At 59.3% G+C, this 57,671-nt stretch carries 47 protein-coding genes, 4 tRNA genes, 4 pseudogenes and 1 riboswitch (2 of these 56 only partly in view); of the genes and pseudogenes, 18 read left to right on the top strand and 37 right to left on the bottom strand.

The features are described from left to right. Nucleotides 1–1,408 carry the 5' portion of an ATP-binding protein gene (locus LRS56_02475; GenBank protein WDU63448.1) on the bottom strand. The gene continues 203 nt to the left of window position 1, outside the view, so 1,408 of the gene's 1,611 nt are visible here — the first part of the coding sequence; the start codon lies at nt 1,406–1,408; the stop codon falls past the left edge of the window. Next, nucleotides 1,405–2,130 carry a response regulator gene (locus tag LRS56_02470; GenBank protein WDU63447.1) on the bottom strand — a complete coding sequence of 242 codons (726 nt, stop codon included), beginning with the start codon at nt 2,128–2,130 and terminating at the stop codon, nt 1,405–1,407. Before LRS56_02470 ends, LRS56_02475 begins: the two co-directional genes overlap by 4 nt. 844 nt (nt 2,131–2,974) lie before the next feature. Here LRS56_02470 and LRS56_02465 point away from each other — a divergent pair. Beyond that, the gene (locus tag LRS56_02465) at nt 2,975–5,869 is read left to right on the top strand and encodes a ribonucleoside-diphosphate reductase subunit alpha (GenBank protein WDU63446.1); all 2,895 of its coding nucleotides are present in this window, start codon (nt 2,975–2,977) and stop codon (nt 5,867–5,869) included. Nucleotides 5,870–7,266: 1,397 nt separating this feature from the next. On the opposite strand, the gene flgE is transcribed toward LRS56_02465, so the two are convergent. From flgE to LRS56_02435, 6 genes and pseudogenes are all read right to left on the bottom strand, one after another. Then, nucleotides 7,267–8,583 carry a flagellar hook protein FlgE gene (gene flgE, locus LRS56_02460; protein WDU63445.1) on the bottom strand — a complete coding sequence of 439 codons (1,317 nt, stop codon included), beginning with the start codon at nt 8,581–8,583 and terminating at the stop codon, nt 7,267–7,269. 31 nt (nt 8,584–8,614) lie between these two features. After that, on the bottom strand, nt 8,615–9,334 hold the full coding sequence (gene flgD, locus LRS56_02455) for a flagellar hook assembly protein FlgD (GenBank protein WDU63444.1): 720 nt from the start codon (nt 9,332–9,334) through the stop codon (nt 8,615–8,617). A gap of 16 nt (nt 9,335–9,350) precedes the next feature. Beyond that, entirely contained in the window at nt 9,351–9,803 is a 453-nt protein-coding gene (gene flgC, locus LRS56_02450; protein WDU63443.1) for a flagellar basal body rod protein FlgC, read from the bottom strand. 3 nt (nt 9,804–9,806) lie between these two features. Further along, nucleotides 9,807–10,214 carry a flagellar basal body rod protein FlgB gene (gene flgB / locus LRS56_02445; protein WDU63442.1) on the bottom strand — a complete coding sequence of 136 codons (408 nt, stop codon included), beginning with the start codon at nt 10,212–10,214 and terminating at the stop codon, nt 9,807–9,809. A 322-nt stretch (nt 10,215–10,536) separates the two neighbouring features. Then, nucleotides 10,537–11,364: pseudogene (cheR, locus tag LRS56_02440) on the bottom strand (protein-glutamate O-methyltransferase CheR). A 42-nt stretch (nt 11,365–11,406) separates the two neighbouring features. Next, on the bottom strand, nt 11,407–12,339 hold the full coding sequence (locus tag LRS56_02435) for a chemotaxis protein CheV (GenBank protein WDU63441.1): 933 nt from the start codon (nt 12,337–12,339) through the stop codon (nt 11,407–11,409). A gap of 91 nt (nt 12,340–12,430) precedes the next feature. Between LRS56_02435 and flgA the strand changes: the two genes are divergently transcribed. From flgA to LRS56_02415, 4 genes are all read left to right on the top strand, one after another. Continuing rightward, nucleotides 12,431–13,195, top strand: a complete 765-nt coding sequence (gene flgA, locus LRS56_02430) for a flagellar basal body P-ring formation chaperone FlgA (protein ID WDU63440.1) — start codon at nt 12,431–12,433, stop codon at nt 13,193–13,195. A 141-nt stretch (nt 13,196–13,336) separates the two neighbouring features. After that, the gene (gene flgM, locus LRS56_02425) at nt 13,337–13,660 is read left to right on the top strand and encodes a flagellar biosynthesis anti-sigma factor FlgM (GenBank protein ID WDU63439.1); all 324 of its coding nucleotides are present in this window, start codon (nt 13,337–13,339) and stop codon (nt 13,658–13,660) included. 48 nt (nt 13,661–13,708) lie between these two features. Then, nucleotides 13,709–14,179 (top strand): flagellar protein FlgN, encoded by a 471-nt coding sequence (locus LRS56_02420; protein ID WDU63438.1) that lies wholly within the window; start codon nt 13,709–13,711, stop codon nt 14,177–14,179. A 96-nt stretch (nt 14,180–14,275) separates the two neighbouring features. Beyond that, on the top strand, nt 14,276–15,025 hold the full coding sequence (locus tag LRS56_02415) for a flagellar brake protein (protein WDU63437.1): 750 nt from the start codon (nt 14,276–14,278) through the stop codon (nt 15,023–15,025). A gap of 60 nt (nt 15,026–15,085) precedes the next feature. On the opposite strand, the gene LRS56_02410 is transcribed toward LRS56_02415, so the two are convergent. Next, nucleotides 15,086–16,465: an MFS transporter gene (locus LRS56_02410; GenBank protein ID WDU63436.1), complete on the bottom strand. Its 1,380-nt coding sequence runs from the start codon at nt 16,463–16,465 to the stop codon at nt 15,086–15,088. A 275-nt stretch (nt 16,466–16,740) separates the two neighbouring features. Beyond that, nucleotides 16,741–16,817, bottom strand: a tRNA-Arg gene (locus tag LRS56_02405). 326 nt (nt 16,818–17,143) lie between these two features. On the opposite strand from LRS56_02405, the gene LRS56_02400 reads away from it, so the two are divergent. From LRS56_02400 to LRS56_02390, 3 genes are all read left to right on the top strand, one after another. Then, complete coding sequence (locus tag LRS56_02400; GenBank protein ID WDU63435.1) at nt 17,144–17,371, top strand: hypothetical protein; 228 nt, start codon at nt 17,144–17,146, stop codon at nt 17,369–17,371. Nucleotides 17,372–17,382: 11 nt separating this feature from the next. After that, complete coding sequence (locus tag LRS56_02395; protein ID WDU63434.1) at nt 17,383–17,562, top strand: hypothetical protein; 180 nt, start codon at nt 17,383–17,385, stop codon at nt 17,560–17,562. Nucleotides 17,563–17,951: 389 nt separating this feature from the next. Further along, entirely contained in the window at nt 17,952–18,278 is a 327-nt protein-coding gene (locus LRS56_02390) for an Arc family DNA-binding protein (GenBank protein WDU63433.1), read from the top strand. A gap of 114 nt (nt 18,279–18,392) precedes the next feature. Here LRS56_02390 and mgtE read toward each other — a convergent pair whose 3' ends face one another. From mgtE to ltaE, 8 genes are all read right to left on the bottom strand, one after another. Then, on the bottom strand, nt 18,393–19,835 hold the full coding sequence (mgtE, locus tag LRS56_02385; protein ID WDU63432.1) for a magnesium transporter: 1,443 nt from the start codon (nt 19,833–19,835) through the stop codon (nt 18,393–18,395). 339 nt (nt 19,836–20,174) lie between these two features. Continuing rightward, nucleotides 20,175–20,251 (bottom strand) — tRNA-Arg (locus LRS56_02380). 72 nt (nt 20,252–20,323) lie between these two features. Next, nucleotides 20,324–20,400, bottom strand: a tRNA-Arg gene (locus LRS56_02375). A gap of 108 nt (nt 20,401–20,508) precedes the next feature. Further along, nucleotides 20,509–20,599: transfer RNA gene (locus LRS56_02370), tRNA-Ser, on the bottom strand. Nucleotides 20,600–20,661: 62 nt separating this feature from the next. Further along, nucleotides 20,662–20,850, bottom strand: a complete 189-nt coding sequence (csrA, locus tag LRS56_02365) for a carbon storage regulator CsrA (protein WDU63431.1) — start codon at nt 20,848–20,850, stop codon at nt 20,662–20,664. 175 nt (nt 20,851–21,025) lie between these two features. Next, nucleotides 21,026–22,267: an aspartate kinase gene (locus LRS56_02360; GenBank protein ID WDU63430.1), complete on the bottom strand. Its 1,242-nt coding sequence runs from the start codon at nt 22,265–22,267 to the stop codon at nt 21,026–21,028. Nucleotides 22,268–22,364: 97 nt separating this feature from the next. Then, on the bottom strand, nt 22,365–24,983 hold the full coding sequence (alaS, locus tag LRS56_02355; GenBank protein ID WDU63429.1) for an alanine--tRNA ligase: 2,619 nt from the start codon (nt 24,981–24,983) through the stop codon (nt 22,365–22,367). A 145-nt stretch (nt 24,984–25,128) separates the two neighbouring features. After that, nucleotides 25,129–26,133: a low-specificity L-threonine aldolase gene (gene ltaE / locus LRS56_02350; protein WDU63428.1), complete on the bottom strand. Its 1,005-nt coding sequence runs from the start codon at nt 26,131–26,133 to the stop codon at nt 25,129–25,131. Between the two features lie 191 nt (nt 26,134–26,324). Continuing rightward, nucleotides 26,325–26,494, top strand: a riboswitch (FMN riboswitch). Nucleotides 26,495–26,590: 96 nt separating this feature from the next. Between ltaE and LRS56_02345 the strand changes: the two genes are divergently transcribed. Beyond that, nucleotides 26,591–27,100, top strand: a complete 510-nt coding sequence (locus LRS56_02345; protein ID WDU63427.1) for a 6,7-dimethyl-8-ribityllumazine synthase — start codon at nt 26,591–26,593, stop codon at nt 27,098–27,100. Between the two features lie 149 nt (nt 27,101–27,249). On the opposite strand, the gene astE is transcribed toward LRS56_02345, so the two are convergent. The 7 genes and pseudogenes from astE to LRS56_02310 form a co-directional block, all read right to left on the bottom strand. Further along, the gene (gene astE, locus LRS56_02340) at nt 27,250–28,254 is read right to left on the bottom strand and encodes a succinylglutamate desuccinylase (GenBank protein ID WDU63426.1); all 1,005 of its coding nucleotides are present in this window, start codon (nt 28,252–28,254) and stop codon (nt 27,250–27,252) included. Between the two features lie 11 nt (nt 28,255–28,265). Continuing rightward, nucleotides 28,266–28,556: a topoisomerase II gene (locus LRS56_02335; GenBank protein WDU63425.1), complete on the bottom strand. Its 291-nt coding sequence runs from the start codon at nt 28,554–28,556 to the stop codon at nt 28,266–28,268. A 36-nt stretch (nt 28,557–28,592) separates the two neighbouring features. Further along, nucleotides 28,593–29,939 carry an N-succinylarginine dihydrolase gene (gene astB / locus LRS56_02330; protein WDU63424.1) on the bottom strand — a complete coding sequence of 449 codons (1,347 nt, stop codon included), beginning with the start codon at nt 29,937–29,939 and terminating at the stop codon, nt 28,593–28,595. A gap of 194 nt (nt 29,940–30,133) precedes the next feature. Next, the gene (astD, locus tag LRS56_02325) at nt 30,134–31,603 is read right to left on the bottom strand and encodes a succinylglutamate-semialdehyde dehydrogenase (protein WDU65682.1); all 1,470 of its coding nucleotides are present in this window, start codon (nt 31,601–31,603) and stop codon (nt 30,134–30,136) included. Continuing rightward, nucleotides 31,600–32,625 (bottom strand): arginine N-succinyltransferase, encoded by a 1,026-nt coding sequence (gene astA, locus LRS56_02320; protein WDU63423.1) that lies wholly within the window; start codon nt 32,623–32,625, stop codon nt 31,600–31,602. The genes astD and astA overlap by 4 nt, the downstream gene beginning before the upstream one ends. Nucleotides 32,626–32,677: 52 nt before the next feature. Continuing rightward, nucleotides 32,678–33,698 (bottom strand): annotated as a pseudogene (aruF, locus tag LRS56_02315) (arginine/ornithine succinyltransferase subunit alpha). A gap of 243 nt (nt 33,699–33,941) precedes the next feature. After that, complete coding sequence (locus tag LRS56_02310; GenBank protein WDU63422.1) at nt 33,942–35,162, bottom strand: aspartate aminotransferase family protein; 1,221 nt, start codon at nt 35,160–35,162, stop codon at nt 33,942–33,944. A gap of 299 nt (nt 35,163–35,461) precedes the next feature. Between LRS56_02310 and LRS56_02305 the strand changes: the two genes are divergently transcribed. Together LRS56_02305 and LRS56_02300 are read left to right on the top strand one after the other, a co-directional pair. Beyond that, nucleotides 35,462–38,059 (top strand): hypothetical protein, encoded by a 2,598-nt coding sequence (locus LRS56_02305; GenBank protein WDU63421.1) that lies wholly within the window; start codon nt 35,462–35,464, stop codon nt 38,057–38,059. A gap of 101 nt (nt 38,060–38,160) precedes the next feature. Next, complete coding sequence (locus LRS56_02300; protein ID WDU63420.1) at nt 38,161–40,434, top strand: hypothetical protein; 2,274 nt, start codon at nt 38,161–38,163, stop codon at nt 40,432–40,434. Between the two features lie 6 nt (nt 40,435–40,440). Here the strand turns inward: LRS56_02300 and argR are convergent, their stop codons facing one another. From argR to acs, 7 genes are all read right to left on the bottom strand, one after another. Then, on the bottom strand, nt 40,441–41,421 hold the full coding sequence (gene argR, locus LRS56_02295; protein ID WDU63419.1) for a transcriptional regulator ArgR: 981 nt from the start codon (nt 41,419–41,421) through the stop codon (nt 40,441–40,443). 246 nt (nt 41,422–41,667) lie between these two features. Next, on the bottom strand, nt 41,668–42,432 hold the full coding sequence (locus LRS56_02290; GenBank protein WDU63418.1) for an ATP-binding cassette domain-containing protein: 765 nt from the start codon (nt 42,430–42,432) through the stop codon (nt 41,668–41,670). 27 nt (nt 42,433–42,459) lie between these two features. After that, nucleotides 42,460–43,572: a M14 family metallopeptidase gene (locus LRS56_02285; protein WDU63417.1), complete on the bottom strand. Its 1,113-nt coding sequence runs from the start codon at nt 43,570–43,572 to the stop codon at nt 42,460–42,462. Nucleotide 43,573: 1 nt separating this feature from the next. Continuing rightward, nucleotides 43,574–44,272: an ABC transporter permease gene (locus tag LRS56_02280; protein WDU63416.1), complete on the bottom strand. Its 699-nt coding sequence runs from the start codon at nt 44,270–44,272 to the stop codon at nt 43,574–43,576. After that, a complete protein-coding gene (locus LRS56_02275; GenBank protein WDU63415.1) occupies nt 44,269–44,958 on the bottom strand; it encodes an ABC transporter permease in 690 nt (229 codons plus the stop codon). Before LRS56_02275 ends, LRS56_02280 begins: the two co-directional genes overlap by 4 nt. Before the next feature lie 90 nt (nt 44,959–45,048). After that, nucleotides 45,049–45,834, bottom strand: coding sequence for an ABC transporter substrate-binding protein (locus LRS56_02270; protein WDU63414.1), 786 nt, complete (start codon nt 45,832–45,834; stop codon nt 45,049–45,051). Between the two features lie 697 nt (nt 45,835–46,531). Next, a complete protein-coding gene (gene acs, locus LRS56_02265; GenBank protein WDU63413.1) occupies nt 46,532–48,487 on the bottom strand; it encodes an acetate--CoA ligase in 1,956 nt (651 codons plus the stop codon). A gap of 398 nt (nt 48,488–48,885) precedes the next feature. Between acs and LRS56_02260 the strand changes: the two genes are divergently transcribed. The 5 genes and pseudogenes from LRS56_02260 to LRS56_02240 all read left to right on the top strand — a co-directional run bounded on the left by LRS56_02260 (nt 48,886) and on the right by LRS56_02240 (nt 53,390). Then, nucleotides 48,886–49,155, top strand: coding sequence for a DUF2790 domain-containing protein (locus LRS56_02260; GenBank protein ID WDU63412.1), 270 nt, complete (start codon nt 48,886–48,888; stop codon nt 49,153–49,155). Between the two features lie 575 nt (nt 49,156–49,730). Next, on the top strand, nt 49,731–50,981 hold the full coding sequence (locus tag LRS56_02255; protein ID WDU63411.1) for a ribonucleotide-diphosphate reductase subunit beta: 1,251 nt from the start codon (nt 49,731–49,733) through the stop codon (nt 50,979–50,981). Between the two features lie 313 nt (nt 50,982–51,294). Further along, nucleotides 51,295–51,893: pseudogene (locus LRS56_02250) on the top strand (Bro-N domain-containing protein). Between the two features lie 66 nt (nt 51,894–51,959). Next, nucleotides 51,960–52,672 (top strand): annotated as a pseudogene (locus tag LRS56_02245) (HNH endonuclease signature motif containing protein). A 73-nt stretch (nt 52,673–52,745) separates the two neighbouring features. After that, nucleotides 52,746–53,390 carry an HAD-IB family hydrolase gene (locus LRS56_02240; protein ID WDU65681.1) on the top strand — a complete coding sequence of 215 codons (645 nt, stop codon included), beginning with the start codon at nt 52,746–52,748 and terminating at the stop codon, nt 53,388–53,390. Between the two features lie 196 nt (nt 53,391–53,586). Here the strand turns inward: LRS56_02240 and LRS56_02235 are convergent, their stop codons facing one another. After that, a complete protein-coding gene (locus LRS56_02235; protein WDU65680.1) occupies nt 53,587–53,991 on the bottom strand; it encodes a type II toxin-antitoxin system VapC family toxin in 405 nt (134 codons plus the stop codon). Further along, entirely contained in the window at nt 53,984–54,223 is a 240-nt protein-coding gene (gene vapB, locus LRS56_02230; GenBank protein WDU63410.1) for a type II toxin-antitoxin system VapB family antitoxin, read from the bottom strand. Before vapB ends, LRS56_02235 begins: the two co-directional genes overlap by 8 nt. Before the next feature lie 250 nt (nt 54,224–54,473). Here vapB and LRS56_02225 point away from each other — a divergent pair, with 250 nt between their 5' ends. Together LRS56_02225 and LRS56_02220 are read left to right on the top strand one after the other, a co-directional pair. After that, nucleotides 54,474–55,421, top strand: coding sequence for a hypothetical protein (locus LRS56_02225; protein ID WDU63409.1), 948 nt, complete (start codon nt 54,474–54,476; stop codon nt 55,419–55,421). A 107-nt stretch (nt 55,422–55,528) separates the two neighbouring features. Further along, the gene (locus LRS56_02220; protein WDU63408.1) at nt 55,529–55,909 is read left to right on the top strand and encodes a helix-turn-helix transcriptional regulator; all 381 of its coding nucleotides are present in this window, start codon (nt 55,529–55,531) and stop codon (nt 55,907–55,909) included. On the opposite strand, the gene LRS56_02215 is transcribed toward LRS56_02220, so the two are convergent. From LRS56_02215 to LRS56_02205, 3 genes are all read right to left on the bottom strand, one after another. Further along, nucleotides 55,839–56,396 (bottom strand): AAA family ATPase, encoded by a 558-nt coding sequence (locus LRS56_02215; protein WDU63407.1) that lies wholly within the window; start codon nt 56,394–56,396, stop codon nt 55,839–55,841. The two genes, LRS56_02220 and LRS56_02215, sit on opposite strands and share 71 nt — an antisense overlap. A gap of 58 nt (nt 56,397–56,454) precedes the next feature. Then, entirely contained in the window at nt 56,455–57,213 is a 759-nt protein-coding gene (locus tag LRS56_02210; protein ID WDU63406.1) for a hypothetical protein, read from the bottom strand. Between the two features lie 106 nt (nt 57,214–57,319). After that, nucleotides 57,320–57,671 carry the 3' portion of an MBL fold metallo-hydrolase gene (locus LRS56_02205; protein ID WDU63405.1) on the bottom strand. 701 nt of this gene lie beyond the right edge of the window, so only the last 352 of its 1,053 coding nucleotides appear in the window; its start codon lies beyond the right edge, outside the window — the gene reads right to left on this strand; its stop codon occupies nt 57,320–57,322.

Below are 57,671 nucleotides of genomic sequence, written 5' to 3'. Positions count from 1 at the left end.
CCGGCACACCCGGGCCGTCGTCTTCCACATCGATACGGCAGCGCACCTGGCCCACCTGGTAACTGATCAACACCTGGCCCTGAGCGTGGCGCATGGCGTTGCTCACCAGGTTTTGCAGGGCGCGGTGCAGGTAGCGCGGTTCGGCGTCGACCCAGGCGTCATCCCAATGCGCCGAAGACAGGCAAATACCCCGCGCCACAGTGATCTGCGGGCGCAGTGGCGATAATTCGCCGATCACCTGATCGAGCAGCGCATCCAGGTCCACCCGTTGGAAATTCAGCTCCGGCGAGCCCTGTTCCAGGCGGGCGTAAGTCAGCATTTCATCCACCAGGCCATCCAGGTCCTGGATATCGTTGTCCATGCCCTCCAGGTATTTGCGCCGGGCTTCGGGTGTGGCGGCGTCGCCGATCATCTCCAGGCCAAAGCGCAAGCGCGCCACCGGCGTGCGCAGTTCGTGGGACACTGCCCGCACCAGTTCACGCTGGATCGCCAGCAATTGCTGCAAGTGCTCGGCCATGCCATTGAACGCGGCCGCCAGGCGCCCTACGGAGTCGGCGCCACGGGCCGGTACGCGCACTTGCAGGTTGCCCTTGGCGATACGCGTGGCGGCGGCTTCCAGCCCCCGCAGCCGCCGCTCAAGCTGGCGCACCAATAAATAGACGATCAGGCCGATCAGGGTCAGGCTGATCAAGGCGATCAGGATCAACCATTGCGCCGGGTAAGGGTTCATCTGAAACAGCGGGCCGATTTCCAGCACCCACGGCGTGCCGACCATGCCGGCGAATACGCGAATCGAATCGCCGCCCTTGCCCAGGGCCATCACCGTATCGCCTTCAGCCACGCGACGGCGCTGGTCGTCGTCCATATCGGCCTGGTCGAGGGTCATCAGGTGCATCTCGAAGCCAAAGCCCTTGGCTTCTTTTATAGCGGCCAGACGCTGCGGTTGCTCGGCCACCGGAAAACGCACCAATTCGTCAGCCAGCAGGTAAATAGTGGCGCGGGCCAGTTGTTCGCTGATCTGTTGCACTTCGCCTGTGAGCACAAGTTGCGAGCTGTCGCTGACCAGCCGCAATACCCGCGCCGCATGCGGCCCGGTTTGCTCTACCAGCACCTGCCCACGTTGCAGGCGATTACGTTGGCTGAGGTCCAACTGCGCGTCGGCCAGCGGGCGCAAGTCCAGGGGGATGCCCAGCAGGCGTTCCCACACAGCCAGGGCGCGCTGGCGCTCGATCGGGCTCATCGGCTGCAAATTGTCGCCCATCAGGGCAAAGGTGCCATGGGCCAGACGCTCGCGGTACTGGCCGCTGCGCACCTCGTTGAGCAAGTGCAAGGCCAGCACGCCAAGCAGCGCCACCAGGATCAGCGCCGCGCACATGCCGCCATAGATGCGCAGGAAGATCGAGTTCACAGCGGCATATCGGCGGCGGCTTCAGGCACGAACAGGTAGCCTTTGCTGCGGATGGTCTTGATCAAGCGCGGGTGGATCGGGTCATCGCCGATCTTGGGGCGAATCCGCGAGATGCGTACGTCGATCGAGCGGTCCTGGCCGTCATAGCCGATGCCGCGCAAGGCGATAAAAATTTCTTCGCGGGACAGGATGCGCCCGGCATTCGCCACCAACAGCCACAGCAGGTCGAATTCGGCGCTGGTCAGTTCGATGCCGCCCTCATGCAACCAGGCTTCGCGTAGCGCGTTATCAACCACCAGCGGGCCGAACTGCAGGCGCCGCTGGTTTTCCACGGCAACCGGTTCGGCGGGTTCGCTGCGCCGCAGCAGGGCCTGGATACGCGCCAGCAGCAAACGCGGGCGCACCGGCTTGCACACATAATCGTCGGCTCCCATGTCCAGGCCCAGCACTTGGTCCATGTCGTCTGTACGGGCCGTAAGCATCAGGATCACGCCGTCGTAGCGCTCGCGCACCTTGCGGCAGATGCTCAGGCCGTCTTCACCGGGCAGCATCAGGTCAAGGATCACCAGGTCCGGCTGCTCGGCAATGATCCGCGCCGCCGCCAGGGCCCCATCGCCTTCCACCGACACCCGCAGGCCGTTGCTCTCCAGATAGTCACGGGTCAACTCAGCCAAGCGCTGGTCATCCTCGACAATCAATACCTGCCAGGCTTCTTGCTCCACGGGTGATCCTCGTTTTTTATAAGAAGTTCTTAGGGTGGACTCGGTCGAATGTGGGAGCGGGCTTGCTCGCGAAGGCGGTGTACCAAACAACACGTCTGTTGCTGATGCAACGCCTTCGCGAGCAAGCCCGCTCCCACATGCTGATCATCGCCAGCCGCAGCCTGTCTGTCATGTTTTGATGGCATAACAAAGCAGATTGTAGCCATGGGCCAACCCTCAAACACAAGCCGGGAAATCCATTCGGTGATCAGGTTTTTTTGTGATAGGGTTCGCGCCCTCAAAAATCCAATCGGCTGTTTTTATCTTGGAATATTCGGTGACAAACGGCTGACTCCAGCAGTACTGCGGCCTACACGGCTGTTCCACGATTCATACACATTTTACCCACAGCGTTATCCACAGGTAGTGCGTTGCTAAGCCCCCCAAAACGCATTATCTTGTAGCTCGGCGCTAAAAAACCCTACATGTAGGGTTTTGAGCGAAAAGACCCAACACAAATCAGACAAGAAACTCAAGCCCTTTCTTGCTCCTGTTTGGTCTAACCAAAGCATTTTTTGAAAGCCCAAACCGCGCATGCGGATGGCAACCGTTTTCGAGCTACACAGAGCGGAAAACGGTACGGGTGTTGCAGTGCTGGAACCAGGCAACTGTCACCCACCAGGAATACGGCCAAGGGCTTCAAGCCCCGAACCAAAGACTTCGGCATGGAAGCGGCGCGATGAGCTCCCTTCCTCCTGTCCCGAAGTTGTTATGCCAGGCCAAGGCCTGTTGTAAGTGCTTCAGGACGGAACGGTGGGCACCGTGATGGTGCCCAAATAAATATAGAATGTGGAGACAACCCCCCATGCAAACCGACACAACTCGCGAGAACCCGCAAGGCTCCGTGCCGCAGGCCGCTGATTCGAATCTGGATCTGTCTGCTACCGCACCTGGCCAATTGCGTGTGATCAAGCGTAACGGCACTGTCGTTCCTTACACCGATGACAAAATCACCGTCGCCATCACCAAAGCGTTTCTTGCAGTTGAAGGCGGCACCGCTGCTGCCTCGTCGCGCATCCACGACACCGTTGCCCGTCTGACCGAACAGGTTACCGCGACCTTCAAGCGCCGCATGCCGTCGGGCGGCACCATCCACATCGAAGAAATCCAGGACCAGGTCGAACTGGCCCTGATGCGTGCCGGCGAGCAGAAAGTCGCGCGTGACTACGTGATCTATCGCGACGCCCGCTCCAAAGAGCGCGCCGTGCGTTCCCCGGCTGAAGAAGCGGCGGTACAAGCTCACCCGTCGATCCGCATCACCCTGGCTGACGGTACATTCGCGCCGCTGGACCTGGGCCGCCTGAACACCATCATCACCGAGGCCTGCGAAGGCCTGGAAGAAGTCGATGGTGATCTGATCCAGCGCGAAACCCTGAAAAACCTGTACGACGGCGTGGCCCTGACCGACGTCAACACCGCCCTGGTGATGACCGCCCGTACCCTGGTTGAACGTGAGCCGAACTACTCTTTCGTGACCGCACGCCTGCTGATGGACACCCTGCGTGCCGAAGGCCTGGGCTTCCTGAAAGTCGCCGACAGCGCCACTCACCACGAAATGGCCGACCTGTACGCCAAGGCCCTGCCGGCCTATATCGCCAAGGGTATCGAATTCGAATTGCTGAACCCGGTCCTGGCTACTTTCGACCTGGAAAAACTCGGCAAGGCGATCAACCACGAGCGCGACCAGCAGTTCACCTACCTGGGCCTGCAGACCCTGTACGACCGTTACTTCATCCACAAGGACGGGATCCGCTTCGAACTGCCGCAAGTGTTCTTCATGCGCGTGGCCATGGGCCTGGCGATTGAAGAGAAGCACAAAGAAGACCGTGCCATCGAGTTCTACAACCTGCTGTCGTCCTTCGACTACATGTCGTCGACCCCGACGCTGTTCAACGCCGGCACCCTGCGTCCACAGCTGTCCAGCTGCTACCTGACCACCGTGCCGGATGACCTGTCGGGCATCTACCACGCGATCCACGACAACGCCATGCTGTCCAAATTCGCTGGCGGCCTGGGCAACGACTGGACTCCGGTACGTGCCTTGGGTTCGTACATCAAGGGCACCAACGGCAAGTCCCAGGGCGTTGTACCGTTCCTGAAAGTGGTCAACGACACCGCCGTTGCGGTTAACCAGGGTGGCAAGCGCAAAGGCGCTGTGTGTGCCTACCTGGAAACCTGGCACATGGACATTGAAGAGTTCATCGAGCTGCGCAAGAACACCGGTGATGATCGTCGTCGTACCCACGACATGAACACCGCCAACTGGATCCCTGACCTGTTCATGAAGCGCGTCTTCGATGACGGCCCGTGGACCCTGTTCTCGCCATCCGAAGTGCCGGACCTGCACGACCTGACCGGTAAAGCCTTCGAAGAGCGCTACGAGTACTACGAAGCACTGTCCCAGTACCCGGGCAAGATCAAGCTGTTCAAGACCATCCAGGCCAAAGACCTGTGGCGCAAAATGCTCTCCATGCTGTTTGAAACCGGCCACCCATGGCTGACCTTCAAAGACCCGTGCAACCTGCGCAGCCCGCAGCAGCACGTGGGCGTGGTCCACAGCTCGAACCTGTGCACCGAGATCACCTTGAACACCAACAAGGACGAGATCGCCGTTTGCAACCTCGGCTCGATCAACCTGCCGAACCACATCGTCAACGGCAAGCTGGACACCGCCAAGCTGGAGCGCACCGTCAACACCGCTGTTCGCATGCTCGATAACGTGATCGACATCAACTACTACTCGGTGCCACAGGCGCAGAACTCCAACTTCAAGCACCGTCCGGTCGGCCTGGGCATCATGGGCTTCCAGGACGCGCTGTACCTGCAGCACATTCCTTACGGTTCGGATGCTGCGGTCGAGTTCGCCGACAAGTCCATGGAAGCGGTCAGCTACTATGCGATCCAGGCTTCCTGCGACCTGGCCGACGAGCGCGGTGCCTACGAGACGTTCCAGGGTTCGCTGTGGTCCAAGGGCATCCTGCCGCTGGATTCGCAACAGATCCTGATCGAGCAACGTGGCCAGAAGTACATCGACGTTGACCTGAACGAATCCCTGGACTGGGCGCCGGTACGTGCCCGTGTGCAAAAAGGTATTCGTAACTCCAACATCATGGCCATCGCACCGACCGCGACCATCGCCAACATCACCGGCGTATCGCAGTCGATCGAACCGACTTATCAGAACCTGTATGTGAAATCGAACCTGTCGGGCGAATTCACCGTGATCAACCCGTACCTGGTACGCGACCTGAAAGCCCGCGGCCTGTGGGACTCGGTCATGATCAACGACCTGAAGTACTACGACGGTTCGGTGCAACAGATCGAGCGCATCCCGCAAGAACTCAAAGAGCTCTACGCGACCGCGTTCGAAGTGGACACCAAGTGGATCGTTGACGCCGCCAGCCGTCGTCAGAAGTGGATCGACCAGGCCCAGTCGCTGAACCTGTACATCGCCGGCGCTTCGGGCAAGAAGCTCGACGTGACCTACCGCATGGCGTGGTACCGTGGCCTGAAAACCACTTACTACCTCCGTGCCCTGGCCGCGACCAGCACCGAGAAGTCGACCATCAACACCGGTAAGCTGAACGCTGTTTCCAGCGGCAACCATGGTGATGATTCGGTTCTGGCTGCTCCAGCCGGCCCGGCACCAGTGCCAAAGGCTTGCGCGATTGACGAGCCGGATTGCGAAGCTTGCCAATAAGCTGAGCAGTTACTGAAGGCCCGTTAACCGGAAGGTTAACGGGCTTTCTCGTTTTCTGCAGGGCAGCCTTATATAAATTCGTACGCTCCCCCCCACCTCCAATCCTCTGGCTTGGGCCGACCACCTTGCCCCCCCACAATTCTACATTCCCCCCGATCACCGCCATCGTGTGCCCGCCATAGGCGACAACACCCAACGCACCCTCGGCAAGATCATCACTCGAAGATTTCTTGTACAGACCCTTGAGCCCCAAGCGATCGAGCACTTCATCGGGGCGCTCACCGTCGTTCAAGCTTACCAATGCATCCAGATAGCTTCGCTGAGCATTGCGATCGTTACCGTGACCATATCCCTCATTACCCTGCATATAAGCCCGCTTGGCACTGGCGGCGTACATAAAGTTAGCGTTGGTGATCATTTGGGTATCGGTACCCTCGAACCGGGCCTGTTGTGCCGCTTGCGTCAACTCATTCCTGCTCAAATGAAGCCGGAACCCATCGCGCATCTGCACGTCATAGCCATCGCCTGACGCCCTTACATCGCTGAATACATCATTCACGCTTTTGCCAAACTTCATCATCGAAGACTTTATCGCTGCAACCGTGGTGCAATTTCCGTCCGGACCCTGCTTGAAGCCAGTCCAGATATTATCGGCCTCATTGCCCATACCCGGTTTTACGCCTGGGTTGCTCCTGTCCAAGTTGACGTGTGTGTAGCCAGCCCCCTTGGTAAAGGGCTTATCACTCATGGATTTTACAGCGCCAAAATCACTCGGATTAACTCTCCCACTCCTGATGCCATTGCCATTGCCATTGCCATTGCCATTGCCATTGCCATTGCTATTGCCAATTGGTGGCGAAGGACTGGGAGACAGCTCATCCGGAAAAAGATCCGGAAACAGCCGCTTCAACAGTGCCAGCCAACTGTCAGCCACCTCCTTCTTCAGTTGTTCGAGGATGTCCTTGAATTTGTCGTCGCCTAGCTCATTGCGCTTTTCATTGAGCTTGTCCCGCAGATCTCGAACCGTCTGGTTCTTGAACGTGTTGCTGGCATCATCAAGCGCACTGATCAGCTTTCTAACCACGTCCTTCTCAGCGCTCACATCATCATTGCGGCCATCTGAACGGCTTACGCCCAATAGGTTTTGGCCTGCCCCACCCACCTCATACCGACCTGCCCCGACCCCTTGGCCAGCCATCGATGAATTCCACATACCGATCCACCCTGTAATGACAAGATCTGCTTTCCTGGCCTGATAAGTGGAAAGAAAGCGGTGGTCAGTTCCAACGTGCATCTGTCATCTCCCGCTCCTGCCAGAAGCGGGAAACGTCCTGGCAGTAAAAGACGCCCACAAAAAAGCCCCTCTTTCGAGGGGCTTTTTGTGGAGCATTACCGCATCAGGTCATCTGAATGATGGTCTGCATGATGGTGCTCTGGGTGGAGATGGTCTTGGCGTTCGCCTGGTAGTTGCTCTGGGCCTTGATCAGGTCCACCAGCTCGTTGGTCAGGTTGACGTTGGAGTTCTCCAGGGAGTTGGCCACGATCGAACCCAAAGTGCCGGCTTGCGGAGTGTCGTAACCCGGCTGGCCCGATGCGAAGGTCTCTCTCCAGGCGGTGCCGCCCGATGGCTGCAGGCCCTGTTCATTGTTGAAGCTGGCCAGGGAAATCTGGCCGATGGCCTTGCTCTGCTGGTTGCTGAACGTGGCGAACAGTACACCGCTGCCGTCGATTTTCAGGCCGGTGATCTGGCCGGTGGCGTAACCATCGGTGACCGGTGGGTTGCGGTAGCTGGCCGAGTTGTATTGGGTAATGTTCGACATGTTGACAGCAATACCGCCTGGGTTGGCAGCAGCGCCGTTATCGGTCCAGACGCCATTGACCAAAGCGCCGGGCTTCCAGTCGCTGATGGTCAGGGTGGTGTTTGAAGCAGTGCTGGGCGGGGTTACGATCCCGGAGAGCTTACCTGCGGTGTCGAACGTCAGCGTAGAAGCAACAGGCGCCACGGCGCCGGTGCCGCTGATCGGGGTGCCGTCAGGGTTGCGCCCGTCGATCAAGGTATAGGACTTCCATTCGTTGGAGTCCGTCTTGACCATGTACTGCACCATGGTGTGCGAGTTGCCCTGGGTGTCGTACAAGCTGGTGCTGTACTGCGTGGTGAACGTGCTGGTGTCGGTTGGATCGAATGGCTTGGCCGTCTGATCAATCGCCGTCTCCGAGGAGTTCAGGTTACTGGTGGAGTCCACCTTGCTGGAAGCCTTCGGCGCCAGGTTACCCAGGTTCAGTTGCAGATCGACCAGGCCGCCCTTGGTGATGTTGCCATCGGCATCCGCTGCGTAGCCCTGCAAGCGCGAGGTCCCGGTGTTGTTGGTGATGTAGCCATCTTTGTCGGAACGGAAAGCACCGCTGCGGGTGTACTCCAGCGAACCGTCGCTGCCTTTCTGTACAAAGAAGCCACCGCCCTGGATCGCCATGTCCAGGATGCCGCCACTGTTGTTCACATCACCTTGGGTGAACTGCTGGGACACGGCCGCCAGGTTCACGCCGTTGCCGATGCTGTTCTGGCCGGTGCCCAGTTTGGACGCCGCGTAGATGTCGGCGAATTCCGCACGGGACGACTTGAAGCCAGTGGTCGCGACGTTGGCGATGTTGTTGCCGGTCACGTCCAGTTGTTTGTTGGCCGCATAGAGGCCGCTAAGGCCGATATTAAAAGACATGTTTCTCTCCCTCTGCCGTATTTAGCCGGCTCTATGTACCGATAGTCTGAATTTGCGACAGCTTGACGCTGCCCATGCCACCTGCAAGGTTCAGCAGCATTTCGCCGCCGGTCTTGCTCAACGTCACACTGGTCACCGTGGCCGGCAGCGAAGTTGTCAGGGCAACCGAATCGCCCGCGTCATTCTTGGTAGTGGCCGCGAAGGTGTAAGTCCCAGCCGAGGCAACCTCGCCCGCGTCGTTTTTACCATCCCAGATAAAGTCGGAAGTACCGGCGCTCTGGGCACCCAGATTGAGGGTGCGCACTACGTTGCCGTTCGCGTCAGTGATTTTTACCGCGACATTGCCGGTCGCAGCCGTCACTGCCACCGAACCGGTCATGCTCTTGCTGGTATCCACCAGGGCCTTGTCGGTCTGGGTGATGATCGAGCGCCCCACCAGCGACGAAGCCTGCAGCGCCTGCGAGGAGCTGAAGTTGCTGGAGATAGAATTGACCGAGTCATTCAGGGTGTTGATGCCTTCCAGGCTGCTGAACTGTGCCAACTGAGCCACGAACGCGCCGTTGTCCTGAGGCGACAGCGGGTTCTGGTTTTTCAGTTGAGTTACCAGCAGTTGCAGGAACGCGTCCTTGCCCAGTGACTGGTTGCCGGTGGCGGCACTGGAAACGCTGGAGACGTTATCCGTAGCGGTCTTGACCTTGGAGTTGAAAAGGTCCTGGACTGCCGTGTTGGTACTCGTGTCAACAATGGCCATTATTTGGCGCCCCTTATCACTGACCCAGGGTCAGGACCTTCTGCATCATGGTTTTGGCGGTGTTCATCATTTCCGCGTTGGTCTGGAACGAGCGGCTGGCGGAGATCATGTCTGCCATTTCCTCGACCACGTTGACGTTCGGGTAGTACACGTAGCCTTTTTCGTTGGCTGCCGGGTGATTCGGCTCGTAGCGGGCTTCCAGATTGCTCTGGTCTTCCACCACGCCGAGCACCTGCACGCCTTGGCCTGCGGCATCCTGGTTCTGGAACAGCGAAGCGCCGCTGCCACTCTGGCCGGCCTGGCCGTCCTGGAACATGGTGGCGAACACCGGGTGACGGGCGCGGTAGGTCTGGTCAATGCTCGAAGACACGGTCTCGGCGTTGGCGATGTTACTGGCGACGGTGTTCAAACGCGTGGTCTGCGCGCTCATGCCACTGCCGGCAATATTGAAAACACTGGCTAGGGACATGGCTTACTCTCCACGCAGGGCTGACATCAGCCCTTTGAATTTACTGTTGAGCAGGGTAAAGCTGGCCTGGAAGTTCACCGAGTTCTCGGCGTAGGCCGATTGCTCCAGCTGGGCGTCGACGGTGTTCTGGTCGATCGACGGCTGCATCGGCGTGCGATACAGCAGCGACTCGTCGCCATTACTCAAGCCTTGCGCTTCGATATGACGGCTGTTGGTCATATTCAAGGCGAAGGTGCCGTTCTTGGTCTTGTCCTGCTGTGCGGCGAGCACGGCGGAGAAGTCCAGGTCCCGAGCCTTGTAGTTCGGGGTGTCGGCGTTGGCAATGTTGTTAGCCAGGACTTCGGCACGCTGGGCGCGGAAGCCCAATGCTTGTTCGTGGATACCGAGCGCTTTATCGAAGCTGATGCTCATGGCGGAAACCTTTAGGCTGACCTGCTTTTCGTAACAAGGTCATAGCAAGGCGCATGCCAATTCACTGGAGGCCCGTATTTCAAGGGTTTGCGCGGTGATTGCCGGCGGCAATGCCAGAAAAGCGGCAAGCGGCTTCCGCGTGGCGCCAGTAAAGCGGCAATGGGGGGTTGCCGCTTTCTTGAAGTTTGCCGCACATACAAATGTGGGAGCTGGCTTGCCTGCGATAGCATCAACTCGGTTTTTCAGTTACACAGAGGTGATGCTATCGCAGGCAAGCCAGCTCCCACACAAGCCAGCTTCCACATTTTTGACCGAGGGCGCTTTATTTCGCCTGGTAAATGATCCCAGGGCTGCACTGCACCATCTGGTAGTGATCCGGCAGGCCGTTGAGTGCCTCGGACGCACCGAGGAACAGATAACCGCCACGCTTGAGGGTGCCGTGGATGCGCAACAGGATGTCTTTCTTCACCTCGGCCGAGAAGTAAATCAGCACGTTGCGGCAGAACACCATGTCGAACTTGCCCAGGCTGGCGTAGCTGTCGAGCAGGTTGAACGAGCGGAACTCCACGCGGCTCTTGATCGGCGCCTTGATCGCCCAGCGCCCCGCCCCTTTCGGGTCGAAATACCGTTGCAGGCGCTCCTGGGACAAACCACGGCCCAGGGCCAGGCTGTCGTACTCGCCGGTCTTGCAATTGGTAAGCATGGTGCCGGACAGGTCGGTGGCAACAATTTGTGCACCGGCCTTGAGCTGGCCCATGTTCGTCCGCTCGAACTCATCGATGGACATCGAAATCGAATACGGTTCCTGCCCCGAGGAGCAGGCAGCCGACCAGATGCGCAGGCGCTGGCCCGGGCTGGCCTTGATCGCCTCCGGCAACACCTTGCTCTTGAGCACTTCAAAGGGTAGGTGTCGCGAAACCACAGGGTTTCGTTGGTGGTCATGGCATCGACCACCATTTCCTTGAGCCCGCTGCGCGGCTGGCCCTGGATACGCTGAACCAGCTCGCCCAGTGATTTGATGCCCTGCTGTTCCATCAGTTTGTTGAGACGGCTGGATACTCAGGTACTGCTTGTTTTCACCGAGCAATATGCCACAGGCTTTCTCCAGGAAGACCCGGAACTGTTCGAAATCCAAATTACCCGTAGACAATGATACCGCCTCTTAAATCGTGTGACCGCCAGGGAAAACCCCCTAGCCGTGATCTGCTGCCTTGATCCGGTCGACTACCCGGTTTGCCAGGTCATCAGGACGGAATTTAGCCAGGAAGTCATCAGCACCGACCTTCTTGACCATCGCCTGATTGAATACGCCCGACAATGAAGTATGCAGGATGATATGCAATTTTTGCATGCGTGGGTCGTTGCGTATCTCGGCCGTGAGGGTGTAACCGTCCATTTCCGGCATCTCGATGTCGGAGATCATCATCAAGAATTCTTCTTCCGGCTTCTTGCCTTCATCCACCAGCTTGCGCAGGTAATCCAGCGCCTGGCGACCATCATTGAGGGCCACCACTTCCACGCCGACCGTTTGCAGGCAACGGGTCACCTGCTTGCGCGCCACCGAGGAGTCATCCACCGTCAGCACCCGCAGCGAGATCGCCTTGTGTGCCGTTTCGGCGTCCACCACACCCACGGAAATCGATTCCGAGGTGGGCGCCACTTCGGCGAGGATCTTCTCTACGTCGATGATTTCCACCAACTGGTTATCCACTCGCGTCACGGCCGTAAGGTAGTGATCGCGGCCGGTGCCCTTGGGCGGTGGATGGATCTCTTCCCAGTTCATGTTGACGATGCGCTCCACCGAGCGCACCAGGAACCCCTGGGTCTTGGTGTTGTACTCGGTAATGATCACAAACGGGCTCTCACGGTCCTGCAGGGCCGCCGAACCGGTGGCCAGCGCCAGGTCGAGAATCGGAATGGTCGCGCCGCGGATATTGGCGACACCACACACCACCGGACTGGATTTGGGCATGATCGTCAGCTTGGGGCATTGCAGCACTTCCCGCACTTTGAACACGTTGATGCCATACAGCTGCTTGCCATCCAGGCGAAAAAGCAACAACTCCAGGCGATTCTGCCCTACCAGCTGTGTACGCTGGTTTACTGAATCCATTACACCTGCCATGCCTTTACTCCTACGCTAAAACCTTTGGCTATACCTGCAGGGCAGCGCGCCCCTAACACTAAACGGCACGAGCTTTGCTATTTGGTTGGCTATGGATATTAAAACGACAGTTTCCCGACGCCTTGGATTCCCACAGTACCGCAGATTGCTCTGCGCCTGGGTGGCATTGCTTGCTTTAAGCCTGAACGCCACGGCCCGCGCAGACAACGTCACCTTGCCTGATCTACTTATCGGCGTCACTCAAGGCTTTCTTGAGTTCACTGTAGAAGATTATCTGGCCACCACCCAGACGCCGGGGCGTTATGAAATCCAGGTCAACCAACTGGACCCGCGCCTGCGCATGCCGATGTGCGACAAGGAATTGACAGCCTCCCTGGAAAGCCCCGCCCAGCCGATCGGCCGCGTGACGGTCAAGGTCCGCTGTGAAGGCGCCTCGCCCTGGACCGTGTTCGTCCCGGCCCAGGTCAAACTGTTTCGGGATGTGGTGGTGGTTGCGCGCCCGCTGAAGCGCACCGGCATCATCGGTTTCGAGGACGTGGTGCTACGCGAACGCGATATCAGCATGATCAACCAGGGCTACCTGACGTCCATCGACCAAGCCATCGGGCAGAAATTAACCCGACCAGTGGTCACCGATCAGGTCATCACCCTGGTGCATCTGGAGCAGGCGGAAGTGATTCGCAAGGGTGATCAGGTGGTGATTTCCGCCAGCAGCGGTGGGCTGCAGGTGAAGATGCCGGGCGAAGCGCTGTCCAACGGCGGCATGAGCGAGCAGATCCGGGTCAAGAACCTCAACTCCAACCGAGTGATCAAGGCGCGGGTAACCGCCCCTGGACAAGTGGAGGTAGCTTTATAGACCACTGGTGTCGGACGCCAGCTTTTCCTACACTGTCGGTTGGGTGCCGGCCTGTGCAGTCTATTGTCATTCGAGCCTAAAGTTTGTCCGGGTATGGCCGAAAACATGGCAAGCGTCCAAATACCCAGAGGTTTTTTTATCATGGTCATCGATTTCAGTCGTTTAAATAACACCCCGGCCACGACGGGCTCCACGCGCACCACCGGTGCCAAGGACAGCGTAGAAGCCAAGGCCCAGCCACTGCCCGTCAAGGCAGAACAGGCGAGCGCCAGCCAGAGCGGGGAATCCGTACACCTGAGCAATGAGGCTCAACAGTTGCAGAAGGTCACTGACTCGCTGCGCGATCAACCCGTCGTCAATAAAGCCCGTGTGGCCGAATTGAAACAGGCAATCGCCGATGGCAGCTACAAAGTCGACAGCAACCGTGTAGCCAGCAAGCTGCTTAATTTCGAAGCCGAGCGTTAGGCAAAGGCCTGCGCCGGGCTTTTGGACGCTTAAACCCCAAGGCCAGCCATGCATCACGACGAACAATTGCTTCAACTGATCATTGATGATCACGCGCCGACGCAACAGCTGCTCGAGCTGCTCAAGGAGGAATCCTTGGCCCTCTACGGCCGCGACATGCCCTTGCTGGAAGAAATTCTGGCGCGCAAGCAGTCATTGATTGTCTTGCTGGAACAGCACGGCAAAAAACGCAGCCAGATCCTTATCAGCCTGGGCCTTGCGGCAGACCACGATGGCCTGGCGCAGCTGGCCAGCCACTCCTCGGTCGGTGATCAACTACTGGCCCAGAGCAAAGAACTCACTCAATTGCTCGCCCAGTGCCAGGAAGCCAACCTGCTCAACGGTCAGTCGATCCAGCTTCAGCAAGCTACGACCGCCAACCAGTTGCGTATACTTCACGGCGGAGAGCCTCCGGCGCTTTATAACGCCCAGGGTTCCACCTCGCGCCTGGTCAAGCCAAGCACCCGCAGCCAAGCCTGATGCCGGTTTACAGCGTGCCCTATCCAAGGCGCGCCACATACTGGCAGAATGCCTGCTTTTGCGTGTAGTCGTATTTTGTCTGGAGATGGAAGAACCGTGTTCAACGCCCTTAATGCGGAAGATGCTCCGCAGCCCCCCAAGGTCCTCACCACGCCTCTGGAAATCGCCGGCACCCTGCGGATGCTGCAAGAAAGCCACGACCCGCTGATCATCACCTTCCACGAACGCAGCCAGCGCTTTCAGAGCTACCTGGTGGACGTCGACCGGGACGGCGGCACCCTGGTCCTGGACGAAATGATCCCGCGTGACGGCGAACGTCACCTGGAAAACGGCGAGCCCTTCCGCATCGAAGGCTTCCACGATGGCGTGCGCGTCGCGTGGGAAAGCAACGGCAGCCTGAGCATCAGCGAAAAGGACGGCCACCGTATCTACACCGGCAGCCTGCCCGATGAGGTGGTTTACCACCAGCGCCGCAACGCTTTTCGCGCCGCCCTGAAGCTGGCCCAACTGGTCAACATCGAGCTGGGGGGCGAGAAGCTCAAAGCCCCCGTCAACGGCAAACTGCTGGATATTTCCGCCACCGGCTGCAAATTGCGCTTTGAAGGGGACATCTCCGAGCGCCTGCAACTGGGCCAGGTCTATGACCGCTTTATCGCCGCCCTGCCCTTTGGCAGCATGACCACCTCGGTGGAACTGCGATACCTGCACTTCGAAGAGAAGATCAACACCACCTTTGCCGGCGTGCGCTTCCACAACATGAGCGGCCTGGTACAACGCCAGGTCGAGCGGTTCGTGTACCAGCTGCAACGCGAAGCACGGCGCTTTGACAAAGACGACGATTTTTAAACCTTAAAGATCGCGATAAAAAAACGGGCAGATCCTGATGGGATCTGCCCGTTTTTGCTTTCAGGGGCGCGCCCTGCTCAAATCGTGGGGATGTTCGTCCGGATCCAGTGGGTCAGTCGGCACTTCGTCCGCCGGCTCATCCACCGCAGGGTCGGGCTCGGCTTCGGGCTCAGGCGCGGCAGTCTGCATCTGCTCCTGCACCACCGCCTCATCCACCCGCGGATCAAGGCAAGCGACCAACGGCGAACTGGACATGCTGTCGGGCATCGCCACATGGTGCAGTGGCGCGTCGTCCACCTGGTGCAGGTTGGTCACGGCTTTAGGCCGGATACGCCACACCAGGATCAACGCGCACAGGCTGAAAAACGCATAGAGCATGTGACTGCCGAACATTTTCATCACCACACCGGCCAGCAACGGCCCGATGCTGGCACCCACGCCGTAAGTCACCAGCAGCATGGCCGTGAGCGATACGCGACGGTCACCTTCGACGTGGTCATTGGAAAACGCCACCGCCAGCGGGTACAGGCAGAACTGCACCAGGGAACACAAGAAGCCCGCCACGAACAACACTTCCAGCGGCACTTTAGTCAGCAACGCCAACGGCAAGGCCGCCACCGCCAGGCAGAGGGCAAAGCAACGAATCAATAGCGCGCGATCATAGCGGTCCGACAGCCAGCCCAATGGCCACTGCACCACCAGGCCGGCAAAAATGCAGCTACCCATAAACAGACCCACCTGCTCGGTGGTAAGCCCCTGCTGAGAGGCATACAACGGCGCCAGACCGTAGAAGGAACCCACGATCAAACCCGCTCCCAGCACGGTACTCAGCGACTGCGGCACGCGCTTGATAAAGAAGCGCGGCTCCATCGGCGCGGGGTGCAGAGGCGCCGGGTGAATACGGCGCGTCATGGCCACCGGCACCAGGCACAGGGCAAAGCACAGCGCCACCAGCATCAGCAATTCAAGGCCGAGCTGGGGATGCATCACCAGAATCAGCTGGCCCAACACCAACCCCAGGTAGGAGGCAATCATATAGCCACTGAACACCGCGCCACGCTGCTTCGCGTCCGCCTGCTCATTGAGCCAGCTTTCGATCACCATGTACTGGCACATCATCCCCAGGCCCACGATCATCCGCAGCACGATCCAGGCTGGCAGCCAGTTGATCAGGCCGTGGCCCAACACCGCCGCACCGACGATCCCGGCACAGGTAGCGTAAGCCCGGATGTGCCCGACACGACCAATCAGGCGATGCCCGATCTTGCCACCCAGCACCAGGCCAAAATAGTTGGCCGCCATCAGCGCACCCACCCATAGGCTGTCGACATGATCGGCCGCCAGGCGCAGGGCCAGGTAGGTACTGAGCAGGCCGGAGCCGATCAGCATCATCAAGGAGGCGAAATAAAGGGCTCGAAAAGGTTTCCAGATCTGGCGCATCGGCGTTCCGAGCGGCTCCTTGCAGTGAGAGACAGGGCTATCGGCATGATAGTCCGGGGTTGCCGGGTCCGGACAGGCGAAAGGCGCTGTTTCCGGGGATTATTTTGCTTACCAGCTCAGACGCTGCCGGGTGGCGTGCAAGGTACACCGTTGCGCAAAATACCCGTCAGCACCTGCTGTGAACCTTGATCGGCAGCAAGGTTCGACTGGTCTTTGAAAAGATCGAGCGCGCACAAAAAAGCCCCGCCAGAATATTCTGTGCAGGGCTTTGAATCTGGTGTCCCAGGGCCGGTTCGAACGGCCAACCTTCCCCTTAGGAGGGGGATGCTCTATCCAATTGAGCTACTGGGACTAATGACAGTCATCGGGCCAGAGGCACCGCGACGGACGGCGTGCATGTTAACGGCCGAGGTTGGTTTTGTCATGTCGTCCGTGGGCTTTTTGAGTGTAGGCCGATCCTTGTCTGGACGATCCGGGTTTCGCCCAGTAAATACGGGCACCCGGCGCCATCGTGCAAAATGCACTCCGCTAAAATGCCAGCATTGCAAATTGCAACCTTTGCGCAATCTAAAGTAGACTCAACTCATTGATTTTATTGAATTAATAGATTGGCACGAGACCTGCAATACTTCTCCTACAAGACCCATTCAGCCACGGCGTTAAGCGGAGAACATGACCATGAACAGTGCCCTTCTGTTAGCCCTCAACACCGTAGCCCTGGCTGCACTGCTGATGTTCCATTTCCAATCGACTGGCACTGACGATCCCGCACAGATCAGCCAGGCGGTACCGCACCACCTGCAACAACGCCCGCAACTGGCGGTGATGACGCCTAACGCGCAATCGCCGGTACGCCTGACCGAAGGCACCCAGACTGCACCTGCATCTGAACACTGGGTTTTCTGAGGAAGCCGTTCATGACCAAATCTGCCTGGCTGTTTTTATGCCTGACCGCGATAACCGGCATCCTGGGCCTTAGCGCCGACTCTCAGGACGGGCAAACCACCGCATTCGTTGCCACTGGCGTGTTTGCGAGCCTGCTGCTGCTCACGCTGATCGTTGGCCGCAGAATCAAGTTCGATCCGGTTCTACGCTGAACCCCTCCTCCTCCCCGCCTTACCTTATGTCGCCTCACCCTCGCTAATCGGCAAATTGCCACTAGTCTTAAAAATGAGGGCAAAAGGCCAGTTTGCTATAGCATGTGCGGCCTCAAACCCCCTGGCGACCCAGACTTACGGGAAGTTCCGTTGCGGAACCACTGGTTGAAAAGTTTTCCAACCAGTCCGCAAAAATGCAAATGAGTGCTGGCATAAAGCCTTTAGGCAGTTCAATATTTGTCACAGAATTGACGCCAAGGAAATGTCAAATCTGAGGCATGATGCGGCCTCTTTGCAATTAGGGTTGAACTTTAGTCGTGAGCCTTGTCTTAACACTCATCTTGCGGCCAATTCCAAAAACCGCTCCCCTGAACTAACCGGTTAAATATATGCGCCCATTGAAACAGGCAATTTATTCCAGCCGTACGGCTGACAAGTTCGTCGTACGTCTGCCAGACGGAATGCGGGAACGCATTGCCGAGGTGGCTCGCAATCATCACCGCAGCATGAACTCCGAAATCATCGCGCGCCTGGAACAGAGCCTTATTCAGGAAGGTGCGCTGGGCGACGAGTTGAGCATGCGCCTGGACAGCCCAGAGCTGTCACTGCACGAACGCGAACTGCTGCAGCGTTTTCGTCAGCTCTCCCACCGCCAGCAAAATGCTCTCGTCTCGCTTATTGCGCACGACGTTGAGGCGGCCGCAGAAGCCAATTGATTTACAACTGAAAGCCGAAGCCAGCCATGTGCTGGCTTTTTTTTGCGTGCGATTTGGCGGGGAAAGCCGGGAAGGGAAAGCAAGGCGGGAGCAGATTTGCTCCCGCCGGAAGGGTTACAACAGGAAGATCGTCGCCAGGCCCAGGAAGATGAAGAAACCACCACTGTCGGTCATGGCCGTGATCATCACGCTGGCACCCATCGCAGGGTCGCGCCCCAGGCGTGCCAGGGTCATGGGGATCAACACCCCCATCAGCGCCGCCAGCAGCAGGTTGAGGGTCATGGCGGCGGTCATCACCACGCCGAGCGACCAACTGCCATACAGCAAGTAGGCCACGACGCCAATCACACCTCCCCATACCAGGCCGTTGATCAGACCCACCGCCAACTCTTTACGCAGCAGGCGCGAAGAATTGGCAGTACTCACCTGATCCAGTGCCATGGCGCGCACGATCATGGTGATGGTCTGGTTACCCGAGTTACCACCAATGCCCGCGACAATCGGCATCAACGCCGCGAGGGCCACCAGCTTCTCGATAGAGCCCTCGAACAGCCCGATGACGCGCGAGGCAATGAAGGCGGTAATCAGATTGACCGCCAGCCAGGCCCAGCGGTTATGCAGAGAACGCCAGACCGATGCAAAAATATCTTCCTCTTCACGCAAACCCGCCATGTTGAGGACTTCAGTTTCACTCTCTTCACGAATCAGGTCGACCATTTCGTCGATGGTCAAACGGCCAATCAGCTTGCCGTTCTTGTCGACCACCGGTGCAGAAATCAAGTCATAACGCTCAAACGCCTGAGCGGCTTCGTAGGCGTCCTCATCCGGGTGAAAACTCACCGTATCGCTGGCCATCAAATCCGCAACTTTTTTGTCGGGATCATTTACCAGCAGGCGCTTGATCGGCAGCACGCCCTTGAGGATGCCTTCGTAGTCGACCACAAACAGCTTGTCGGTATGCCCCGGCAGCTCTTTCAGCCGGCGCAGGTAGCGCAAAACCACTTCCAGGCTGACGTCTTCGCGGATGGTGACCATCTCGAAGTCCATCAGGGCGCCGACCTGATCCTCGTCATAGGACAACGCGGAGCGCACGCGCTCACGCTGTTGGCTGTCGAGGGCCTCCATCAGCTCGTGGACAACATCACGGGGCAGCTCAGGGGCCAGGTCGGCCAGCTCGTCGGCGTCCATCTCCTTGGCGGCAGCCAGGAGTTCGTGATCATCCATGTCGGCGATCAGGGTTTCACGAACGGAGTCGGATACTTCAAGCAGGATGTCGCCGTCGCGGTCGGCCTTGACCAACTGCCAGAGGGTCAGTCGATCATCCAGCGGCAAAGCTTCGAGAATATAGGCGACGTCGGCGGAGTGCAGGTCATCGAGCTTGCGTTGCAACTCGACGAGGTTCTGCCGGTGGACCAGGTTTTCAACGTGGTCTTTGTTCGGGCCTTCCTGGCGGTGCGTGAGGTCTTCGACCACACGCTGGCGCTGCAGCAGCTCGATGACTTGAGCCAGGCGATCCTGCAGGCTTTCTTGTGTTTTCTTAACTTCTACTTCGGTCATAGGCGAACTCCACTCCCAGCAGCGGGGCACGCCGGAAGGATCAATCAGTCAATTCATGATTGGAAAAACGGGGTACTGAGTAACTACTGGGTAAGTCCATGGAGGTATTCCACAAGCCCCGGCGGGGCTGACGGGCGCAATGATACACCGTGCGCCGACTTTTAACGTCAAAAAACTGGAAAGAACAAGCGCTTGCGAGCCAAAGCTAAACATCGGCCGCATCTATGAACTGCGACGCCGCAGCAAGAAAGGAAAACACATGGAGGCAGGAGAAAAAGATGAAGCCCTACAAAACCCCAGACGGCAAAAAGCCCGCACTAAGCGGGCTTTTTGTTTGTATGGTGCACTCGACAGGATTCGAACCTGTGACCGCTCGGTTCGTAGCCGAGTACTCTATCCAGCTGAGCTACGAGTGCAGAGTGTGTTTTTAGACCAGATCACAACTGGTTGGAGCCAAGCTACCTGCATTGCTGCAACTAACTCTTAAATGGTGCACTCGACAGGATTCGAACCTGTGACCGCTCGGTTCGTAGCCGAGTACTCTATCCAGCTGAGCTACGAGTGCATTTGTTGCCGCGCATTATAGGCCGTTCAATCTCTATGTAAAGCTATTTTTTCGAGTAATTTCAACAACTTACCGAAAAAACCAGATTGCAACGTACTAAGCAAATAATGGCGGAGAACGGGGGATTCGAACCCCCGACACCCTTTTGAGGTGTACTCCCTTAGCAGGGGAGCGCCTTCGGCCACTCGGCCAGCTCTCCGCAACACGGGGCGTATATTAACCACGTTCATCCCCGTTTGCAAACATAAAAAACGATAAAAATTAAAGGCTTGGTTCTTCGTCCTTCTCTTTCTTGATCCGCAGGTAGATTTCCTCGCGGTGGACCGCTACCTCTTTCGGAGCGTTAACCCCGATACGTACTTGATTGCCTTTGACGCCGAGCACGGTCACGGTGATTTCGCCATCACCGATAATCAGGCTTTCTGCGCACCGACGAGTCAGAATCAGCATACCTTTCTCCTCACGCATTTCAGTTCAGGAACAACAGTCTGCAAAAAAAAGGCGTTCGACCTACGACCCGATAGCCATAGCCCTAACGGCCTAAGTATTGTCGAGCGCACGTAAAAGACCATGCACCCCACAAAAAATGAAAGGCGCGGTTAGACCGCGCCTTCCTAGCATTGCATCACTCGCCCTGTCGGGCCGGAGCGTCCAGCTCGAAAGCGGTATGCAGCGCACGTACAGCCAGTTCCAGGTACTTCTCTTCGATCACCACCGAGACTTTGATTTCCGAGGTGGAGATCATCTGGATGTTGATGCTTTCCTTGGCCAGCGCCTCGAACATGCGGCTGGCAACGCCGGCATGGGAACGCATGCCCACACCCACGATCGACACCTTGGCGATCTTGGTATCGCCCACCACTTCACGGGCGCCAATCTCGCTCGCGGTGTTCTGCAGGATGCGTTCGGCTGCATCGTACTCGTTGCGGTGCACGGTGAACGTGAAATCGGTGGTGTTATCGTGCGAAACGTTCTGCACGATCATGTCGACTTCAATGTTCGCGCCACTGATAGGGCCGAGAATCTTGAACGCCACGCCCGGGGTATCCGGTACGCCACGGATCGTCAGCTTGGCTTCATCGCGGTTGAAAGCGATGCCGGAAATGATCGGCTGTTCCATGGATTCCTCTTCATCAATAGTAATGAGGGTGCCCGGACCCTCTTTGAAGCTGTGCAATACGCGCAGCGGAACGTTGTACTTGCCGGCGAATTCCACCGCACGGATCTGCAACACCTTGGAACCGAGGCTGGCCATTTCCAGCATCTCTTCAAAGGTGATCTTGTCCAGGCGCTGGGCCACGGACACCACACGCGGGTCGGTGGTGTAAACGCCGTCCACATCGGTGTAGATCTGGCATTCATCGGCCTTGAGAGCCGCTGCCAGCGCCACGCCGGTGGTGTCCGAACCGCCACGCCCGAGGGTGGTGATGTTGCCCTGCTCGTCCACGCCCTGGAACCCTGCTACAACTACCACGCGACCTGCCTTGAGATCTGTGCGGATTTTCTGATCATCGATCTGCAGGATGCGCGCCTTGGTATGCGCGCTGTCGGTCAGGATGCGCACTTGGCTGCCAGTGTAGGACACTGCCGGTACACCACGCTTGTTCAGCGCCATGGCCAACAGGGCAATGGTCACCTGCTCACCGGTGGACACAATCACATCCAGCTCACGCGGCAGCGGTTGCTGGTCGCCACTGATTGCCTTGGCCAGATCGATCAGGCGATTGGTCTCGCCGCTCATGGCCGACAGCACCACCACCAGGTCGTCGCCGGCATCGCGGAATTTCTTAACCTTGTCGGCCACCTGCTCGATTCTTTCGACAGAACCGACCGAGGTGCCTCCGAATTTCTGTACGATCAAAGCCATTTCTAAGCCGCCTCAGCCCGTAAAGGGGCGCCCAATAAACAAATCTTCCAGCAACCGAGCGAGCCCATGACTAGACCATGGGCTCGGCAACAGCGCCTTAAATGCCCGCCTCGACAAATGGCACGGTCAGAGCCAGGGCCGCGTCCAGGGCACCGGCGTCTATACCACCGCCTTGCGCCATGTCCGGACGACCGCCGCCCTTCCCGCCCACTGCCGCGGCGGCTTGCTTCATCAAATCACCGGCCTTGAGTTGGCCAGTCAGGTCCTTGGTTACACCGGCAACCAGCACGACCTTTTCCTCATGGACACCGCCGAGCAGGATCACTGCGCGGCCGAGCTTGTTCTTCAACTGATCGACCAGGGCCAACAACGCCTTGCCGTCCTGACCGTCCAGGCGTGCGGCCAGGACTTTAACGTCCTTGACGTCTACGGCCGAAGCCGACAGATCATCACCCGCAGCGCTGGCTGCCTTGGCTTGCAACTGCTCCAGCTGCTTCTCCAGCGCACGGTTGCGCTCCAGAACGGCCGACAGTTTGTCGATCAGGTTGTCGCGGCTGCCCTTGACCAGGCTGGCCGCTTCCTTGAGTTGTTCTTCGGCCGCATTGAGGTAGGCCAGGGCCGCAGCGCCGGTCACTGCCTCGATACGCCGCACACCGGACGCCACACCGCCTTCGCTGATGATTTTCAGCAGGGCGATGTCGCCGGTGCGGTTGGCGTGGATCCCCCCACACAGTTCCACCGAGAAGTCGCCGCCCATGCTCAGCACGCGCACGTTATCGCCGTACTTCTCGCCGAACAGCGCCATGGCGCCCTTGGCCTTGGCGGTCTCGATGTCGGTTTCTTCGGTTTCTACCGCCGAGTTCTTGCGAATCTCGGCGTTGACGATGTCTTCCAGGGCCTTGATCTGCTCAGGCTTGATCGCCTCAAAGTGGCTGAAGTCGAAACGCAGGCGCTGGCTGTCCACCAACGAACCCTTTTGCTGAACGTGCTCACCCAACACCTGGCGCAATGCCGCGTGCAACAAGTGAGTGGCCGAGTGATTCAAAGCCGTTGCGTGCCGCACGTCGGCATCCACCTGGGTGTCGACCGGTGCACCGACCGTCAAGTTACCCAGCACCAGCACACCGTGGTGCAGGAATGCCCCGCCGGTCTTGGTGGTGTCGCGCACTTCAAAACGACCGGAGGTGGAGCTGAGGAAACCACAGTCACCAATCTGGCCGCCAGACTCAGCGTAGAACGGTGTCTGGTCCAGCACCACCACGGCTTCGTCGCCTTCGTTCAGCACGTCGACCGATTTGCCGTCTTTATAAAGCGCAACGATTTTGGCCGAGCCGACGGTAGCCTTGTAACCGGTGAATTCGGTAGGCACGTCGACCTTGACCAGGCTGTTGTAGTCCAGGCCAAAGGAGCTGGCGGAACGGGCGCGCACGCGCTGCGCTTCCATTTCACGCTCGAAACCCGCCTCGTCCACCGTCAAATCGCGCTCGCGGGCGATGTCGGCGGTAAGGTCCATGGGAAAGCCATAGGTGTCGTACAACCTGAACACGACATCGCCCGGCACCACAGTGCCCTGCAGGTTGGCGAGGTCGAGTTCGAGGATTTTCAGGCCCTGTTCCAGGGTCTTGGCGAACTGCTCTTCCTCGGCTTTCAGCACGCGCTCGATGAGCGCCTGGTTCTGGGCCAGTTCCGGAAACGCCTCGCCCATTTCGGCCACCAGCGCAGCAACGATCTTGTAAAAGAAGCTGCCGGTGGCGCCCAGTTTGTTACCGTGACGGCAGGCGCGACGGATGATCCGGCGCAGCACGTAGCCACGCCCTTCGCTGGACGGCAATACACCGTCGGCGATCAGGAAACCGCAGGAGCGGATGTGGTCCGATACCACCTTGAGCGAGGACTGGCTTTCATTCGCGCAGCCAATCGCCGTAGCCGAGGCGCTCAACAGGTTGATGAACAAGTCAATTTCATAGTTGGAATGCACGTGCTGCATCACCGCGCTGATCCGCTCCAGGCCCATGCCGGTATCTACCGATGGCGCTGGCAACGGATGCAGCACGCCATCGGCGGTGCGGTTGAACTGCATGAACACGTTGTTCCAGATCTCGATGTAACGGTCGCCATCTTCCTCTGGCGAGCCCGGTGGGCCACCCCAGATATCGGCGCCGTGATCGTAGAAGATCTCGGTGCAAGGGCCACACGGGCCGGTATCGCCCATGGTCCAGAAGTTGTCGGACGCGTAAGGCGCCCCCTTGTTGTCGCCGATGCGGATCATACGCTCGACCGGGACGCCGATTTCCTTGGTCCAGATGTCATAGGCTTCGTCGTCCGTCGCGTAGACGGTCACCCAGAGTTTTTCCTTGGGCAGCTTCAAGACGCCGGTCAGGAAGGTCCAGGCAAACGTAATCGCATCTTTCTTGAAATAGTCACCGAAGCTGAAGTTACCCAACATTTCGAAGAACGTGTGGTGACGGGCGGTGTAACCCACGTTTTCCAGGTCACTGTTCTTGCCGCCGGCGCGTACGCACTTCTGGCTGCTGGTGGCGCGGGTATACGCGCGCTTTTCCTGGCCCAGGAAGCAGTCCTTGAACTGGTTCATCCCCGCGTTAGTGAACAGCAGGGTTGGGTCATTGCCTGGGATCAAGGAGCTGGAGGCGACACGGGTGTGACCTTGCTCTTCGAAGAAGCGAAGGAAGGCTTCACGGATTTCTGCGCTTTTCATAGGTTCTTCCACGGAGGCTGCGGCCAAAGGCCAGTGCGCAACATCATCAGACGGAGCGACGGCAAAGGGCCGCATTATATCGGCCCTTTGCCGGTGGTACAGCGTGTTTATGCGATAGAGAGGTTCAATTAGACGGTCTGCACCGTCATTTTTGCGAGAATTCGACGAATGTCTGCACCACCTGCTCGATCTGCGCCCGGCTCACATCCAGATGCGTGACCATGCGCAGACGCGGCGCGACGCTCAGCTTGATCCCGCGCTCGGCGGCAAACGCCTTCAAGGCCTGCGCCCGGTCGCCGATCTGCACGTAGACCATATTGGTCTGCACCGGCTCCACCTCATAACCGGCCTGGCGCAGCGCATCGCCCAGCCATTGGGCATTGGCGTGGTCATCGGCCAGGCGCGCTACCTGATGATCCAGGGCATACAGCCCCGCCGCCGCCAAGGAGCCGGCTTGACGCATGCCGCCGCCAACCATCTTGCGCAAACGGCGCGCCTTGGCGATTAACGCCGTGGACCCGCACAGCACCGAGCCGATCGGCGCGCCGAGCCCTTTGGACAGGCACACCGACACCGAGTCGAAGTGACGGGCGATCTCCCGCGCATCCACCCCAAGCTTGACCGCCGCGTTATACAGCCGCGCACCATCCAGATGCAGGGCCAGGCCATGTTCACGGGTAAACGCCCGCGCCTTCGCCAGGTAGTCCAGGGGCAGCACCTTGCCCTGCATGGTGTTTTCCAGCGCCAATAGCCGGGTGCGGGCGAAGTGGAAATCATCCGGTTTGATCGCTTCCAGCACCTGGCCAAGGTCCAGCGAGCCGTCCGCCTGCACGTCCAATGGCTGCGGCTGGATCGAGCCCAGCACCGCCGCGCCACCGCCCTCGTATTTGTAGGTGTGGGCTTGCTGGCCGACGATGTATTCCTCGCCGCGCTCACAGTGAGCCATCAATGCCAGCAGGTTGCTCATGGTGCCGGTGGGCACGAACAACGCCGCGGCAAACCCCAGCCGCTTGGCCAGCTCGGCCTCCAGGCGGTTGACGGTGGGGTCTTCACCGTAGACGTCATCGCCGCTGACGGCAGTGGCCATCGCGTCGAGCATGCCGGGCGTGGGTTGGGTCACGGTGTCGCTGCGCAGGTCGATCACAGACATCAAACAAACCTCGAAGGGGTGCATTGAGTTTCTTATGAAGATGATTACTGCGGGCAACGCCGCGCAATATCAAGCCCCACGTTGCATCAATCGAATACCAACCAAACAAACCGATATAGGTTATCGATACGGCGATCGTGCAGTTTTTGAAAAACCATGTTAAAAACTCTCCGCCGCCAGGGTTCTGGCGGCAACGTTCTCAGGGCGGGGTGCAATTCCCCACCGGCGGTAATTGCACGCAATGTGCATAGCCCGCGAGCGCTTGGCGCCTCGAACTGCTCACGCGGGACGGCGACAAGGTCAGCAGACCCGGTGTGATCCCGGGGCCGACGGTCATAGTCCGGATGAAGAGAGAACGGGATTGGCACCTAAGGGCCGCGCACCCAGTGTGCTTGCGTACCCTTAAATCCCATTCGATTCATAACGCCCTGTTTTTTTCTTAAACAGGAGTCAGAACATGCAACCCACCGCAATCGACAGCAAAAGCAAAAACCACCACGGCGAGCGCGTCGCATTTATCCAGGCCTGCTGGCACAAGGATATTGTCGACCAATCGCGCAAAGGCTTCCTCGCCGAGATGATCGCCCAGGGCTACCAGGAATCGGACATCGATTTCTTCGAAGTCGGCGGCGCCTTTGAAATGCCCCTGCACGCCAAGCTGCTGGCCAAGACCGGCCGTTACGCCGGTATCGTCGCTGCCGCGTTGGTCGTGGACGGCGGCATCTACCGCCATGAATTCGTCGCCCAGTCGGTGGTCAGCGGCCTGATGCAGGTGCAGCTGGAAACCGAAGTGCCAGTGTTCTCGGTGTCCCTGACCCCGCACCACTTCCACGCCGGCAGCGAACACCACACCTTCTTCTACGAACACTTCGTGCACAAGGGCCAGGAAGCTGCACGCACCTGCGCCGACACCCTGCACAAGGTGCGGGCGATCCGTCGCAGCGAGCCGCGTGCTGTAGCCGTCTAAGCAACATCGCAAAACAAAATGTGGGAGCTGGCTTGTGTGGGAGCGGGCTTGCTCGCGAAAGCGGTGGATCAGTCAGTACATCTATTGACTGTCACACCGCTTTCGCGAGCAAGCCCGCTCCCACATTTTGACCGAGGCAATCTCGGAATTCAGGCCAGGCCGGCATCCGTGGTTGGCACAATCAATATCCCTGCGCGCAAGCCATTCTTCACCTTCGGGTTGGGGAAGATGATGCGGGCGCCCTCCTCCTCGATCACCCAGCGGGTCTTGGCCACGTCTTCGGCCAGCAGATAACCCTGCGCCAAGGGCGAAAAGTTTTCCACGTCCGCCGGCAGGTGCATCAGGAACGCATCGCTGTGCTTGATGACTTCACGGGACACGGCAAACAGTTGCAGGCCCTCCAGGCTCTCAGTCACCGGCTCGTTGCCTTCGATGATTTGCTTGAGGCGCGTTTCCAGGCGCGACACGTCTACGCCCTGGTTCTGCCCGAACGGCCGTGCCTTGCCCAATTCCAGGGTGAAGGCTTCGGCCTCAAGCTGCTCGTAGGTAAACGCGGTGAAGGTGATCGAGGTCTTGTTCTGCAGCAGCACCGCTTGCATGCCGGCAGCGTTGAGGCGCGCCAATTCGTGGCGTGAATGCTGGCGACCTTCCTTCCACGGGTACAAGGCGAACTGCTCGATCTTTGAGCCGCGAATCGCGGTGTGCAGGTCGTAATGCAGGCGCGAACGGCCGGGTTGACTGAAGAAGCTGCGCGCCAGTTGCTCAAGCTCGGCGGCGCGCATGGCTTCGGGGCCGATGTTTTTTTCATGCCGGCCGTTGAACAGCCGGTTGACGTCCAGTTCGAGGTAACGCTCGCCGCGGCGCATGGCCTCGGGGTTGCCGAACAGGAACAGAATACGGGTGCGGGGTTTGATCTCCCCACGGGCGATACCATGCAACAGGCGGTCGAGCAGTTCGATCGGCGCGGTTTCGTTGCCATGGATGCCGGACGACAGCAGCAAGTCGCTGCCGTTGTCCAACGCCTGCGGCGGGCGCACTTCAAGTGCGCCCTCGCTGAGCCAGCGCATCTGCACGCCGTCGACAGTCAGTTGAATTTTTTGCGCCGGTTCACGACCGGCGAGGGTCAGTTCAAGCAGTTTGCCGAGGGCGAGCATAAGCAGCTTCCTTAGTGGTTGCAGCCAGGGCCGTGGACGTGATCGTCGTCGTCACCTTCAACGTCGGCCGGTTCCATTTCCAGTTGCAGGCTCATCAGATTGGTAGCCAATGGGCGCATCAGCAGGTTGGCGTACTCGGCGTCGCCTTCTTCCACGTCCACGCCGATCAGCAGTTGGCCACGGCCGTCGTGCTGGATCCAGATTTCCTTGCCCTGCCAGACCACGGCGACGCGGGTGCAGGAAGTTTCCAGCTGGGTGCCGTCGGTGTCTTCAAGAATCAGTTTCAGGGTGTCGGTGGTCATAAAATGCTCTCAGCCATGGGGCGTAAAAGGGGTGCGTTAATTGATCTGGAAAGGATAAACCGAGCCCAGTTTAAGGATTTGCGTCAATTCATCCAATGCCGTCCGGCACTCCAGCAACAATTGCGGGTCAGCCAGGTCGGTTTCACGCAGGCTGTCGCGGTAGTGCTTGTCGACCCATTGGGTCAGCGTGTCGTACAACGGCGCGGTCATGATAACGCCTGGGTTCACCGCCGCCAGCTCGGTGTGGTTCAACGCCACGCGCAAGCGCAGGCACGCCGGGCCACCGCCATTTTGCATGCTTTGCTTGAGGTCAAAGACTTTTACCTCGCGAATCAACCCACCGGACGCGGTCAGGTTTTGCAGGTAGTGCCACACACGTTCGTTGGCGCGGCATTCTTCCGGCACGATCAGCAGCATCGAGCCGTCGGCGCGGGTCAGCAACTGGCTGTTAAACAGGTAGGAACGCACCGCATCCTCGACACTCACCTGAGCGCGGGGCACGCACACCGACTGGAAGTTGCCACCCAGCTTGCCCAACTTGCCTTGCAGCTCACCCAGCATCTGCTCGGTATTGAGGAACGCATCCTCGTGATAGAACAGTACTTCGCCATTGCCCACCGCGATCACGTCGTTGTGGAACACACCAGCATCGATCACGGCTGGGTTCTGCTGGGCGTAGACCACGCCGTCATCTCGCAGGCCGTGCAGACGCGCAACGGCCTGGGACGCTTCGAGGGTCTGGCGCGCCGGGTATTTCTGCGGGGCCGGGTAACGGGTGTCGAATGCGCTGCGGCCGAACACGAAAAACTCGACGCCCGCCTCGCCGTAGTCACGGCAGAAGCGTGTGTGGTTGGCCGCGCCTTCGTCACCGAACTGCGCCACAGCCGGCAACGCGGCGTGGTGGGCAAAGTGCTTGCCATCGGCGAACATCGCGCCCAGCACGCGGCTGGTGGTCGGGTGCTCGATGCTGCGGTGGTATTTGCAATTGAGGTTGGCGGCAGTGAAATGCACGCGGCCATCCGCGGTGTCGGCGCTTGGGCTGACGGTGGCGGCGTTGGCCACCCACATGCTGGAGGCCGAGCAGCTGGCGACCAGCAACGGCATGGCCTGCTTGGCCGCCTGCTGAATGACTTGGGCATCGGTGCCGCTGAAGCCGAGGTTGCGCAAGGCGGCCACGTCCGGGCGCTCCTGCGGCGCCAGCACGCCTTGCACAAAGCCCATGTCCATCAGGGCTTTCATTTTCTGCAGGCCCTGCAACGCCGCTTCCTTGGGGTTGGAAGACTGCTGGCTGTTGCTCTGGGACGCGACGTTGCCGTAGGACAAACCGCCGTAGTTATGGGTCGGCCCCACTAGACCGTCAAAATTGACTTCATAGGATTTCATCGGCGAGGCTCCACGAACATCTGTTTTTATAGGCATCTGGTGCAGATCTATAGCTGTAAACCCAATCAAGTGTGGGAGCTGGCTTGTGTGGGAGCGGGCTTGCTCGCGAAGGCAGTGTGTCAGTCAATACATCTGACGACTGAACCACCGCCTTCGCGAGCAAGCCCGCTCCCACAGGGTCCCGCTCCCCACATTTAGATCAGCGTAATACCTGGCGTCAGTGTGGCTGGAACCACAAGGCTTGGCGTTTCCAGCGACGCCACCGGGTACGCGCAATAATCCGCCGCGTAATACGCACTGGCGCGGTGGTTGCCCGACGCCCCTACCCCACCAAAGGGCGCGGTGCTGGCAGCGCCGGTCAGTTGTTTGTTCCAGTTGACGATCCCGGCGCGGCTTTCCAGCCAGAACTGCTGGTAGCGCGCTTCGGAATCCGACAACAAACCCGCGGCCAGGCCGTACTGGGTGTTGTTGGCCTCGGCAATCGCCCCGGCAAAATCAGCGTAGCGGATCACCTGCAACAGCGGGCCAAACAGCTCTTCATCCTCGCGTTCGGTCACACCGGTCACGTCGATGATGCCCGGGGTCAGCAAAGCGGCCTGGGCCTGTGGCTGGGTCATTTCCAGCAGCGCCACGGCGCCATTGGCCAACATCAGCTCCTGGGCCTGCATCAGGGCTTTCGCCGCACCGAGGGAAATCACCGAGCCCATGAACGGCGCCGGCTGCTGGTCGAACGCGCCGACTGCAATCGTCGCACTCACCGCCACCAGACGCGCCAGCAATGCATCGCCCCACGCGCCTTGCGGCACCAGCAAACGACGCGCACAGGTGCAGCGCTGGCCGGCCGAAATGAAGGCGGACTGAATAATGGTGTACACCGCCGCATCCACATCGGCCACTTCGTCGACCACCAGCGGGTTGTTGCCGCCCATCTCCAGAGCCAGGATCTTGTCCGGGCGCCCAGAGAATTGCTGGTGCAGGTGGTTGCCGGTGCGGCTGGAGCCGGTGAAGAACAAACCGTCGATGCCCGGGTTGGCCGCCAGGGCGATCCCGGTTTCGCGGGCGCCTTGCAGCAGGTTCAGCACGCCCGCCGGCAAACCGGCTTCGATCCAGCATTGCACGGTCAGCTCGGCGACTTTCGGGGTCAGCTCGCTCGGTTTGAACAGCACGGTATTACCCGCCAGCAAGGCCGGGACGATATGCCCGTTCGGCAAGTGACCGGGGAAGTTGTAAGGGCCAAACACCGCCACCACGCCGTGGGGCTTGTGGCGCAACACAGCGGAGGCGTCGCCCAATGGGCCGCTCTTCTCGCCGGTACGCTCACGGTAACTTTGTACCGAGATCGCGATCTTGTTGGCCATGCTGGTGACTTCGGTGGCCGATTCCCACAGTGGCTTACCGGTTTCCTCACCAATGCAGCGGGCGATTTCATCGGCGCGGTTTTTCAGGGTGGCGGCGAAGGTTTCCAGCACGCCGATGCGTTCTTCCAGCGGGCGTCGGGCCCAGGCCGGGAACGCCTGGCGCGCAGCCTGCACGGCGGACTCGACCTGCTCGGCCGTGGCGCCATTGCCGGCCCACAGCACCTGCTGGGTCACCGGGTTGCGCGATTCAAACAGTTCACCCTGGCCAGCCAGCCAGCTACCTGCGATATACAGCGAATTCATTATTTGGACTCCCGAGCAGCAGACAACGCAACAGCACGCACTTGATCACCCACCACCAGTTGCAGGCGCTTGGCGGTTTGCGGATCAACCACCAACGTGCCTGCCGCCAGACGGGCCGGCGCGGCAGTGATGCGGCAATCTTCGCGCTTGCGGTTATGGATCAGGAACGGCGTGGCGTCGTCCCCCGGCGTGCCGATGGCGAGCACCAGCGACTGGCTGTCGCGCACGGCACGGATCTTGGTGGTCTCACACTCCACCGCCGGCCCCGCGTCGAAAATATCGACATAGCCCTGGTAGCTGAACCCTTCGCTCTTGAGCATGCTCAGCGCCGGCTCGGTATCGGGGTGAACCTTGCCGATTACATTGCGCGCATCCTCGGAGAGGAAGCAGCTGTACAGCGGAAACTTGGGCATCAGCTCGGCGATAAACGCCTTGTTGCCCACGCCGGTGAGGTAATCGGCCTGGCTGAATTCCATCTTGAAGAAATGCCGGCCCAGGCTTTCCCAGAACGGCGAGCGCCCGGCGTCGTTGGACACGCCGCGCATCTCGGCAATGATCTTGTTGCCGAACAGCTGCGGGAATTCAGCGATAAACAGCAGGCGCGCCTTGGCCAGCATGCGGCCGTTCAGGCCGGTGCGATAATCGGCGTGCAGGAACAGCGAGCACAACTCGGAATTACCGGTGAGGTCGTTGGCCAGGAACAGCGTCGGAATCTCGCGGTAGATATTCAGCTCCTGGGAAGCGCTGACCGTCAGGCCGACCCGGAAGTTGTACCAGGGCTCACGCAGGCCGACGGCACCGGCGATCGCGGAAATGCCCACCACGCGGCCTTCGTCGTTTTCGAGCACGAACAGGTAGTCAGCATCCCCGCGCCCGGCGTCGCCGCGAAAGGTTTTTTCGGCCCAGCCCACGCGATGGGTCAGGCGCTCTTCATTGGCCGGCAAGGTAGTAAGGCCGGTGCCGGTGCTGCGCGCCAGATCAATCAGGGCCGGTAAATCGCTGCTGCGTACGGGACGAACGATCATGCTATCTCCTCAGACGGGCCGCCTGCTCAGGCCACCCGCGAAACTCTGTTCTCTAAACCGCAACCAAACGCACGCTGGCGCCTTCGCCGACGCCCAGGGCTTCGGCCGCCGCCAGGTCCAGGGTCACCGGTTTACCGGGCGCGTAGTCCAGTTCCAGCATTACCGCACGGTAATCCTGCAACTGCGCGTTGCTGACTAAGGTACTGGCGGCCAGCCCCCTTGACCATCTCGCCGATCTTCACCGGCACCACGCGGCTTTGGGCAATCGAGCGAATGCCCGACACCCGGGCGTGCAGCGTCGGGCCGCCGTCGAAGATGTCGATGTAATGGTCGGTCTCGAAGCCTTCACGCATCAGGATGTCGAAGGTAATTTGAGCCCGCGGGTGCACCTGGCCCATGGCTTCCTGGGCTTCGTCCGGCAACAGCGGCACGTAGATCGGGTAATGCGGCATCAGCTCGGCGAGGAAGGTGCGGCTTTTCAGCCCGCACAGGCGCTCGGCGGCGGCGTAATTGAGGTCGAAGAAGTTGCGACCAATGGCGTCCCAGAACGGCGAATCACCGTTCTCGTCGCTGTAGCCGACAATCTCGGTCACCACCGAGTCGGCAAAGCGCTCAGGGTGGCTGGCGACGAACAGCAGGCGGCCACGGGAGTTGAGTTCCGACCACGGCGAACCGACCAGCTCGGGCACCACGTAGAAGCTGGTGAGCAGGCTGTTGCCGGTGAGGTCGTGACACTGGGAAAGCACGTGGATCTTGTTGTGGATCTTCAGCTCGCGGGAGGCGTGCACGAAGGTTTCGTTACGGAAGCTGTAGAACGGCTCCGAGTAACCGGCCGAGGCGACGATGGCCGAACAGCCGGCGAGCTTGCCGGTCTCGGTGTCTTCGAGCACGAAGAAATAGCTTTCTTCACCGTTGAAACTGACCTCGGCCGCGAAGGACGCTTCGCTGGCGGCGATCTTGTCGCTCAGGCGTTCCACATCATCCGGCAAGGAGGTGACACCAATCGGGCTGTCCGCAGCCAGACGCTGTACCTCGCCCAGATCAGCCATTTGCGCGGGGCGCATCACCAGCATGGTGTCACTCCTTAACTCGAAAAACTCACAGAGGGAAAAATGCCGGACACAGGATCTGGGCTCACACACCTCTCAATGTGCAGTAGATCCATGTGGGAGCTGGCTTGCCTGCGATGGCATCACCTCGGTCTCACTGAAAGACCGAGTTGCCTGCATCGCGGGCAAGCCCGGCTCCCACATGGGATTCGGTCCGGCATTTGAAATAGTTGCTCGACGCCTGTTCACCAGGCGCCGAACGGTCCATCAGGCTTGCGTCAACGTCTTCACAGCCCGCTCAAAACGATCCAGGCCTTCGTTGATATCCGCTTCTTCCACCACCAAACTCGGCGCAAAACGCACCACGTCGGGGCCGGCTTGCAGGATCATCAGGTTTTCTTTCTCGGCCGCGTTGAACACGTCCTTGGCCTTGCCCTTGAAGGCGTCGCTCAGCACGCAACCGATCAGCAGGCCCATGCCGCGTACTTCGGTGAAGATGCCGTACTGTTTGCCGATCTGCTCCAGGCGCGCCTTGAACAGGTCGTGCTTGGCATTCACGCCCGCCAGCACTTCAGGGGTATTGATCACGTCGATCACCGCTTCCGCCACCGCGCACGCCAGCGGGTTGCCGCCGTAGGTAGTGCCGTGGGTGCCGACCACCAAGTGCTTGGCCAGGGCCTCCGTGGTGAGCATGGCAGCAATCGGGAACCCGCCACCCAGGCTCTTGGCGCTGGTGAGGATGTCCGGCACCACGCCGTAATGCTGGTAGGCGAACAGATGACCGCTACGGCCCATACCGGTTTGCACTTCGTCGAACACCAACAGCGCGTTGTTCGCGTCGCACAGTTCGCGGGCACCTTGCAGGTAGGCCAGTTCGGCCGGCAGTACGCCGCCTTCGCCCTGGATTGGCTCGAGCACCACGGCGCAGGTCTTGTCCGACACGGCGGCTTTCAACGCGTCCAGGTCGTTATAAGGAACGTGGGTGATGCCGGTAATTTTAGGCCCGAAACCATCGGAGTACTTCGACTGGCCACCGACGTTGACGGTGAACAGGGTACGGCCGTGGAAGCTGTTGAGCGCGGCGATGATCTCGTACTTCTCAGTGCCGAAACGGTCGAACGCCACGCGACGGGCCAGCTTGAACGCGGCCTCGTTGGCTTCGGCGCCGGAGTTGCAGAAGAACACGCGCTCGGCAAAGGTGGCGTCGATCAGCTTATGGGCCAGGCGCAGGGCCGGCTCATTGGTGAACACGTTGGACACGTGCCACAGCTTGTTGGCCTGTTCGGTCAGCGCACCGACCAGCGCCGGGTGGGCGTGGCCCAGTACGTTGACCGCGATGCCGCCGGCAAAGTCGATCAGCTCGCGACCGGCCTGGTCCCATACGCGCGAACCTGCGCCACGCACGGGGATAAAGGCGGCAGGTGCGTAGTTGGGAACCATCACCTGGTCGAAATCGGCACGTTGCACCGGGGCTTGCTCAACGGACATCGGAGTCTCCTGAAGAGGAACGCCTGCCTGGAACTGGCGGGCGATGCAGGGATTGTAAGGACAGTTTTGAGTGCGGCCTTGCCGCCAAGCGACAACTTCTTATAGCGCCAACCCGCGATTTTCGCGGGTTTACGCCAATGCGACAAATAGCGTCGCAATGGCGCAGTTTAAACGCTGGCGCGTGATTTGCGGCATCCGCCGACGGATTTGTCCGTCGTCCGGCAAAAACCATCTATGCACCGCCTGCTCGCCGGCACGCTTTGGTCCCATTGGCCGTCATCCCATTTGGATTCCCCGCCATGAACGACCGTACTTCCAGCCCTCACTATCGCCAACTGATCAACGCCGTGCCGCCATGGCTAGGCAATGCCAGCCCGGCCCGGCACCAGCAACTCAAGGGCACCACGCTGACGATCCCGAATTGGTACAGCACCGCCTCGGCCGCCGATCACTACACCCTCAAAACGCTTAACCGTGCTGCCTGGGCGGCGCAGAACCCGGTGGATCAGGCCCTCGGCAGGCTGCAGGATATCAACGCCTTCGCCCGGCCCAAACTGCAACAGGCGCTCAGCACCCGGTTCAGCCTGGAGCTGGACGTGGAAACGACCCTGGTGCGTTTCTACCTCCCTGCCAGCATCCCGTGGTTCCCGATTCGCTCAGGTGCCGCGCGCACCTGGACCGTCTCGTTGCTGGAAGCCGCGCTGCACAACTTCGAACCCGACGAAACCCGCGCCGATGCCCACGAACGCGCCTCAAGCTACCTGCGCAAAGTCACCGCTACCGAACAATTCGAAATCCTCACCACGGTCAAAGACCGCATGAGCATCGAGGCCTTTACCCAGTTGTGCCGGGAGCTGGACCTCGGCGGCCAATACCAGACGTATCTGGCCGAGCAACTGCTGGAACCGGTGGCCTCGGCAGTGCTGCAACGCCAGGTCGACGCCAGCCAGAAAGCCGCCCTGAAGGTGGCGCTGCAGGTTGCGGTGATCAAGCGCGACCTCAGCGAGACACTGCAACGCCTGATCGAAGGCATCGTCGACGGCCTGCAAGGCATGCGCCTGGACGGCAAGACCTGGCGGGCCCACGACTTGACGATGATGTCGGCACAGCTGACCGGCATCGTGCTGTTTGCGCCGGACCTGGAACAGCATCAGCAGACCGTGCCGGTGGTGGCCTATATCCCGGACGACCCCGACCACCCGATCAAGCACTACGCCTCGAGTGCCGCACTGATGCAGGCGCTGACGCAAAAACTGCGCGCCCCCACCTATCAGGCGTTTTTCAGCCGGTTTGTGGCCCACGAAGAGCGCGGCTATTTCTTCGCCGACCTGCGTCAACGCTTGAGCCGCGTGACCTGGCACCAGCACGTCAGCGGCGACCCGATGCCCACCTGGCGCGAAACGCCGACCAGCAAACCCAACCTGCAATTTGCCGCCAAACCCATCAGCGGCGAGCTGCTGACGCATCTGTATCAACGCAAACTCAACAAGATCATCAACGACGCTGCGGTGATGGCCGTCTCCACCGCCAGCGCCGACCGCAAAGCACGCTGGGAGCGTTGGGATGCCCTGCAGAATATCGCCTCGACCTTGCTGCAGATTGCCGCCTTTATTGCCGCGCCGTTTTTCCCGCCACTGGGGGCGCTGATGATCGGCTATACGATTTACCAGGTGCTGGATGAAACCTTCGAATCCATCATCGACTGGGCCGAAGGTCTCAAAACCCAAGCGTTCAGCCACTTTATGACGTTGCTGGAAACCCTGGTGCAACTGGGCATGTTCAGCGTGGGCATGCCCATCGCCGAGAACGTGCTACGCCAAGCGCTGCCCCGGGAGCTGTGGGATTTCATCGACCGGCTCACACCGGTGCAGCTTCCCGACGGCCAGGCACGCCTGTGGAACCCGGACCTGACGCCTTATCGCCAGCCCAGCGCCGCCGCCTCCCAGAATCTGGGGATTTATGGGGAAGGCAACACCGCAAGCTTGCGGTTACCTCACGGCCAGTTCGGCGTCAGGCAGGTGGGCGACACCGGCGTATACAAGATCCAACACCCCAGTCGCACCAATGCCTACCAACCGCTGGTGCGGCACAACGGCGCCGGCATCTGGAGTACCGAACTGGACCAGCCGCTGACCTGGAGCGACGAGCACCTTATCCAGCGCCTCGGCACGCAGGCCGAGGGCCTGCCGCCGGCTACCCTGCGCCGCGCCTGCGCCTTCAGCGAAACCGACAATAACGCCCTGCGCAAAATGTACCTGGACAACGAGCCACTGCCGCCGCTGCTAGAAGACCAGATCAAGCGCCTGAGAATCGACCAGGACCTGCAACGCTTTATCGACCAGATGCACAGCGATGACCCCGCCCTCTATACCCAGGCCGACCCGCATACCCAGCTGCAACTGCTCACCACCTATGACCTGTGGCCCGAAACCAAAGCCCTGCGTTTTCTCAATGCCAACGGCGATATCACCTGGCAGTACGCACCGAAAAGCCAATACCCGGTGGTGCAGATTCACGAGGCACAACTGGCGCGGGGCGACTTGCTGAGCATCGTGTTGCAAACCCTGAATGAAACAGAAATCAGAACCCTGCTGGGCGAGCCGTCGGCAGGCGCACCCAATACGCTGCCGGTGCGTACCGCGATGCTGCGCAAAAAAATCGCGCAACTGGCCGATGAAAAACGCGCCGCATTGTTTGACTCGCGCTACCGCGGCCTGGAAGCCAGACACTCGCCCAGAATTCAGGCACTGATCGACACGCAGCCAGGCCTGCCCACCAGCGTCGCCCGGGAACTGCTGCGCGGTGCCAGCCGTGAAGAACTGAAGCAGATCGATCGGGCCCAGGTACCTGCGCGCCTAAAGAGCTGGCACGCTGGGCCCAGCAGGAAGTACGCCTGACCCGCGCCTATGAAGGGCTGTTTCTCAAAGCTTCCGACAACCTGGACAGCGATTTACTCGCACTGCACTCGCTGGAACGCCTGCCAGGCTGGCCGAGCAAGGTGCGTATCGAAGTCAAAAACTATTCGTTCAATGGCCTGTTGCGCGACAGCATCGGCCAGCCCACGGCGCCGACACGCAGAGTGCTGGTGATGACTGAAAACGCTGAATACGAAACCTACGATCACAAAGGCCTCCATCTGTTTGGCCGCACCGACCTGTACACCGCGATTCTGCAAGCATTGCCGGATGCCGAGCGAGAGGTCCTGGGTTTGAACATCGGCGAAGGCGAAAAACTGCGGCAGCGCCTGGGCGACGCGCTGCTGCCGCGTGACAGCCTGCGTACAGTCCTGCTGCAACACCCCGTGAGCAAACCAGCCTATGACCCCACAACGATGCGCCTGCCCGGTGGCATGAACGGCTATCCCCCTGCCACTGGTCGCAGCCTGGAGGACCGCGCACAACAGCTGTTTCCCAGTATGCAACCCGCACTTTTGCAAGAACTGGTGACAAGCCTCAATCAACAGCCCGGCGGTGCATTGAGTGCGCTGGTGTCCTTGCAAAGCCAATACACTCGCCTGGAACACGACCTATCACTCTGGGAAGCCAACACCCCCCGGCTGTACCCGGGAACCGAAGTGCGCATGGGCCGTCATGACTACGCCGACGCACAAAGCGCTCGTCAACGCTGGGCAGAACAGCTCAAGCAATGCTGGCGTCTGGAAACCGGCCTTGATGATGCTTTCGAGGGCGGTTTTCAAGGCTACAAGCTGGAATTGCCGGACCCCGTTCAAGGCGCCCTGCCCACCTTGAACCTGCAACTGGCGCACGTGACGTTCCTTGAGCTGACAGGTGATTCCCACACCCAGGGTGTCGCCGCGTTTTTGCAATACTTCCCGACACTGCGTCACGTGGCACTGCGCAACCTGCCCTTGAACAGCATCCCGCCTGCCCTGTTCAGCATGCCCGGCCTGACCGAACTGGTGCTGAGCGACTGTGGCCTCACCTTGAGCGCCCCTGACCACGCCGCCCTCGCCGCCATGACCCAACTGCGGGCGCTGGACCTGTACGCCAACCCGCTGGAACGCATTCCGAATCTTACGGGCCTGCGCGACCTGAGCTTTCTGGACCTGGCCGAAACCGGCATCAACACGCTGCCTCAGGGCCTGTTGCAATTGCCGGAACTGGGCACCGCCGTGCTGCGGGACAACCGTTTCAACGCGTTGCCCCAAGCACTGTTCGACCTGCCCCCGGAGGCCAGCAGCGCCTTTGATTTCTCCGGCAACCCGCTGTCCCTGGCGACCCGTAACAAGGTCAAGGCGCTCTACCAACAAACGGGGGAAGACTGGGGCATTGCCGCGCCACAGGCCGACCTCGCCACCACCCAGGCGCTTTACCCCACGTTTACCCTCGAGGAAGCCCAGCGTTTTGTCATGGGGTTACCCGGCGACTTAGCCGCAGGCCAGCGCACACTGGCCGGGCTGCAACAGGAATATCAGACACTGCAAGCCGACCTTGGCCTGTGGGTCGTCTCGCAACCGGCAGAGCATCCCATACTCGGCACCCCTTTGGACGCCCAAAGCGCCGCGCAGGAGCAGTACAAACGCGCCCAACTTAAACAGCTGCTGGAGCAGACCTGGCGTCGCGAAACCGAGGTAGACACCGACAACCCCGACATGCGCATCAGCCACAAGCTGATTTTCAGGCAGCCGATACTGGGCGAGTTTCCCGCACTGGCAGCCAACTTTGAGCATGTCTCGGTGATGGCGCTGCACTGCGACCACCTCACCACAAGTGTGGATGCGTTTCTCAACAGTTTTCCCAAACTGCGTGAGCTGAGTATTCACAGCGGCGCGCTGGGAAACATTCCCGAGGCGGTTTTCCGCATGCCGAACCTGCGCCATCTGACCCTGAAGCGCTGCGAGCTCACGCTCACCCCCGCCAGCGCGGGGTCTTTGGCAGGGATGGAGAACCTCGTCTGGCTGGACTTGCACGGCAACCCGCAACTGACGATAACCCCCGACCTCAGCCAGATGCCGGCCCTGCGCTTGCTGTCATTGAACCGATGCTCGATCACCGAGTTGCCCGTGGGGCTGTTGACCCGCGACCAACTGGAGGTGGCGGACTTGCGCAATAACCTGATTACTCACATGCCCGCAGCGCTTTACGAAACGCCGCGAGAACGGGTCAACACCCTGTATTTGCGCGGCAACCCGTTCACCCCGAGAGGTCAAGCGCAGGTCGTGCAATTTGCGCGTGACACCGGAATCGATCTGCTGCGCCCGCTGGATGCGGTCAACTTACCGGCACTTGCGCCAATGGAGGTCGACGAATAGCGCGCCCTAGCCGCGCTCGGAGGGCACCGACGACAATTCGAACGGGCTGCTGCTGCGCCGTTGGTTGCGGTCTTCACGTGGGGTGGCGCCGAAGAAGTTGCGGTAGGCGCTGGAGAAGTGCGGCCCCGAGGAGAAGCCGCACGACAGGCCGATCTGGATGATCGACTTGCTGGTTTGCATCAGCATCTGGCGGGCCTTGTTCAGGCGCAGTTCCAGGTAATACTGGCTGGGGACGCGGTTGAGGTATTGCTTGAAGATGCGTTCGAGTTGTCGTCGCGACACGCACACGTGCTGGGCGATTTCGTCGGTAGTCAGCGGCTCTTCGATATTCGCTTCCATCAACAGAACGGCCTGGGTCAGCTTCGGATGGCTGGAACCCAGGCGGTTTTGCAGCGGAATACGCTGGCGCTCGCCGCCTTCGCGAATGCGCTCCACCACCAATTCTTCGGACACCGCACCGGCCAGCTCGGCGCCGTGATCGCGGGCGAGTACCGCCAGCAACAGGTCGAGTACCGACATACCGCCGCAGGCGGTCAGGCGGTCTCGGTCCCAGTCGAACAGATGGCTGGTGGCGATGACCTTGGGGAAACGCTCGGCAAAATCATCCTGCCAGCGCCAGTGCACGGCGGCGCGATAGCCGTCCAGCAAGCCGAGCTGGGCCAACGGATAGACACCCGCCGACAGGCCGCCGATCACACACCCGGCGCGCACCAGTTGCTTGAGTGCGGTGCTCAGTTGCGAGGCAATCACGGTCGGCGGCTCGTCCGCCAGCAGGAACAGTTTCTGGAAGCCCTCGAGCTTGCCGGCCCACGGTTCGCCCGGCAGCTGCCAGGCGCCTTCGGTCGCCGGTTCCGCGAGCAAAAACGACAGCTCGTAGACCACCTCCGGATGCACCCGCTGAGCAACGCGCAAGGCCTCCTCAGCCAGCGCAAGCGTCAGTGCTTTTGTGCTGGGCCAAATCAGGAAACCAATTTTATGGGCGGTCATGGAGTGCTATCCGAAGCGAGTAACGGTAATGAAGACAAAGGCCAATGCTAGCCGGTAAACCCACACAAATCTTAAAAACTGATGAAGATCCAAATGTGGGAGCGGGCTTGCTCGCGAACGCGGTGTATCAGTAACAAATGTGCTGAATGACACGCCGCATTCGCGAGCAAGCCAGCTCCCACAGGGACCGACGTCAACTTTCGGGCCGTGAATCATGCACTATTTCAGTGCACAAAAGCAGTCCTGTTATTTCAAGCTACCGGACAGGAACTGCTGCAACCGCTCCGATTGCGGGTTTACCAGCACTTCACGCGGGTTGCCACGCTCTTCGACGATACCCTTGTGCAAAAACACCAGCTGGTTCGACACCTCACGGGCAAAGCCCATTTCGTGGGTCACCACCACCATGGTACGGCCTTCCTGGGCCAGGTCCTGCATCACCTTGAGCACTTCGCCGACCAGTTCCGGGTCCAGCGCCGAGGTCGGTTCGTCGAACAGCATCACCTCCGGCTCCATCGCCAGGGCACGGGCAATCGCCACGCGCTGCTGCTCGCCACCGGACATGTGGCCGGGGAACGCATCCTTACGATGGCCCACGCCGACTTTGGCCAGGTAGTGCTCGGCCTTTTCGCGGGCCTCTTTCTTCGACATGCCCAGCACGTGCACCGGGGCTTCCATCACGTTTTCCAGCGCGGTCATGTGCGACCACAGGTTGAAATGCTGGAACACCATGGACAGGCGCGAACGCATGCGCTGCAGCTGTTTAGGGTCGGCGGCCTTCATGGCGCCGTCCTTGTTGGCCACCAGTTTCAGCTCTTCGTTATTGAGCAGAATCTTGCCGGCGTGGGGTTGCTCGAGCAGGTTGATGCAGCGCAAAAAGGTACTTTTGCCCGAACCACTGGAACCAATGATGCTGATCACATCACCGGCCGCGGCGGCCAGGGACACGCCTTTGAGCACTTCATGACTGCCATAGCGTTTATGCAGGTCTTGGACTTCAAGTTTGTACATGCGGTCGGTTCTCACAAAAACAGGTGGTCAGTCGTTGAGCAAGCGCCCGTGACGCAGCGCTTCGCGCCCCGCCACCTTGGCCAGCCAGAAACCCGCTTGGGCATAACGCAGCCGTTCAACGGCAAACAACACCCCCGAAGTGCCCGCGCAAAGGGTGCTCACGCGGTCTTCCAGGGGGTCAATCACTTCAAAGATCGGCTCACCGGCCTCCACCCAGTCGCCCACTTTACGCAGGTAACTGATGACCCCGGCATGGGGCGCGAACAGCAATTCGGTGCCTTCGAACGGCAAGCCTTCGCACGGTTCGTGCTGGGGCGCCGGCCATTCGCCTTTGATCAGGCCCTGTTCGGCGAGGAACGCCAGGATGCCTTCGGCGTGGAAAATCGCTTCGTCGCGGCCGGTGTCGGCCTGGCCGCCCAGTTCCAGTGTTGTTGCCAGGCACGCCAGCGGGATCTGCGCGTCGGGGAAGGCACGGGACAGACGCAACCACGGCAGCGAACAGGCTTCATCAAACGAGTTGCCGCCGGAGTCTTCGGCCAGCAGGCCGACTTTCACATTCAAATGCGCCGACAGCGAACGCCACTGCGGCCAGTGTTGGGGCAGCGCATACATGTGCAGCGCGGCCTCGGCGTCGCAGTGCAGGTCGAGAACCACATCAGCGGTGCAGGCATGGCTCAGCAAAATGCGCTGCATCCCTTGCAGCTGGCTGCTCGGCGCGGGCAGTGCGTTGAACACATCGCTCATCGCCTGGCGAATCAGGCGCACATTGGCGTGCGGGTCATCGCCCAGCTTGCCTTGCAGCAACTCGGCAACCGGCTCGCTCAACTCCACGAAATCGCGGTTGAAATTCTTGCCGCTGCCCACCTCGAAACGCCCCTGATGACTGCCTTGCAGCAGCTGGCCCAGGCCCATCGGGTTGGCCACCGGCACCAGCTCAATCACCCCGTTGAGGGCGCCTTGCTGTTCCAGGTCACCGAGGCGCTTTTTCAGCTCCCAGGCGGCGCGCATCCCCGGCAATTCATCAGCGTGCAGGCTGGCCTGGATATACGCCTTGCGCTCGCCGCTGCCGAAGCGAAACACGCTCAGCTGGCGCTCGCAGCCCAGGTGGCCCCAGGGCAACCGGTGATCGATACGTTCCATATCAGTGCTTCCTCGGCGCCAGGTAGCTCAGCCAGCGGCGCTCGGCCAACTTGAACAGGCGTACCAGGATAAAGGTCAGGCACAGGTAGAACACGCCGGCGGTGATATAGGCTTCGAACGGCAGGTAGAACTGGGCGTTCACCGTGCGTGCTGCACCGGTGATGTCGATCAGGGTGACGATGGACGCCAGACTGGTGGTCTGCAGCATCATGATCACTTCGTTGCTGTACTGCGGCAGTGCGCGGCGCAGGGCCGACGGCAGCAGGATCCGGCGATACAGCTTATAACGCGACATACCCATGGCCTTGGCCGCTTCGATCTCGCCATTGGGGGTGGCCTTGAGGCTACCGGCGATGATCTCGGCGGTGTAGGCGCTGGTGTTGATCGCAAAGGCCAGGCACGCGCAGAACGTGGCGCTGGACAACAGCGGCCACAGGAAACTTTCGCGTACGGCTTCGAACTGGGCCAAACCGTAGTAGATCAAGAACAGCTGCACCAGCATCGGCGTGCCGCGAATCACGTAGGTGTAAAGCCAGGCGGCGCCATTGACGAGCGGCTGCTTGGACACCCGCATCAGGCCCAGAGGCAAGGCGGCGAGCAGCCCGAAGAACAGCGAGATCGCCAGCAATTTCAGGGTCGTCGCCAAGCCGCCGAGGTACAGCGGCATGGCGTCCCAGATGACGTTGTAGTCGAAGATCATAGATCAGCCGCCCTTACGCCTACCGAGTAGCGCTTCTCAAGATAGCGCAGGGCCAACAACGAAACGCTGGTGATCACCAGGTACATCGCCGCCACTGCGAGGAAGAAGGTAAAAGGCTCGCGGGTGGCGTCTGCCGCCTGCTTGGCCTTGAACATCATGTCTTGCAGGCCCACCACCGAAATCAGCGCGGTGGCCTTGGTCAGTACCAGCCAGTTGTTGGTGAACCCGGGGATCGCCAGCCGAATCATCTGCGGCACCATCACCCGGAAAAACACCTGGAAACTGCTCATGCCATACGCAAGGCCGGCCTCGGCCTGGCCCTTGGGGATGGCCATGAAGGCGCCACGGAAGGTTTCCGAGAGGTAGGCGCCAAAGATGAAACCCAGGGTGCCGATACCGGCGGCCAAGGGGTTCAAGTCGATATAGTCGTCATAGCCGAGCATCGGCGCGACGCGGTTAAGCAAGTCCTGACCGCCGTAGAAAATCAGCAGGATCAGCACCAGGTCGGGGATCCCGCGGATCACCGTGGAGTACAAGTCACCCAGCCAGGCCAACCAGCGCACCGGCGACAGGCGTAACGCGACCCCGATCAGACCCAGAACAATGGCCAAGGCCATGGACGACAAGGCGAGCTGAAGCGTCAACCATGCGCCATCGAGGATGACGGCCCCGTAGCCTTTCAACATGATTCAGGTCCTCGAAAAGGGGATGAAAAAATGGCGCAAACCTCAGGAATTCTGTTGCTTGCGCCATTCTGGACGGACAGCTGCGACGAGTTACTTAGGGGCAGCGCCGTAAATATCGAAGTCGAAGTACTTGTCCTGGATTTTCTTGTATTCGCCGTTGGCACGGATCGCGGCAATGGCTGCGTTGATGCGGTCCAGGTTTTCCTTGTCGCCTTTACGTACAGCGATACCGATGCCGTCGCCGAAGTATTTGGCGTCGGTGAACTGTGGGCCCACAAACGCGTAGCCTTTACCGGCCGGGGTTTTCAGGAAACCGTCTTGCAGCAGGGTAGCGTCAGCCACGGTGCCATCGAGGCGGCCGGCTTCCACGTCCAGGTAGATTTCGTTCTGCGAGCTGTAAGGAGTCACGGTGGCGCCTTTAGGGGCCAGGACTTCCTTGGCGAAACGGTCGTGGATCGAACCGCGCTGCACACCGATCTTCTTGCCTTTCAACTCATCCAGGCTGTCGCTGACGGTGGTGCCTTCCTTCATCACCAGCTGCGCCGGGCTCAGGTAGTAGCGGTTGGTGAAGTCCACGGATTTCTTGCGGTCTTCAGTGATGGACATGGACGACAGGATCGCGTCGATCTTGCGCACTTTCAGCGCAGGGATCAGGCCGTCGAACTCTTGCTCGACCCAGGTGCACTTGACCTTCATCTCGGCGCACAGGGCGTTGCCGATGTCGTAGTCAAACCCCACGATGCTGCCATCCGGCGCCTTCGAGGCAAACGGAGGGTAAGCCGCTTCGATACCAATTTTCAGGGGCTTTTCATCAGCGAAGGCCTGCATGGACAGCACGGACAGCGCCAGGGCGCCCAACAGCACAAGTTTCTTCATCTTGGGACTCCATCGGTATAGGGCAAAAAGCAGTATGAGCCGTGGCCCACGATGCGACTTAAGTGAAACCGAATAGCGGCGCTGCGTCCTACGCAAGTGCATACCTGCAACGACGAGCGAGTGATCGGCATTCTAACGACAGGCCGGAAGCCGATATTTCCTCAATGCGACAACAATTTACAGAAGCACCGAGAAAGCGGTTCCAGCACATTGACAGTCCCTGAATTTTATGCAGAGACAAAAGATATTAAACCTGTTGATGCTGCAAATTGCGGGCCTATTATTCGCAAACCCTTCTAGCACGGCAAGTCTGGCGTTTAATCTAATTTCTGAGGGTGTCTAAAACGCGGGTTTTCAGGGCACAGGTGTAGCACATCGCCCCAGGATTGGGCGCCGGGTTACACATTTAGGTTGCACGGTAACATTCAGAAACGTCCTACTGAAGAAGCCGATATTTATTGGTTTGGTGGGTGTGCGGGGCTGTCAGAGCGCCACCCGACTCGCCTTGAAATGCAATAAACCTGTGGGAGCTGGCTTGCCTGCGATGCTGGTGTGTCAGGCGCGGGTGGGCTAACTGATAGCCCGCTATCGCAGGCAAGCCAGCTCCCACATTGAGCCGGTTTCGCCAGTGATATCCAGTCAATAAAAAGCCCCACCCGGTCTACACCGAATAGGGCTTTATCTGACTATCCAGCGCTTACGCGACGTTCATGGTCTTGTGCGTTTCAATCAAATGCGCCACCACCCCTGGGTCCGCCAGGGTGGAGATATCGCCCAGCCCGTCATACTCAGCCGTGGCAATTTTGCGCAAGATCCGCCGCATGATTTTGCCCGACCGCGTCTTCGGCAAGCCCGGCGCCCACTGGATCACATCCGGCGAAGCAATCGGGCCGATTTCCTTGCGCACCCAGTTTTTCAGCTCCAGGCGCAGCGCTTCGTTCGGCTCCTCGCCATTTTTAAGCGTGACATACACATAGATGCCCTGCCCCTTGATGTCATGTGGCACACCCACTACCGCCGCTTCCGCGACTTTAGGGTGAGCCACCATTGCGCTTTCAATCTCGGCGGTGCCCATACGGTGACCGGACACGTTCAACACGTCATCCACACGGCCGGTGATCCAGTAGTAGCCGTCCTCGTCACGGCGCGCACCGTCACCGGTGAAGTACATGCCACGGAACGTCTTGAAGTAGGTGTCCACGAAGCGGTCATGATCGCCGTACAGCGTACGCGCCTGGCCTGGCCATGAATCGAGGATCACCAGGTTGCCTTCGGCCGCGCCCTCGATCAGGTTACCGAGGTTATCCACCAGCGCCGGCACCACGCCAAAGAACGGCCGTGCCGCCGAACCCGGCTTGAGCGCATGCGCGCCCGGCAGCGGGCTCATCATGTTGCCGCCGGTTTCGGTCTGCCACCAAGTGTCGACGATCGGGCAACGGGATTGGCCGACGTTCTTGTAGTACCAGTCCCAGGCTTCCGGGTTGATTGGCTCGCCCACCGAACCGAGCAAGCGCAGGCTGCTGCCATCGGCGCCTTCTACAGCAGCGGTGCCGGAAGCCATCATCGCGCGGATCGCGGTCGGGGCGGTGTAGAGGATATTGACCTTATGCTTGTCGACGATTTTCGCCACCCGGGTGATGTCCGGGTAGTTCGGCACACCTTCGAACAGCAACGTGGTCGCGCCGTTAGCCAGTGGGCCGTAAACAATATAGGTGTGGCCGGTGACCCAGCCGACGTCGGCGGTGCACCAGTAGATTTCGCCCGGGCGGTAGTCAAACACGCGCTCGTGGGTCAGGGCTGCGTAGAGCAGGTAGCCGCCAGTGGTGTGTTGCACGCCTTTAGGCTTGCCGGTGGACCCGGAGGTATAAAGGATGAACAGTGCTTCTTCGGCGCCCATCTCTTTGGGCGCACACACGGTGCCCGCCACCTTCATCAGGTCTTCGTACCAGATGTCGCGATGCTGGTTCCACTTGATGTTGCCCTTGGTGCGCTTGCACACAATGACTTTCTGGATGCTGCTGGTTTCCGGGTTAGTCAGCGCGTCGTCGACGTTGGCCTTCAGCGGAATCTTCTTACCGGCGCGGATACCTTCATCAGCAGTGATCACCACCTTCGACTTACAGTCGATGATGCGACCGGCCAGGGCTTCCGGCGAAAAACCGCCGAACACTACGGAGTGGATCGCACCGATGCGGGTACACGCCAGCATGGCGACCACGGCTTCGGGGATCATTGGCATATAGATAGTCACCACGTCGCCACGGTGCACATCCTGGCCGCGCAGGGCGTTGGCGAACTTGCAGACTTCTTCATGCAGCTCGCGGTAGGTGATGGTGCGGCTTTCGGCAGGGTCATCGCCCTCCCAGATGATCGCCGCCTGGTCGCCACGCTCGGCGAGGTGGCGGTCCAGGCAGTTGTAGGAAACGTTCAGGGTGCCATCGGCGAACCATTTGATGTCGACATGGTGGTCGTCGAAAGAGGTCTGCTTGACCGCGGTGAAAGGCTTGACCCAGTCAAGGCGCTTGGCTTGCTCGCGCCAGAAGCCATCGGGGTTGACCACCGACTGCTGGTACATGGCCTTGTAGGTTGCCTCGTCGGTCAGCGTGTTGGCTGCTACTTCGGGGCGAACGGGGTACAGGGAAGCCGCACTCATCTTTCTTACCTCGGTGACATAGTTGTTGTTGTATGGCCCCAGTTGTAGCCGGGGCAGCCCCATAGAACCATTCGACGATGGTAGTAACAAGCCCCTACAAATTGCCCTGCTATCCGCGCTTGCCGCTCTGGCCCGCGCCCCGTGGCGCTTTGCGGCTGTGTGAAAAAACCTTTACCACGGGATTGTTACAAAAACTGCCAATAGTGTTTATCAAAAGCACGGGTATATGAATATAACCCGCGGGCCTAAAATCAACTCCGCCAACAAGGCACTGTGATTAACACCGCAACAGCCCCCACGAAGGCATCGTTAATCCGAACTTCCCAACTCTTAAGTTACACACGCGGCCTCACAAGGGCCCCGTGATCCCTTTCGCCCTGAAGAAGGTAGATAAAGAAATGAAAGCTCTCGTAGTTATGGCCCTCAGCAGCTTGTGCGCCACCGCCGCCCTGGCCGACGAGGCCCCGACCGAGCTGGCCGGCCACAACGCCCCGATTGTTGAGGACTACACCTACAGCACCCACTTGGATGTTGCCAAAGTACTGTCCATGAGCAGCATTCCGGAAGTATGCGACGTTGTACCGGTGAAGATGGAATATGAAGACTCGCAAGGTCAGCGTCATATTCTTAACTATCAAGTCATGGGCAATGGTTGCTCTAACGGGTAATTACCTCGTTATTTAGATTCAATCCGGATCTTGGTCGCCGCAAGAAATAGTTCTTGCGGCCAAGAACCGATTTAGAACCCACCCCGCAATAAATGTGGGAGCTGGCTTGCCTGCGATGGCAATTTCAGCCTGATACGCCTCCCAAAGCCCCTCACCGCCCCGCCTCCTCCAGCAGCACAAAAACTATCCCACCGCCCGTCAAAAAATTCCTACACCAGCAAAGCCTTGCAAACACACGCTTTGGCCGAAAACCACGGCATTTTGGCGCTTGCTCGTGACCATCCGCCGCAACACAAAGCCGAATTTTTCCCTATAATGCGCGGGTAAATCGGGCCTGCAATATCCCTTTACACTGGGATGAAGAGCCAGACCTGAGGCATCCCGCGCGAGCTTGCACCTACTGCTGCGCACCTCAAGCCTCACGCAGAGCACCCGTAGCCCTATTCCGTTTAATGCGTGCGCTAGCTGCAACAAACGATTCCTTAAGATCCACCGCGGCCTCTGGGCCGTGTGAACACCCAACCATCCGGTTTCACACGGGCACCTTTGAGCCCTCACGCAGGAGACGACACGTCATGCTGAGCTGGGACGAATTCGACAAAGAAGAAGAAGGCGAAGTAGCCACTAAAGGCGCCAACGCCGGCCACGCCACCGAAGCCAACATGGACCGCCTCGACGGTGCCGGCGCTGCCGCCGCCATCGAAGCCCGCGCCGTCACCGCCAGTGACTCCGCCGCCATCGTGCGCGCCAAAGCTGCGCTGGACAAACTCGACGTCGCCGAAGGCCTCGCCGAACTCGAAGGCTCCGCCGCCCGCGTCGCCGTTGACGAAAAGCGCATGATCAACTGCCGCGCCGACCTCAACCAACTCGTCCCCTTCAAGTACGACTGGGCCTGGCAGAAGTACCTCGACGGCTGCGCCAACCACTGGATGCCGCAAGAGGTCAACATGACCGCCGACATCGCCCTGTGGAAAAACCCCGAAGGCCTCACCGACGACGAACGCCGCATCGTCATGCGCAACCTCGGCTTCTTCTCCACCGCCGATTCGCTGGTCGCCAACAACCTGGTGCTGGCCGTGTACCGCCTGATCACCAACCCGGAGTGCCGCCAGTACATCCTGCGCCAGGCCTTCGAAGAAGCGATCCACACCCACGCCTACCAGTACTGCATCGAATCGCTGGCCATGGATGAAGGCGAAATCTTCAACATGTACCACGAGATTCCATCGGTCGCTAAGAAAGCAGCCTGGGGCCTGAAATACACCCGCTCGATCTCCGATCCGAAGTTCGAAACCGGTACCGTCGAGACTGATAAAGAGTTGCTGCGCAACCTGGTCGCCTACTACTGCGTATTGGAAGGCATCTTCTTCTACTGCGGCTTCACCCAGATCCTCTCCATGGGCCGCCGCAACAAAATGACCGGCGTGGCCGAACAGTTCCAGTACATCCTGCGCGATGAGTCGATGCACCTGAACTTCGGTATCGACGTGATCAACCAGATCAAAATCGAAAACCCACATTTGTGGGATGCCGAGATGAAGGAAGAAGCGACCCAGATGATCCTGCAAGGGACTCAGTTGGAGATTGAATATGCTCGCGATACCATGCCGCGTGGGGTGTTGGGCATGAATGCGGCGATGATGGAGGACTACCTCAAGTTCATCGCGAACCGTCGTTTGTCGCAGATTGGTCTTAAAGAAGAGTATCCAGGCACCACCAACCCGTTCCCGTGGATGAGCGAGATCATGGACTTGAAGAAAGAGAAGAATTTCTTTGAGACTCGGGTGATTGAGTACCAGACTGGTGGGGCGTTGAGCTGGGATTAAGTCCTAAGCCAGCAACATCAAAAGCCCTGACATGTTCAGGGCTTTTTTATGCTCCGTGATTTGAATAGGAGCCTTCTTACACCAAGATCATCCATAGAAGGGTTGATGCAAATTTCAAGACTGAATAGTCTCGCCCACCGGTGCCTAAGAAACGCCCAACGTAGCAGCTAGCCTCACTTATCAGTCAAAAATCTGCATGACTCCACTCATGCGGAATTCGTACTGCATTGAGGCCAGGCAAGTTGGAGTTTCTTAAATCCGCTCTCTACGTCGGGCCCGCGCCCTTCCGACAACCACGTAGAGATCATGGAAAATGCCTAGCCACTATCCGCTCGACTTGCCGACAGCCGAGAAGGTTGCAACGACTGAGCCTTTTGTTGCCGTCGTTTTCACCCGTCAAAACCTTCAACTGCACACCCTACTTCTAGAAAACCAACCGTGGTTCTGCGCTCGCGATCTTGGGCGTTTGATGGGCTGGTATCTAGATGAGCGAACGACGCGCAAGCTTGATGAAGACCAGCGAAGAACTCTAAAACTTCTCTTTCACGGTCAGCCGCAAGAAATGCTGATGATCAGCGAATCCGGTGCTTACGCGCTGCTGATTTATCATTACACACCGGGGAATCGCCTACTGCGTAGCTGGTCGTTCCAACTTTGCGCGACGAGCGCCAGCCACGAACAGTGGAACGGCCGTTGTTGAGTATGTTGGATTGGCCGGAGATGTCGTTGAACCTGCTGCATTGGCAGGATGAAGGCTGGATACGACTTCGGGATATGCCGTATCTATTAGTGAATCGGTCCTATCGGGGAGAATCAACAAAGACTGCATGGTGGCGCAAGCTCATTCAACCTTTCCGAATGAAGCAGCGATTTCATCAAATTCGACGACAGCCAAATCCGTCTGACCAGTAGGAAATTTCGTAGACGCAGTAATGGCTACTCAGTATCGTCCGAGGGTTGTCTACCCTCGGCGGCTGTATGGATTTTACGAAAGACAAAACGGATTGGAACGACGCGGAGCTGGCAGCGGCGGTCAAGGCGTACTTGAAGATGTTGGCCTGGGAAAAGAGCGGCCAACCTTTCAACAAAGCCCTCGAAAACCGCCTTCTGCGTGAAGGCCCGATGGCGGGCCGCGCAAAGGGCTCCATTGAATTTCGCATGCAAAATATCTCCACCGTGCTCGTCCAGATGGGATGGGACCGTATCGAAGGCTACAAGCCTGCAAAAAACGTGGGCACAGGCGTTGAGCGACGCATCCGCCAAGCGCTCGCCGCCCAGGGTGTATTCGAATCCGAAGACGCTGCCCAAACTGCAGACGAGCAAACGCTTATCCGCCGCGCCTCCAGACTGCAGCTGCAACCTTCCATAAGCTGCCGGATGGAATTGCCCGGCCGCAGAAGGTATCGACCGTCAGCACCGCCTTCATCCGCGACCCAAAGGTACGCGCCTGGGTACTAATAGAAGCCAACGGCATTTGCGAAGGCTGCGGCTCTAACGCGCCTTTCGAGGTCGACGGCCAGCCATTTCTTGAAGTACATCACGTCAAGCACCTCGCCCAGAAGGGTTCGGATCGCATCACCAATGCTGTAGCCTTGTGCCCCAATTGCCATCAGCGTTGTCACCGGTCGAGTGACCGGGAGGCTTTCACCGAGGGGCTTTACTCTAAAGTCGGAAGATTGGCACGCGAGTAAACTCCTGCTGTCACACCTGATGCACGCTCAAAAAAATACTAGATAGGACCGAGGCCAACCCGTGAACCCAGACATGCTTGAAGCCGGCCCCATCGACGCCAAAGTACTCTCCGTCTTTGACTTCGACGGCACCCTGACCCATCACGACAGTTTCGTGCCCTTCCTCAAGTTCGCCTTTGGCACCGGTGAGTTCTACGGCCGAATGGTCAAGCTGGCGGTGCCTGGGCTGCGCTTTTTGCTGCGGCAGATCAGCCGGGATGAGTTGAAGGCGCAGTTGATCCGCACCTTTATGACTGGGGTGGAGAAGGCGTGGGTGCAGCAGAAGGCCGAGGAGTATTGCCAGCGCAATTGGGCGCGGTTGATGCGCCCGGCGGGGGTGTTGTCGGTGGAGCAGGAGTTGGGCTCGGGCGCGGTGGTGACGCTGTGTTCGGCGTCGCCGGCGTTGGTGTTGCAGCCGTTTGCGAATCGGCTGGGGATCAAGTTGATTGGCACTGAGCTTGAGGTGGTGGATGGGGTGTTGACCGGTAAGCTCACCGGGAATAATTGCCGCTGTGAGAATAAGGTGCTGCGGCTTGAGGCGGTGTATGGGGATTTGGGTGAGTATCGGCTAAGGGCCTGGGGCGATACGCGTGGGGATCGGGAGTTGTTGGCGGCGGCGCAGGATGCGCACTTTCGGCATTTTCATGCGAAGAAGAAGCGGGCTCGGTTGCAGCGGTGATGCGGGTGGATGGGGTTGGCGGGTAGACCGAGGCGATTCCTTCTGCAGCCTCGCTAAGGCTCGACAGCTCCCACAGTTTGATCGGTGCCCGGCTGGAGCGCGCACTCGCGTGGAGTGCTAGGGGCGATGAGCGGAGCCTCGCTCAGACTCGACAGCTTCCACGCTTCACCGTGTGAGGCTGATCATCTCGCTGGTACTAAGCAGCAATCCAGTTCTCCACAATCAAGCCATTCACTCGCTTGAACTCCCCTTCGTTGTTAGTGATCAGGACTAATCCTGAGCTTCTGGCATGCCCTGCAATGTGCAGGTCGTTTACGCCAATTGGCGTGCCCTTCTTCTCGAGATCAGAACGGATTGAGCCGTAGTGAAAAGCGGCCTTGTCATCGTAATGGATGACGTCAAGGCGGGAGGTGAAATCCTCTACGGCTCGGGTATTTTTCTCAACAGATTGGCTCTTTTCTGCTCCATGCAAGAGCTCTGCGAGGGTGATTGAAGAGATCACCATTCGCCCTACGTTCGCATTGAATTTTTCCAGTATTTCGATAGGTCGACGCTTGATGATGTAGATCACGATGTTGGTATCAAGCATGTACTTAATCATCAAAGGACTCTCGCTCTTGCTGGTTTTGATCGGCACGTTCCTCCATAAAGTCATCAGATACCGATTCGCTTGCAAGGAAAAAGCTGTCCCAAGTGTTTTCAACTGGCGAAATGATCAGCTCGCGACCCACGGCACGCACCTCAACAGTTTTCACACCAGCAGGAAAACGCATGTCAGCAGGGATGCGGATATTTTGCGTGCGGTTATTGGTGAAAATCGTTCCCGTAGACATTAGGAACACCTCTCTGGGCGGGTGAAGACAGGGAAGAATGATAGTTCGCGACTGCTCTATTGCATAGCTCTATAGCAATCATCCGATGGACGCGTTCGAATGGATGTTCGTCAGCGGCGGCTTAGGATGTGCATTTCGGGCAAGAGGCAGCAACTTATGCTTCTTGAGTGGGCGACGAGTTGCAGGTTCTTGCTGATATTTGTGCAGGTTCCCGCTATTAATAGCGAAACTTCTCACGGACCCGAGCCCCATGAAATTCGACACGGCCTACAGCCTGAGTCTCGATGACAAGCTGTCGATCTACGACGTACGAGACCTGAATTTCGACGAAACCGCCGCCTACGATTCCGACGAGGACAGTTTCCTGTGCCCCAACGACGAATGCCGCGCGGCGTTCGACCCAGGCAATGCGCTGAGCACCTTTAACGCAAAAAACGTCAACTACCAACGCACCCCGCATTTCAAGAACAAGACCAGCACCCGGCATGTCGACGGTTGCCGCTATGCCAGCACGCACAAGACAGCGTCTGGTGAAAGTGACGACGAGCGCGAGGACAATTTCCCCTCGGAGTTTGTACTCACACGTCGTCAGTATCCCGCCAAAACAGCCCACGCGGGCACCGATGGAAACGCCCCTCAAAACCCGACGAAAGCGCCTTCGAACCCGGCCTCCACATCCCACAACCAGAGCGACACCACCCCGGACAAAACCAGCGTGTTTGCCCACCCGGTGGAATGCTATGTGTCGAATATCGACGACAAGGAGACGCTCAAGGCCATGCCGCTGAAGATCGGCGACCATAGTGCGACCTACTGGGCGTATTTCAAAAAGATCGAATACCTGCAAGACAACAAAGGCCTGATTTACTGGGGCAAGATCAAAGCGATCAAGGACTACACCAGCAGCTTTCGCATCGACTTCGAAAAAAAGGTATGGCTCGACAAGAAGCCCTACTCGGTCAACGTCTACCTGAGCAAAAAACTCATCGACAACTACCGCAAGCGCAAGGCGTTCCTGGAGCAGATCAAGGCCGCGGTGGACAGTGAGCGGGCGTTGTATTGCTTCTTCTACGGCGTGACGCCGGAGCTGAAACAGGTACCCAGCAAGAAAAACCCGCAAGCGACGTTCGGCGTGTTCAGCGCCAATATCGAGAACCTGGATCACCTGATTATTCGGGAGGCGCCGGGGGTGGAATAAGGGCCATTTGAAACGCTATCGAAAAAATCCAGTTGATGAGCGGTACAAACAACTGTACAAAAACACAGTATAGTTTGCCTTCCCCCGTCAAACCCTGGAGAAATCCCATGTCCTCTCTGGCAATGCACTCTTTCGTAGATCAGCAGATCGTCCTGCATCAATTCACCACCCGGCACAGCGTGCAGGCCCGCGCGATGCTGGGCTGGAGCCGCGACGAACTGGCCCGCCAGGCCGGCGTGACGGTGGATGCCGTTCAACAGTTTGAAAGCCAGGGCGACGTGGGGGATGAAGTCCGACTGGCGTTGGCGTTTCGACTGGAGGCCGAGGGGCTGGTGTTCTTTCCGGGGTTTGCACCGGGGTGGGGGATGAGTGCGCGCAAGTTCACTGCCAGCCCAAGCGAACCCACTGCACCCACTATTATGTCGCGGCTGATGGGTGCAACAGCGGTATCAATTGATTCACCAACGCCTCAACCGAATGGTGCGTAGAGTCCAGCCGGATCACCGGGCAAGTCAGCGCCTTCAACCAGCTTTCATGCCGACGCAGGCTGCGTAGGCTGTGGTTGCCGTCGTCGTAACGGGCGGCCCAGGCCAGGAAGGCAACGCTGTTTTCATGGCGGCTGCCACCTTCGAGTATCTGGTCGCCGTAGCGCTGAACCTCTCGCAAGCGCAAACGCTGCAAGCGGACGTCGGGTGCCAGGCGCAGGAACACCACGTGGGTGAAGTGTGCGGTCATCGGGTCACCCCAACCGCACAGTGAGCCGGACAGCACCCAGCCCTCCAAGCCAGCGGTTTGTTCCTGCAACAGCCGGATGCGCTCTTCCTTGGGTCGTGCGACGGTGAAGGGGTTATCGGTCTGCTGCCAGTAAAAGTAGTCAGTATCGAAGTAGGCGATGTTCAGCCGTTCGGCCAAGGCCATGCCCAAGGTTGTGGTGCCGGCACCAGCGGCACCGACGATGTGAATCTTGCAGGCCATTGCGCGGCTCCATACAGGGTCGGCACTCATGGGCTGCCCGACTTCACAGCGTAGGCTATCAAAGGCGACGGGCGCCCTGTCTTGCAACTGTTGCTGGGTTCAGGCCGAGCAGGCTGCGATACTCCCGAACCAAGGCCGTCAGCGAATCCCTCGACCAGCGCGCACCGTAGAACCACAGCGTTGCGCCCTCTTCAAGCGGCTCGCCCAGGCTTGGGTACCCGCTCCAACAGGCAGCATGAAACGCGGCAGTCCGGCTGTCGGACACCAAGGCATCCAGCCGATACTCGCTCGTATGGTCATCAATTTCATTGCGGGTATGCAGGTTGAACTGCAGGGTCTCATCCACCCGTTGCGCAAGCACCGGCACCAGTTGCGCGCCAGCCCGGCGCAGCATGTCCAGCGCTCTCAAGAAGGCCATACTGTGTTCGATCGGTTCGTGACGATTGCCTTGCACAAACTGCTCAGCGAACCCCACACGTCTGCCGGCCAACGCCCGGTCGGCGTTAAAGGTGGTGGTGTTCAGCACCAGGGGCACCTCCACCATCACCTCGCCTGCCGGTTCGATGCCACTTAAGGCGAGCAATGACAATGACGGATCACGCACGGGTTTCAGGGGAAAGGCCGGTGCGTCATACCCTGGAATCGGGACGCCAACTTTGGTGGGTACATCAGACCGGGGGTTAGCGCCAAAATCGATACCACGCGGGCTGTCGGTCAGCGCACGAGCCAGTGCGGTCGACTCCAGCGCCACAGGTATCGGGTGCCCCACCGAACAAGGTATTCCCGCGTGCCAAAGCTGCTTACATTTGTCGTCCATCCAAACCATCCCGAAACATCAAGTTTCGCGGATCATCGCACCCTTGACTGTCACCTGTCGCAGCCCTGAAACAGCTTGAAACTTCCTTTTTCCAACACCTGTTTGGTCAGCTGACAAGGCGCTCTTGCGCCCCTTGGGTTTCCACGTCCAACCACCACGCATACCCGCGTTCAGGCTGGTTCAAACTGAATGCCTGGCCCATCGGCGGTGTGGTAATCGACACATTGCGCTCCCAGGCCAGGGCCATGATGCGGTCAAAGGGTTCGTGCCAGGCATGAAATGCAAGGTCGAACGTGCCGTTGTGAATCGGCAGCAGCCAGCGGCCCTTGAGGTCGATATGCGCTTGCAGGGTTTGCTCAGGTTGCATGTGCACATGGGGCCAGTCGACGTTGTAGGCGCCGGTCTCCATCAGCGTCAGGTCAAACGGGCCGTATTGTTCTCCGATACGTTTGAAGCCG

It is taken from the genome of Pseudomonas poae (genome assembly GCA_028869255.1).
Taxonomy (GTDB): Bacteria; Pseudomonadota; Gammaproteobacteria; order Pseudomonadales; family Pseudomonadaceae; genus Aquipseudomonas; species Aquipseudomonas poae_C.
This window is presented reverse-complemented; position numbering and strand designations above follow the sequence as displayed.

Excerpts from the sequence above, each read along its gene's own strand:
- LRS56_02465 (WDU63446.1), top strand. The coding sequence starts at position 2,975 with ATGCAAACCGACACAACTCGCGAGAACCCGCAAGGCTCCGTGCCGCAG.
- flgE (WDU63445.1), bottom strand. The coding sequence starts at position 8,583 with ATGTCTTTTAATATCGGCCTTAGCGGCCTCTATGCGGCCAACAAACAA.
- flgD (WDU63444.1), bottom strand. The coding sequence starts at position 9,334 with ATGGCCATTGTTGACACGAGTACCAACACGGCAGTCCAGGACCTTTTC.
- flgC (WDU63443.1), bottom strand. The coding sequence starts at position 9,803 with ATGTCCCTAGCCAGTGTTTTCAATATTGCCGGCAGTGGCATGAGCGCG.
- flgB (WDU63442.1), bottom strand. The coding sequence starts at position 10,214 with ATGAGCATCAGCTTCGATAAAGCGCTCGGTATCCACGAACAAGCATTG.
- LRS56_02435 (WDU63441.1), bottom strand. The coding sequence starts at position 12,339 with ATGGCAGGTGTAATGGATTCAGTAAACCAGCGTACACAGCTGGTAGGG.
- flgA (WDU63440.1), top strand. The coding sequence starts at position 12,431 with ATGGATATTAAAACGACAGTTTCCCGACGCCTTGGATTCCCACAGTAC.
- flgM (WDU63439.1), top strand. The coding sequence starts at position 13,337 with ATGGTCATCGATTTCAGTCGTTTAAATAACACCCCGGCCACGACGGGC.
- LRS56_02420 (WDU63438.1), top strand. The coding sequence starts at position 13,709 with ATGCATCACGACGAACAATTGCTTCAACTGATCATTGATGATCACGCG.
- LRS56_02410 (WDU63436.1), bottom strand. The coding sequence starts at position 16,465 with ATGCGCCAGATCTGGAAACCTTTTCGAGCCCTTTATTTCGCCTCCTTG.
- LRS56_02400 (WDU63435.1), top strand. The coding sequence starts at position 17,144 with ATGAACAGTGCCCTTCTGTTAGCCCTCAACACCGTAGCCCTGGCTGCA.
- LRS56_02395 (WDU63434.1), top strand. The coding sequence starts at position 17,383 with ATGACCAAATCTGCCTGGCTGTTTTTATGCCTGACCGCGATAACCGGC.
- LRS56_02390 (WDU63433.1), top strand. The coding sequence starts at position 17,952 with ATGCGCCCATTGAAACAGGCAATTTATTCCAGCCGTACGGCTGACAAG.
- mgtE (WDU63432.1), bottom strand. The coding sequence starts at position 19,835 with ATGACCGAAGTAGAAGTTAAGAAAACACAAGAAAGCCTGCAGGATCGC.
- csrA (WDU63431.1), bottom strand. The coding sequence starts at position 20,850 with ATGCTGATTCTGACTCGTCGGTGCGCAGAAAGCCTGATTATCGGTGAT.
- LRS56_02360 (WDU63430.1), bottom strand. The coding sequence starts at position 22,267 with ATGGCTTTGATCGTACAGAAATTCGGAGGCACCTCGGTCGGTTCTGTC.
- alaS (WDU63429.1), bottom strand. The coding sequence starts at position 24,983 with ATGAAAAGCGCAGAAATCCGTGAAGCCTTCCTTCGCTTCTTCGAAGAG.
- ltaE (WDU63428.1), bottom strand. The coding sequence starts at position 26,133 with ATGTCTGTGATCGACCTGCGCAGCGACACCGTGACCCAACCCACGCCC.
- LRS56_02345 (WDU63427.1), top strand. The coding sequence starts at position 26,591 with ATGCAACCCACCGCAATCGACAGCAAAAGCAAAAACCACCACGGCGAG.
- astE (WDU63426.1), bottom strand. The coding sequence starts at position 28,254 with ATGCTCGCCCTCGGCAAACTGCTTGAACTGACCCTCGCCGGTCGTGAA.
- LRS56_02335 (WDU63425.1), bottom strand. The coding sequence starts at position 28,556 with ATGACCACCGACACCCTGAAACTGATTCTTGAAGACACCGACGGCACC.
- astB (WDU63424.1), bottom strand. The coding sequence starts at position 29,939 with ATGAAATCCTATGAAGTCAATTTTGACGGTCTAGTGGGGCCGACCCAT.
- astA (WDU63423.1), bottom strand. The coding sequence starts at position 32,625 with ATGATCGTTCGTCCCGTACGCAGCAGCGATTTACCGGCCCTGATTGAT.
- LRS56_02310 (WDU63422.1), bottom strand. The coding sequence starts at position 35,162 with ATGTCCGTTGAGCAAGCCCCGGTGCAACGTGCCGATTTCGACCAGGTG.
- LRS56_02305 (WDU63421.1), top strand. The coding sequence starts at position 35,462 with ATGAACGACCGTACTTCCAGCCCTCACTATCGCCAACTGATCAACGCC.
- argR (WDU63419.1), bottom strand. The coding sequence starts at position 41,421 with ATGACCGCCCATAAAATTGGTTTCCTGATTTGGCCCAGCACAAAAGCA.
- LRS56_02290 (WDU63418.1), bottom strand. The coding sequence starts at position 42,432 with ATGTACAAACTTGAAGTCCAAGACCTGCATAAACGCTATGGCAGTCAT.
- LRS56_02285 (WDU63417.1), bottom strand. The coding sequence starts at position 43,572 with ATGGAACGTATCGATCACCGGTTGCCCTGGGGCCACCTGGGCTGCGAG.
- LRS56_02280 (WDU63416.1), bottom strand. The coding sequence starts at position 44,272 with ATGATCTTCGACTACAACGTCATCTGGGACGCCATGCCGCTGTACCTC.
- LRS56_02275 (WDU63415.1), bottom strand. The coding sequence starts at position 44,958 with ATGTTGAAAGGCTACGGGGCCGTCATCCTCGATGGCGCATGGTTGACG.
- LRS56_02270 (WDU63414.1), bottom strand. The coding sequence starts at position 45,834 with ATGAAGAAACTTGTGCTGTTGGGCGCCCTGGCGCTGTCCGTGCTGTCC.
- acs (WDU63413.1), bottom strand. The coding sequence starts at position 48,487 with ATGAGTGCGGCTTCCCTGTACCCCGTTCGCCCCGAAGTAGCAGCCAAC.
- LRS56_02260 (WDU63412.1), top strand. The coding sequence starts at position 48,886 with ATGAAAGCTCTCGTAGTTATGGCCCTCAGCAGCTTGTGCGCCACCGCC.
- LRS56_02255 (WDU63411.1), top strand. The coding sequence starts at position 49,731 with ATGCTGAGCTGGGACGAATTCGACAAAGAAGAAGAAGGCGAAGTAGCC.
- LRS56_02240 (WDU65681.1), top strand. The coding sequence starts at position 52,746 with ATGCTTGAAGCCGGCCCCATCGACGCCAAAGTACTCTCCGTCTTTGAC.
- LRS56_02235 (WDU65680.1), bottom strand. The coding sequence starts at position 53,991 with ATGATTAAGTACATGCTTGATACCAACATCGTGATCTACATCATCAAG.
- vapB (WDU63410.1), bottom strand. The coding sequence starts at position 54,223 with ATGTCTACGGGAACGATTTTCACCAATAACCGCACGCAAAATATCCGC.
- LRS56_02225 (WDU63409.1), top strand. The coding sequence starts at position 54,474 with ATGAAATTCGACACGGCCTACAGCCTGAGTCTCGATGACAAGCTGTCG.
- LRS56_02220 (WDU63408.1), top strand. The coding sequence starts at position 55,529 with ATGTCCTCTCTGGCAATGCACTCTTTCGTAGATCAGCAGATCGTCCTG.
- LRS56_02215 (WDU63407.1), bottom strand. The coding sequence starts at position 56,396 with ATGGCCTGCAAGATTCACATCGTCGGTGCCGCTGGTGCCGGCACCACA.
- LRS56_02210 (WDU63406.1), bottom strand. The coding sequence starts at position 57,213 with ATGGACGACAAATGTAAGCAGCTTTGGCACGCGGGAATACCTTGTTCG.